Origin of the sequence: Nocardiopsis chromatogenes YIM 90109, from assembly GCF_000341185.1 — a bacterium.
Taxonomy (GTDB): domain Bacteria; phylum Actinomycetota; class Actinomycetes; order Streptosporangiales; family Streptosporangiaceae; genus Nocardiopsis_A; species Nocardiopsis_A chromatogenes.
Genome location: NZ_ANBH01000141.1, coordinates 1 through 42,670 on the forward strand (window position 1 = coordinate 1; position 42,670 = coordinate 42,670).

At 70.2% G+C, this 42,670-nt stretch carries 39 protein-coding genes, 2 tRNA genes and 4 pseudogenes; 35 read left to right on the plus strand and 10 right to left on the minus strand.

The features are described 5' to 3' along the window. From D476_RS33350 to D476_RS0114715, 4 genes and pseudogenes are all read left to right on the plus strand, one after another. Positions 1–316, plus strand: a pseudogene (locus tag D476_RS33350) (AfsR/SARP family transcriptional regulator); the annotation flags it as partial. Between the two features lie 418 nt (positions 317–734). Beyond that, complete coding sequence (locus D476_RS0114705; protein ID WP_040726387.1) at positions 735–1,679, plus strand: N-acetylglucosamine kinase; 945 nt, start codon at positions 735–737, stop codon at positions 1,677–1,679. A gap of 69 nt (positions 1,680–1,748) precedes the next feature. Further along, a complete protein-coding gene (locus D476_RS0114710; RefSeq protein WP_026123514.1) occupies positions 1,749–1,934 on the plus strand; it encodes a hypothetical protein in 186 nt (61 codons plus the stop codon). Positions 1,935–2,139: 205 nt separating this feature from the next. Continuing rightward, positions 2,140–2,212: transfer RNA gene (locus tag D476_RS0114715), tRNA-Lys, on the plus strand. 39 nt (positions 2,213–2,251) lie between these two features. Here the strand turns inward: D476_RS0114715 and D476_RS0114720 are convergent. From D476_RS0114720 to D476_RS38510, 3 genes and pseudogenes are all read right to left on the minus strand, one after another. Continuing rightward, positions 2,252–2,449 (minus strand): annotated as a pseudogene (locus D476_RS0114720) (hypothetical protein); the annotation flags it as partial. A gap of 243 nt (positions 2,450–2,692) precedes the next feature. Continuing rightward, positions 2,693–3,160, minus strand: a complete 468-nt coding sequence (locus D476_RS0114725) for an ATP-binding cassette domain-containing protein (RefSeq protein WP_275041553.1) — start codon at positions 3,158–3,160, stop codon at positions 2,693–2,695. Continuing rightward, positions 3,127–3,432, minus strand: a complete 306-nt coding sequence (locus D476_RS38510; RefSeq protein ID WP_152529347.1) for a hypothetical protein — start codon at positions 3,430–3,432, stop codon at positions 3,127–3,129. The genes D476_RS0114725 and D476_RS38510 overlap by 34 nt, the downstream gene beginning before the upstream one ends. Positions 3,433–3,938: 506 nt before the next feature. Between D476_RS38510 and D476_RS0114735 the strand changes: the two genes are divergently transcribed. After that, positions 3,939–6,986 (plus strand): AfsR/SARP family transcriptional regulator, encoded by a 3,048-nt coding sequence (locus D476_RS0114735; protein WP_017624704.1) that lies wholly within the window; start codon positions 3,939–3,941, stop codon positions 6,984–6,986. A 119-nt stretch (positions 6,987–7,105) separates the two neighbouring features. Continuing rightward, a tRNA-Lys gene (locus D476_RS0114740) sits at positions 7,106–7,178 on the plus strand. A 261-nt stretch (positions 7,179–7,439) separates the two neighbouring features. Here D476_RS0114740 and D476_RS0114745 read toward each other — a convergent pair. Both D476_RS0114745 and D476_RS33355 read right to left on the minus strand, forming a co-directional pair. Beyond that, positions 7,440–8,927 (minus strand): tyrosine-type recombinase/integrase, encoded by a 1,488-nt coding sequence (locus tag D476_RS0114745; RefSeq protein WP_017624705.1) that lies wholly within the window; start codon positions 8,925–8,927, stop codon positions 7,440–7,442. Then, positions 8,927–9,202, minus strand: a complete 276-nt coding sequence (locus tag D476_RS33355) for a helix-turn-helix domain-containing protein (RefSeq protein ID WP_017624706.1) — start codon at positions 9,200–9,202, stop codon at positions 8,927–8,929. Before D476_RS33355 ends, D476_RS0114745 begins: the two co-directional genes overlap by 1 nt. Before the next feature lie 567 nt (positions 9,203–9,769). Between D476_RS33355 and D476_RS0114755 the strand changes: the two genes are divergently transcribed. From D476_RS0114755 to D476_RS35660, 20 genes are all read left to right on the plus strand, one after another. Next, on the plus strand, positions 9,770–11,185 hold the full coding sequence (locus D476_RS0114755; RefSeq protein ID WP_017624707.1) for a DUF6177 family protein: 1,416 nt from the start codon (positions 9,770–9,772) through the stop codon (positions 11,183–11,185). Between the two features lie 244 nt (positions 11,186–11,429). After that, positions 11,430–11,750, plus strand: coding sequence for a cell envelope biogenesis protein TolA (locus D476_RS33360; protein WP_152529348.1), 321 nt, complete (start codon positions 11,430–11,432; stop codon positions 11,748–11,750). Then, entirely contained in the window at positions 11,747–12,082 is a 336-nt protein-coding gene (locus D476_RS0114765) for a DUF6507 family protein (protein WP_017624709.1), read from the plus strand. The genes D476_RS33360 and D476_RS0114765 overlap by 4 nt, the downstream gene beginning before the upstream one ends. A gap of 29 nt (positions 12,083–12,111) precedes the next feature. Next, on the plus strand, positions 12,112–14,805 hold the full coding sequence (locus D476_RS0114770) for a hypothetical protein (protein WP_017624710.1): 2,694 nt from the start codon (positions 12,112–12,114) through the stop codon (positions 14,803–14,805). Between the two features lie 5 nt (positions 14,806–14,810). Then, positions 14,811–15,341 (plus strand): hypothetical protein, encoded by a 531-nt coding sequence (locus D476_RS37450; RefSeq protein WP_152529349.1) that lies wholly within the window; start codon positions 14,811–14,813, stop codon positions 15,339–15,341. A gap of 608 nt (positions 15,342–15,949) precedes the next feature. Next, a complete protein-coding gene (locus D476_RS0114780; RefSeq protein WP_017624712.1) occupies positions 15,950–16,249 on the plus strand; it encodes a hypothetical protein in 300 nt (99 codons plus the stop codon). 700 nt (positions 16,250–16,949) lie between these two features. Then, on the plus strand, positions 16,950–17,768 hold the full coding sequence (locus D476_RS33370; protein ID WP_017624714.1) for a replication-relaxation family protein: 819 nt from the start codon (positions 16,950–16,952) through the stop codon (positions 17,766–17,768). 466 nt (positions 17,769–18,234) lie between these two features. Next, on the plus strand, positions 18,235–18,912 hold the full coding sequence (gene queC / locus D476_RS0114790; protein WP_017624715.1) for a 7-cyano-7-deazaguanine synthase QueC: 678 nt from the start codon (positions 18,235–18,237) through the stop codon (positions 18,910–18,912). Between the two features lie 3 nt (positions 18,913–18,915). Then, positions 18,916–19,293 (plus strand): 6-pyruvoyl trahydropterin synthase family protein, encoded by a 378-nt coding sequence (locus D476_RS0114795; protein ID WP_017624716.1) that lies wholly within the window; start codon positions 18,916–18,918, stop codon positions 19,291–19,293. Further along, complete coding sequence (locus D476_RS0114800) at positions 19,290–20,003, plus strand: 7-carboxy-7-deazaguanine synthase QueE (RefSeq protein WP_017624717.1); 714 nt, start codon at positions 19,290–19,292, stop codon at positions 20,001–20,003. Before D476_RS0114795 ends, D476_RS0114800 begins: the two co-directional genes overlap by 4 nt. 217 nt (positions 20,004–20,220) lie before the next feature. Further along, positions 20,221–20,658: a formylglycine-generating enzyme family protein gene (locus D476_RS0114805; RefSeq protein ID WP_083939526.1), complete on the plus strand. Its 438-nt coding sequence runs from the start codon at positions 20,221–20,223 to the stop codon at positions 20,656–20,658. Further along, positions 20,640–21,068: a DUF6884 domain-containing protein gene (locus D476_RS35650; protein ID WP_152529350.1), complete on the plus strand. Its 429-nt coding sequence runs from the start codon at positions 20,640–20,642 to the stop codon at positions 21,066–21,068. The genes D476_RS0114805 and D476_RS35650 overlap by 19 nt, the downstream gene beginning before the upstream one ends. Then, positions 21,065–21,607 (plus strand): phosphoribosyltransferase, encoded by a 543-nt coding sequence (locus D476_RS36385; RefSeq protein ID WP_152529351.1) that lies wholly within the window; start codon positions 21,065–21,067, stop codon positions 21,605–21,607. Before D476_RS35650 ends, D476_RS36385 begins: the two co-directional genes overlap by 4 nt. Then, entirely contained in the window at positions 21,604–22,695 is a 1,092-nt protein-coding gene (locus D476_RS0114815; RefSeq protein ID WP_017624720.1) for a glycosyltransferase, read from the plus strand. The genes D476_RS36385 and D476_RS0114815 overlap by 4 nt, the downstream gene beginning before the upstream one ends. A 26-nt stretch (positions 22,696–22,721) precedes the next feature. Continuing rightward, positions 22,722–23,375: a PIG-L deacetylase family protein gene (locus D476_RS0114820; RefSeq protein WP_017624721.1), complete on the plus strand. Its 654-nt coding sequence runs from the start codon at positions 22,722–22,724 to the stop codon at positions 23,373–23,375. Continuing rightward, entirely contained in the window at positions 23,376–24,104 is a 729-nt protein-coding gene (locus D476_RS0114825) for a WbqC family protein (protein WP_017624722.1), read from the plus strand. It abuts the gene before it with no gap. Continuing rightward, complete coding sequence (locus tag D476_RS0114830; RefSeq protein WP_017624723.1) at positions 24,101–24,904, plus strand: reverse transcriptase domain-containing protein; 804 nt, start codon at positions 24,101–24,103, stop codon at positions 24,902–24,904. Before D476_RS0114825 ends, D476_RS0114830 begins: the two co-directional genes overlap by 4 nt. A gap of 11 nt (positions 24,905–24,915) precedes the next feature. Then, positions 24,916–26,199: a glycosyltransferase family 4 protein gene (locus D476_RS0114835; protein ID WP_017624724.1), complete on the plus strand. Its 1,284-nt coding sequence runs from the start codon at positions 24,916–24,918 to the stop codon at positions 26,197–26,199. Positions 26,200–26,284: 85 nt separating this feature from the next. After that, complete coding sequence (locus tag D476_RS0114840; protein ID WP_017624725.1) at positions 26,285–27,127, plus strand: 5'-3' exonuclease; 843 nt, start codon at positions 26,285–26,287, stop codon at positions 27,125–27,127. A gap of 370 nt (positions 27,128–27,497) precedes the next feature. Beyond that, complete coding sequence (locus tag D476_RS35660) at positions 27,498–27,713, plus strand: hypothetical protein (protein ID WP_017624727.1); 216 nt, start codon at positions 27,498–27,500, stop codon at positions 27,711–27,713. Here D476_RS35660 and D476_RS0114855 read toward each other — a convergent pair. Both D476_RS0114855 and D476_RS0114860 read right to left on the minus strand, forming a co-directional pair. Beyond that, entirely contained in the window at positions 27,704–28,456 is a 753-nt protein-coding gene (locus D476_RS0114855) for a 5-formyltetrahydrofolate cyclo-ligase (protein WP_017624728.1), read from the minus strand. The genes D476_RS35660 and D476_RS0114855 overlap by 10 nt on opposite strands. Then, a complete protein-coding gene (locus D476_RS0114860) occupies positions 28,453–29,619 on the minus strand; it encodes a helix-turn-helix domain-containing protein (protein WP_017624729.1) in 1,167 nt (388 codons plus the stop codon). The genes D476_RS0114855 and D476_RS0114860 overlap by 4 nt, the downstream gene beginning before the upstream one ends. 449 nt (positions 29,620–30,068) lie before the next feature. On the opposite strand from D476_RS0114860, the gene D476_RS0114865 reads away from it, so the two are divergent. The 6 genes and pseudogenes from D476_RS0114865 (at position 30,069) to D476_RS33395 (ending at position 36,666) form a co-directional block, all read left to right on the plus strand. Next, complete coding sequence (locus D476_RS0114865) at positions 30,069–30,590, plus strand: hypothetical protein (RefSeq protein WP_152529352.1); 522 nt, start codon at positions 30,069–30,071, stop codon at positions 30,588–30,590. Between the two features lie 395 nt (positions 30,591–30,985). Then, positions 30,986–31,381, plus strand: a complete 396-nt coding sequence (locus tag D476_RS0114870) for a hypothetical protein (protein WP_239648716.1) — start codon at positions 30,986–30,988, stop codon at positions 31,379–31,381. Positions 31,382–31,551: 170 nt separating this feature from the next. Continuing rightward, the gene (locus D476_RS0114875) at positions 31,552–34,056 is read left to right on the plus strand and encodes an OmpA family protein (RefSeq protein ID WP_020380458.1); all 2,505 of its coding nucleotides are present in this window, start codon (positions 31,552–31,554) and stop codon (positions 34,054–34,056) included. 395 nt (positions 34,057–34,451) lie between these two features. Beyond that, a pseudogene (locus D476_RS37455) lies at positions 34,452–34,919 on the plus strand (transposase). Beyond that, positions 34,916–35,038 carry a hypothetical protein gene (locus D476_RS39760; protein WP_275041554.1) on the plus strand — a complete coding sequence of 41 codons (123 nt, stop codon included), beginning with the start codon at positions 34,916–34,918 and terminating at the stop codon, positions 35,036–35,038. Before D476_RS37455 ends, D476_RS39760 begins: the two are co-directional and overlap by 4 nt. Positions 35,039–35,055: 17 nt before the next feature. Further along, entirely contained in the window at positions 35,056–36,666 is a 1,611-nt protein-coding gene (locus D476_RS33395; protein WP_152529354.1) for a P-loop ATPase, Sll1717 family, read from the plus strand. A 404-nt stretch (positions 36,667–37,070) separates the two neighbouring features. Here D476_RS33395 and D476_RS0114890 read toward each other — a convergent pair whose 3' ends face one another. Then, positions 37,071–38,045, minus strand: coding sequence for a helix-turn-helix transcriptional regulator (locus D476_RS0114890; RefSeq protein ID WP_017624734.1), 975 nt, complete (start codon positions 38,043–38,045; stop codon positions 37,071–37,073). A gap of 129 nt (positions 38,046–38,174) precedes the next feature. Here D476_RS0114890 and D476_RS39065 point away from each other — a divergent pair, with 129 nt between their 5' ends. Beyond that, positions 38,175–38,576 (plus strand): RidA family protein, encoded by a 402-nt coding sequence (locus D476_RS39065; protein ID WP_083939525.1) that lies wholly within the window; start codon positions 38,175–38,177, stop codon positions 38,574–38,576. Between the two features lie 113 nt (positions 38,577–38,689). On the opposite strand, the pseudogene D476_RS39070 reads toward D476_RS39065, so the two are convergent. After that, positions 38,690–39,097: pseudogene (locus D476_RS39070) on the minus strand (serine/threonine-protein kinase); the annotation flags it as partial. Positions 39,098–39,392: 295 nt separating this feature from the next. Between D476_RS39070 and D476_RS0114900 the strand changes: the two are divergent. Next, entirely contained in the window at positions 39,393–40,904 is a 1,512-nt protein-coding gene (locus tag D476_RS0114900) for a tryptophan 7-halogenase (protein WP_017624736.1), read from the plus strand. A gap of 87 nt (positions 40,905–40,991) precedes the next feature. Here the strand turns inward: D476_RS0114900 and D476_RS0114905 are convergent, their stop codons facing one another. Further along, positions 40,992–41,654, minus strand: coding sequence for a TetR/AcrR family transcriptional regulator (locus D476_RS0114905; RefSeq protein WP_017624737.1), 663 nt, complete (start codon positions 41,652–41,654; stop codon positions 40,992–40,994). Between the two features lie 143 nt (positions 41,655–41,797). Between D476_RS0114905 and D476_RS0114910 the strand changes: the two genes are divergently transcribed. Then, positions 41,798–42,670, plus strand: an 873-nt coding sequence (locus tag D476_RS0114910) for a DHA2 family efflux MFS transporter permease subunit (protein WP_017624738.1), incomplete at its 3' end; no start/stop codon positions are given.

A 42,670-nucleotide genomic window follows, 5' to 3' on the forward strand; every position in this document is an offset into this window, starting at 1 on the left:
CCTGATGGTGCGCGACGGCGTGCAGGCGGTGGAGGTGGGCGAGCTGTCCCAGGAGGAGGCGGAGCTGCTGCTGCGCATCCGCCTCGGCGCCGAGCGGGTCGCGGCCGACCCCGGCGGGCTGCGGAGGCTGGTGGGCGCGGCCGGGCGGCTGCCGCTGCCGCTCAGCATGGCGGCGGCGTGGCTGTCCATCCACCCGGGTGCCGCCCTTGCGGAGCTGGCCACCCGGGTGGAGGGCCGCGATGAGGACGCCCCCGCGGCACGGATGGCCGCCGCGCTCGACGGCGATCCGCGTTTCCTCATCGGCGGCCGCGAGTAGGGACAGGGCCCAGAGCGCAGGGCCAAGAGCGCAGGAGGGGGAAGGCGCCTGGCGAGGACGACCGTCCCCCGTTCGCCCCGCCAGGCCCGGTGCCCTTCCCCAGTGGGGCACCGCATCCCCCCGCGAGCCGTCCGTCCTCCGGCTCGCGGGGAGCCGGACCCCTGTCCGTGTCCGGCCCGTTTCTCCTCCCCGGAGGGTGCGCGGCCGCGGGGAAGCGCCGGCCGTGAAGCCCTCCGAGGCCTCCCAATGTGCACGAGGCGGCTTTCATCGCACTGGCGGTCCGCTTTCAGGCGGGCCTCCAGGGCCATCAGCGGTTCGGAAGCGCGGCGCTCGGGCCGGGGCGCGGCGGGGTCCGGACGTCCGGAATGGCCGGAAACGGCCTGGGGGCGTGCGGGGAGTTGCGCCCTAGGCTTCCCTTATGGAACGCGATGTGGTGATCGGTGTGGACGCCGGCGGCACGTCGACCCGGTGCGTGGTCGCCGACCTGGACGGCCGCGTGCTCTCCCGGGGGAGCGCGGGCGGCGCCAACCCGTTCTCCAGCGCCGACCCGGCGGGCGCCCTTGAGGCGGCCCTCGGGCAGGCGGTCGGCGGCACGGAGGCCGGGCGGGTGGCCGCCGCGGTGTTCGGTATCGCTGGGGCTTCGGCGGCCGGGCACGCGCGCGCGTCCGAGGCCGCGGGCCGCGCCTGGCGGGCCGCGGGGCTGCCGGGCGCGCCGCGCGTCACCGACGACATCGCGGTGGCGTTCGCGGCCGGGACGCACGCGCCCGAGGGGGCGGTCCTGATCGCCGGTACCGGGGCCGTGGCGGCCCACGTGGCCGACGGCGGCGTGCGGCGGCGGTGCGACGGGTACGGGTGGCTGCTGGGGGACGAGGGGTCGGCCGTGTGGATCGCCCTGGCCGGGCTGCGGGCCGCGCTCGGGGGGATCGACGGCAGGGGAGGGGCGACCGTGCTCTCCGCACGCATGGCGGAGGCACTGGAGATCGCCCCCGGGGACCCCCAGGAGTTCATCCGCACGGTCTACGCGCGTCCGCCCGCGGAGCTCGGCGGGCTGGCCCCTGAGGTGACCGGGGCCGCACAGGAGGGGGACGCCGAGGCGGTGCGGATCTGCGGCGAGGCGGCCGGGCGGCTCCTCGACGCCCTCGGGGCGGTCCTGCCCTCCGGGCCGCCGAGTCCGGTCGTGCTCTCGGGGGCACTGCTGGGCGGCGGGCCGGTCGCCGAACGCGTGCGCGCGGGGGTCGGCGGGCGGTTCGGGAGCGCGCCCCTGGCGGCCGCCGACGGGGTGCTCGGCGCGGCGGGCCTGGCCCTCCGGGCCGCCGGGGCCCCGCCGGAAGCGCACGCCCGGCTGCTCTCGGACCGCCGATGAGGAACTCGCCGACGGATTTCACGTCCACAGGGGACCCGCTGGGGTCCGTGAGTCGCTAGGGTCGTGCGCATGTCTCAGAAGAATGAAGAGAACGTCGATCCCGCGGGCTCGACCGTGATGTTCCAGAAGTTCGTCTCCGAGAACGACGAACCGCAGGCCGCGCCGCGCCGGCCCATGACCCCCTACATCCTCGCCGGAGTGGGGGCGGTCGTGGCGGTCGCCATCATCGTCGCCGTGGTGGTGACGTGGAGCTGACCGTCCCGGCGGACCATGCACGCTGAGGCCCCCACCTTCCGTCCACCGGGGAAGGTGGGGACACCGGATGCCCGCCGCGCGCGCGGCGCGCGGCCGGGAGGCGGAGCCCCGGACACGGTGTTCCCGGACAATCCGTTCGCGGCCGCTCCGGGAGGCTGCTAACCTTGACGGCGTCGGACGGAGCCGACCAGGCGGAATCCGGCACGCGCCATTAGCTCAATTGGCAGAGCAACTGACTCTTAATCAGTGGGTTTGGGGTTCGAGTCCCTGATGGCGCACAGCACAGGCCCCGGGTGGGAAGCGGTTCGGAACCGGCTTCACCCCGGGGTCTCCTCGTTTCCAGGGCCGCCGCTCCAGGTGTGCCACAGCGCGGCGTAGGCCCCGCCCCGCGACACGAGTTCGTCGTGGGTGCCCAGTTCGACGATCCGCCCCCGCTCCATGACGGCGATGCGGTCGGCGTCGCGCGCCGTCTGGAGCCGGTGCGCGATCGCGACCACCGTGCGGCCCTCCAGCAGGTACCCCGCTCTGGGACTCGGCCGGGCACCGGGTCACCGGAGTGTGAGGTGGAGGGGTGGCGGCGACCGAGGTCGGCAACCCTTCGGGCAGTGCTGTCGATCGCGCGGGGTGTGCGTGGTCGCCGCCAAGCACACCGACCATGTACAACGCCGCACGGTCGATGGCGCTGCCGGAAGGGTTGCCGACCTGCGCCGTCGCCGCCTTCCCCCCACACCCCGGCGGCCAGTGGTCGAGCCTGGGGCTCAGGTCGGGGCCCAGACGCCCGGCCTCCCTCGGCCTCGGGGGCCAAGGCGGCCCGCACCTCCCGGAGAGGTGGACACCGGCGTGGTCAGGCCGGTGCGCGCGGCCTTGAGGCGGGTGGCCACGACCGCCTCGGTGTGGGCGTCGAGGGCGGAGGTCGGCTCGTCCGCGAGGAGCACCTCGGGCCGGGCATGGACGGCGCGGGCCAGCCGCAGGCGTTGCGCGTGGCCGCCGGAGAGCGTGCGGCCCCCCGGGGCGACCGCCGAGTCGAGCCCGTCGCCCAGCCCGTCGATGACATCGGTGGCCGCGGCGGTGTCCAACGATTCGCGGACCGCTCCGTCGTCTCCGTCGCCAGGGGCGGTCCGGCCCGCGACGACGGCGCGGACGGGGCCGGGGAACAGGGCGGCGACGGCGCCGCCTCCCGGCCCGGTGACGGTCAGGGTCTGCGCGATGACCTGCACGTCGGACATGCCGATCGCGGACATCTCCCCGGCGGTGGTCCGCCGGGGAGCGTCGTGCCCAGGAGCATGGAGTGGTGCACCGCGGTGCGGACGGTGCGCAGGGAGGCGTCCATCCGGATCTTGGACATCGTCCGGTGGCGCAGGGTCGCGAGGGCGGCGGTGAGCAGTCCGGCGCCGGACAGGGCGGACACCCACAGCAGGGAGCGGCCGCCGTCGCCAGCGGCCAGCCCGTCGTCGATCGCCCGGGAGAGCAGGTAGGGCGGGAGGGCCAGGCCCGGCATCCAGGCGGTGCCGATGACGGCCCCGAGCGCGACCCGGCCCTTCTGGCGGGCCGCCAGCCAGACAAGGTACCGGGCGGGCGTCGGGGGTGGTGGGGGAGGGGCGCGCGCACGATCACCGTACGGTGGGGCGCCGTGTGCGGCTCTGGGCCCCTGGAGAGCCACCGTCGACGGCGGGGACCGCGCCCCCGCGGCGGCCTCGCCGCCGGCGGCGTCCGAACGGCGGATGAAGCAGCGGGTGAAGCGGCGGCGGCCGCTCCCCGCGAACGGGGAGCGGCCGCCGGACGTCTCCTGGTCCTCCCCAGCCGGGGCTCGCGCCGCCGGCTGCCGTCCTGGGCGGATCAGGAACGCGCACCCTCGCCTGCCTCGCGCGCGGGTGGTGCCGCTACATCCACGGCCCATCCTCCCCTCCCGCGATTGTGGTCCGGTTGGACTACGGTTGGATCCCCCGCGCCACCCTGGACGCGGGAGCGATCGGCGGGCGACGGGCCCGCCGGGGAAGGGAGCGCATGCGGTTCTCCATACTGGGGCCGCTCCGGGTCCGCGACGGCGACGGGCGCGAGGTGCGGCTGTCGCCCAAGCTCGCCGGGATCGTCGCCGCGCTGCTGTGCGCGCGCGGGGCGCCGGTGGCCGACGAGCGGCTCATCGACGTCCTCTGGGAGGGCGATCCGCCGCGCTCCGCCCAGAAGAGCCTCCAGGTGTACGTGCACCACCTCCGGCAGGCGCTGGGCGGGCCGTCGACCGTCGCGCGGGGCCCGGGGGGCTACAGCATCGAGCGCTCGGACGGCGACCTCGACGCCGACCGCTTCGCAGACCTGGTCGACCAGGGCCGCCGCGCGCTGGGCGAGGGCGGCGCCGAGCCCGCCGCGGCCCTGTTCCGCGAGGCGCTCGGCCTGTGGCAGGGCCCGGCCCTCTCCGGCATCGACACCCTGCCCGTGGTGCGCGACGAGGCCGCCCGCCTCAACGAGCTGCGCTGGACCTGCACCGAGGAGCTGATGGGCGCCGAGCTGGACCGGGGCCGCCACGCCGAGGTGGTCGCCGAGCTCACCGCCCTGGTCTACGAGCACCCCTTCCGCGAGCGCCTGCGGGCCTGGCTCATGCTGGCGCTGCACCGCTCCGGGCGGTCCGCCGAGGCGCTGGAGGTGTACCGGGCCGGGCGCGGGCTGCTGGTCGAGCAGCTCGGCACCGAGCCCGGCCGGGAGCTGCGCGAACTGGAGCAGGGCGTCCTGCGGGACGACCCGTCCCTGGCGGCGCCCGCGCCGGGCCGGTCGGCCGCGCGCCCGGCCTCCGGCGCCTCGGCCGCGCTCCCCCTGCCCCTCCCCGCCCAGCTCCCGCCGGACCTGCCCGACTTCACCGGCCGCGAACACGCGCTGGAGCGCATCCACGCCCACCTGGCCGACGCCGAACCGGTCCCGGTGGTGGCGGTGTCCGGCATGGGCGGGGTCGGCAAGACGGCGCTCGCCCTGCGCGCCGCGCACGCCCTGGCCGACGACCACCCGGACGGGCGGCTCTACGTCGACCTGCGCGGGGCCGAGGCCGAGCCCCTCGACCCGGCGCAGGCGCTGTCCAACCTCCTGCACGCCCTGGGTGTGGACGGGGCGGGCGTCCCCGACTCCCTCGACGCGCGCTCGGCCCTGTTCCGCAGCATGGTGGCGGGGCGCAAGGTGCTGCTGGTGCTCGACGGCGCCGCGAGCGAGGCCCAGGTGCGGCCGCTGCTGCCGGGCGCCCCCGGGGCCACCGTCCTGGTGACCGGCCGCCCCCGGCTGACCGGCCTCGACGGGGCGCTCCTGGTGGACCTGGAGGTGTTCACCCCGGAGCAGGCGGTGGACCTGCTGGGACGCATCGCCGGTCGGGAACGGGTCGGGCGCGAGCCCGCCGCCGCCGAGCGGATCGCCGAGCTGTGCGGGTACGCCCCCCTCGCGGTGCGCATCGCCGGGGCCCGCCTGGCGGGGCGCCCCGAGTGGCGGTTGGACCGCATGGTGCGCCTGCTGGAGGACGAGCGCCGCCGACTGGACGAGCTGGCCGCGGGGGACAGGGCGGTGCGGGCGAGCCTCGCGCTGAGCCACCGCGCGCTGGGGGAGGGCGCCAAGCGGGCCTTCCGACTGCTGGGGGCGCTGGAGGTGCCCGACTTCCCGGAGTGGGCGGTGGCCGCCCTCATGGCCGTGCCGACCGACAAGGCGCAGGGGTACATCGAGCAGCTCGTCGACGCCCGCCTGCTGAGCATCGCCGAAGGGCCCTGCGGCGCGCTGCGCTACCGGATGCACGACCTCATCCGGCTGTACGCGCGGGAGCTGGGCGAGTCCGACGAGCCCGAGCAGGAGCGGCGCGAGGCGCTCAGGCGGGCGTTCGGCGGGTGGCTGTGGCTGGCAGAGCAGGCGACCGAGTACATCCCCGGGCCCTGCTACGCCACCCTGCACGGCCAGGCGCTGCGGTGGCCGCTCCCGGCGCAGGAGGCCTCCGAGGCGCTGGCCGAGCCGATGCTGTGGTTCGACGCCGAATGGCAGGCCATGGCGGCGGCGGTGCAGCAGGCGGGCGCGCTGGGCATGCACGAGGCCGCCTGGGACCTGGCCGGGTGCCTGGAGAAGTACTTCGACGTGCGGGGGCGGTTCGACGACTGGCGGCGCACCCACGAGAGCGCGATCAGCGCGTGCCGGGCGGCCGGGGACCGTCTCGGCGAGGCGGTGCTGCGGCGCGGGCTGGCCGACCTGACGACCTGGGCGTCGCCGCAGGGGCCGGGTGAGGCCATGTCGGGCATGCGCTCGGAGGCCCAGAGCGTGTTGGAGATGTTCCGCGACCTGGGGGAGACGCGCGGGGTGGCCGACGCCCTGGTGATGCGCACCTGGGGGCAGGTGTCCCGGGGGGAGGCGAGCGCCGCGCACGTGTCGGCGGAGGAGGCGCTGCGGATCGCGGAGGAGGCCGACTACCTCGGCGGCCGGGCGCGGGCGTACCACGTGATGGCGATCGCGGCCTACGAGGACGGGCGCATGGAGGACGCCGTCGCCTGCCTGGAGAAGGCGCTGGAGCTGGCGCGGCTGCTGGGCAACTCGCGGTTCGAGGCCACGGCGATGCAGTTCCTCGGGGCGGCGCAGGCCCTGTCGGGCCGGGTGGAGACCGGCCGGTACCACCTGGTGCGCTCGCTGGACATGGCGCGGGCGATGGGGGACCGGTACGCCGAGGTGTTCTCGCTGATGTACCTGACGCGGCTGTACATCGCCCTGGGCGACCCGGAGGCGCTGCCGACGGTGGACAAGGCGATCGCGCTGAGCCGCCGCCACGGGATCAACCACCACTTGGCGGACTCGCTGGGCCTGGCGGGGGAGATCCACCTGGCGGCGGGCCGGACGGGCGAGGCGATCGCGGCACTGGAGGAGTCGGTGCGCCTGTGGCGGACGCGCGGGTGGTCGTCCTTCCTGGCGGGGGTGCTGGAGACGCTGGCGGGGGCGTACGAGGCCGACGGCCACCACGCGGCGGCCGACCGGGCCCGCCGGGAGGCCGAGGAACTCCAGATCCCCGCGCAGGGGGCACAGGGCGCACAGGGCGCACAGGAGGCCTTCTGAGGGGGCCTGCTTCCCCGACTGTGACCTGTACGGCAGCGGGGATGGTCGGGACACCCTGGAAAGTCCGGTAAAGTTGAACCCGTCGCGAGCGAGCCCCCCAGGGGCATCGGAAGCGGCACGCGCCATTAGCTCAATTGGCAGAGCAGCTGACTCTTAATCAGCGGGTTTGGGGTTCGAGTCCCTGATGGCGCACAAGAGAAACCCCAGGTCGGAACCGCTTCAACGCAGGTTCCGCCCTGGGGTTTCGTCGCGTTGTCGGCTCCTGGCGTGCTCCGATGTCGGCGCCGTGCTCAACGCCCAGGCCAGGGCCCTGGAGTGTGCCGCCGCCCGCAGGGCCCGTAGGCCCCTGAGCGGCCCCGCTGGGCCCACACCGCCCCGTCCCGTCCCGGGGCCCTGTCAGGCCCGCTGGGGCCCGCCAGGGCGGCCCTGCGCCCCCTGTCGGGCCCCAGCGGGCTACCGGGAGTTCGCTGTGGTCGTTTTGCGGTTTTTGAGCGGGATCATGGCGGCGGTGGCCTCTGCGGCCTCCCGGGCGACCTCGGGGAAGACGGTCTGGTAGGTGTCCTGGGTGAAGTAGGTGGTGGAGTGGCCGAGTTCGGCTGAGACCACCTTGACGTCGACCCCGGCGGCCAGGCTGTTGGAGGCGGCGCCGTGGCGCAGCCCGTGCAGCCCGATGGGCGGGAGCCCGGCCTCGTGGCCGATGCGCTGGAACAGGTCGGTGACCCAGGCCGGGTGCAGGGGCGAGCCGTCGGGGTGGGTGAACACCATCTGCGAGTCGGTCCATGCCTTCCCGGCTTTGAGGTGTTCGCGGCCCTGGTGCGCGCGCCAGGCCTTGAGGACGTCGACGGTCGTGGCGTCAAGGGTGATGGTGCGCCGTCCCGATTCGCTCTTGGGAGTGGTGGTCAGGGTCTGCCAGCCGAGCTGGACGACCTGGGAGCGGATGTCGATCTGCCCGTCGGCCAGCCGGACGGCGTCCCATTGAAGCCCGACGGCTTCGCCGCGGCGCAGGCCCTTCATCGCGACCAGGTGGAACAGCGCATACAGGCGGTCCCGGCCCGCGCGGTCGAGGAAGTCGGCGGCCTGCTCGGGCGTCCAGACCATCACGGGCGAGGGCACTTCCCCTGTGGCGTTGTAGCGGGCGACTCGGTCGGGCGTCCAGACCATGGGCTTGACGCGCGGGCACGAGGGCAGTTGCAGGTGGGATGCGGCGTTGACCTGGACGGGCAGGTCGGGGCGGGCGATCGCGGCGGTCAGGGCCGAGCGCAGGGTGGCGCGGATGCGGTGCTTGGAGGACAGGGACACGGTCCGCTGGCCGCGCACCGAGGCCCGCACCTTCGGGTCGTCGGATTCGCGGCAGGCGCGGATGTGGGTGTTGTGCTCCTCGATCGCTTCGAACATGGCCTGCAGGTGGCCGACCTGGAGCTTGTCCAGGCGCACTCGCCCCAGGTGCGGGGTGAGGTAGTTGGTGATGTGGCCGCTGTAGGAGCGGCGGGTGGCCGGGGCCAGGCGGGTCTTGGTCTCGAGCCACTCGGTGAGCCATTCGGCGACGGTAGGCACCTCCACCCGCAGCGCCGCCCCGGCGGTGGTGCGCTGCTTGACCTCCTCGGTGGTGGGTAGGTGCTTGCGGGTCTTGAGGGTGTGGCAGATCAGGTTGGCGATCTGCACGGCGGTGTGCTCGTCGTCTTCGGCCAGGGTGAGCAGGGCCTTGGTGTGGTCGAGCTGTTCGAGGGCCTCCTCCCGGCCGGGCAGGCCGATGCGGCGGGCCTGCCTGCGGGCGCCTTTGTCGGTGCGGGGCAGTTCGAGCTGGAAGCCCCAGGCGCCGTGGGCCGAGCTCCAGGCGCCCCCGGGGCGCTTGAGGCGCGGGCAGGCGGCGCCCAGGAGTTTGCCGGTGGTGGTGTTGCGGCAGCCGCAGCGTTTGAAGATCGAGCCTTCGGTTCGGGCCATTACTGGTCCTGTTCGTGGTCGGTGGCGGGCGAACCGTGGGCGCAGGGGCCGGGCGGCGGGTAGGCGATGCCGAGCAGGTGGCAGATGCCGCTGGTGGGGATGCGCCACTTCTTTCCGGCGCGGAAGGCCGGGGCCGGGAAGGTCCCGGTTTCCAGGAGCCGGTAGGCGGTGGTGCGTCCGATGCCCAGCAGGCGTCCTGCGGTGGCCGCATCGAGCACGGCCGGCAGGTGCCGGGCGTGCTCGGCGGTCAGGCCGCCGGTGGGGTGTTCGGTCATGCTGGTCCCCCTTTCGTGCTGGTCCGGCCCGGGTGTGCGCGTGGTTCGCGGTCCCGCGTGGTGCGGGACCGGGCCCATGGGCGCTCGCCTTGGGGCCGGAGGGCAAGCGGAGTGGGGGAGGTGGCCAGCTGTTCGGGCGAAGAACCTCGAAGTACGCCTGGTGGGTGTGCGGGTTCGCGGTGTTCTGTCCGACATGGCTGGCCTGTCCCCGTGGTGGTCCGCTCGCCGTTCGTGCGCTTTCACCTGGGCTATAGAGCCGCGCGGGCGGGGGAGTTGGACACCGCAGCCTCGAAAGAGGGGCGTCAGAGACCTGCGAACGCGTGGGCGCTGGGAGCGGCGTGCGCGAGGAGATCCCCGGGTGCGCATGTGTTGGAGTCTGTGGCGAAGCGCCTTCTGCGGTGGGGTCGTCGCCAGCTGCTCTCTGCGATCGTCCTAGTGCGGTCCCAGGGGCGGGATTCGCATTCACCGGTATGGTGACGTTTCGGTTTTTCTCGTCAACGAAGAGTGACCCGCCTCGGGGCATGTCCCGGGTCTGCCTACGCCCCTCCCCCCCTCTAAGGAGAGCCGTTGAGCTATGACGTGGTAGCCCTAGTCGCCGGGAAGCCCGACGAGCGGGCGATCGCCGATGCCCTCGACGACGTGGACCCCGGCCTGTGGCTGTACCGGCACGGTGACACCGCTGTCCTGCAGATCCGCGACGGCGACGGTCGCCTCCTGGCCACGCTCGAACCCGGCCAGCATGTGGAGCACGCGGACGCGGTCGTGGGCCTGCTCGGAGAAGAGGTCGTGGCCGGTCTGCCGGAGCCTTTCTGGTGGGTGGAGACACGCGCCCGCCCCGATGCGCTGGGCCGGGACGTCGCGCACGGGTTCGCCGACGGGCTCGCACTGCGGCTCGGCGGAGCGGTGTGGACATCGGGGCTGGCTGATTTCGGTCTGTGGGAGGAGCCGGAGCACCCGGCGGTGGAGCGCACCGCGGAGAGGGCGCTCCTGGTCGCGCAGGACCGGGAAGTGGTGCCGTTCTCGTCCTGGCTCAGCGACGCGGTCGCCACCCACCGGGGCGAGAAGATGATCCAAGTGCTCACCCCGCCCACCGCGCGGCTCACATATGCGATGCGCACCTTCGCGGCCGGCCCACTGGGACGCTGGGTGGTTCAGGGGCACGACGGCGGGTGCTTCGACGGCCTCACCGGCCTGCCCGTGTACTGGGATGACGAGTACGGCTTCCGCTCGGCCGAGGAACCTGTCGGGCTCGCGTGGGCGGCGAAGAACCCGGAAGCCGAGCCTGTGCCGGGGTTCCTTGCGGGTTTCGCTGAGGAGGCCGGGACGCAGTTGGTGATGGAGGCCTCCGTGCTCCACTCCGACCCGTTCGCCGCGGAGCCGGGCCGAGCCGTGGAGATCATCGCTGAGCATGTGGCGGAGTCCCCGCCTGTGTCGTGGGGGCCGCACGAGCCCGCCCTCATGGCCTGGGACCGCGAGCGGATGGGCGGGTTCGTCCGTGAACGCGCGCCCAAGCCCTCGATCCTGTACCTGTCCGGTCCTCTGGGTAAGGGCAGCCCGTTCTCCGGTCAGATCCACGTGGTCCGCCGCGGAAGCAGGGTCTTGGAGCGGGTGTCGGTGGCCATCGGCTACGCGGGCGAGGACGCAGTGCCCTTCGAGGCGCTGCCCGGCTTGGTGGAGGCTCTGGCGGCGGAAGGCGGGCTGGAGGCGTTGCGGGTTCGGCGTCTTCCCGGTCGCAGTGACGTGACCTATGTGCCGGTGTGGGCCGGGCCCGCGGTCCCGGTTGGGTTGGCGCTCGGGCCCGAGCGCCTGCGGCGGATCGGAGCCGACCGCGCCCAAGCGGGGCCGATCCCGGGCACGCTCCTCGGCCACGGCGGAGACCAGGCCGTCTGGTATCCGGTGATGGCCGAGGCGCAGGCGCCGCTGCGGGCGCTGGATCTGCTGCGCAGGCAGAGCGACTTCCTGGCCGCGGCGTCGGCGAGGTGAGATGGCCGGTTCCGGCCCGCGAGGGCTGAACTTTTCCGGCACCGAAACATGGCGCGTACCACTGCCGTTGCCCTGGTCTGTGGTTTCCGCTCGTCACTCCCGGCGCGTGGGCCATGGGGCCGCATGCGGTCGGGCCAGTCGGCGAACCGAAACCATTCGCGAAATGTCACCCCCTATGCGCATGCTGCTACAACTGCCCCGCGAACATGTGCGGAGTGGACGAAACGATCGGGAGGTGCCGCCGGTGAAGTTCGAGTGGGTCGATCCTCCAGGGGAGACCGCCGACGCGGAGCCCCGGCCTGCTGTACCCGCCGGTGACGAGGTGGCGGAAGAGGGTCGGTTCGGTGAGGGGGCACCGGGCGAGCCCGCGGCCCGACCCGTGGGCGAGCGCATGGCCACGACCCTCGACGGTGTACGCGCCTCGTTGCACCTGCTCGCGGCCCGGGCCGCCGAGCAGTGCGTGGCCGAGGCAGGCCGCCTGGCCGATGCCGGCACGCCGGTCGCCGCCGAGGCGGTCTTCCGCCCCGACCGCTTCTCCGCCGCCCCGAGAGGGGAGCGCCGGTGAGCCGGTGGAACATCGACGTCTACGGCGTCTCGGTGGTCCTGACCAATGTCGGGGACAAGCTCGGTGTCGAGGGCGGAGGGCTCTCCTCCACCATCGACTCGGCGTCAGATGGCATCGAGACGGCGTTGAACAACGCCAAGAGCCCGCCGGTGGAGGCCGCCCTGGGCGGCTTCTTCGACCACTTCACCGGCGAGACCGACGCCATGTTCATCCGCAGCATGTCCTGCATCCAGGGCGCGAGCGACGCCACCCTCGCCTACAACCAGGGCCAGGAGGAGATGGCGGCCCAGGCCCAGCAACAGGCGGGAAGCGGCGAAAACCTCGACCTGTGACCTGACCCTCCCCCCACGGAAGGCCCCTGGTGAGTTTCGAACCCACCCAGCCCCAGAGCGGCGTGGATCCGAACATGTACACGCTCATCGATCCCGACGCCATCCCCTACCCCCTGACCGATGTGGAGTCGCTGGCCTCCGCGGCCGAAACGCTGCGCACCAAGGGGCAGGACCTGCTCGACGGGGCCGAGGACCTGCGCTCGACCTGGAAGGGCTTGGACGCCCACTACGAGGCGCCGGAGAGCGAAACGCTCTTTTCCAAGATGGACCCGGTGGCGAGTCGGGGCGAGGACCTCCAGAGCGACCTGTCCACCGTCGCCGACGCGCTTGAAGAGCTGGCCGATGCCGCCAGGACCGCGCGCCGCTCACTCAACAACCTGCGGATCGATGCCCAGGGGCTGTGGAACCGAAACCACGACAACGCCTTCTGGTGGCTGACCAAGGACGAGCAGACCGACGAGTGGGCACTGGCGGAGAACATCCGTATCAAGGACGCGGTCAACAGCGCCTGGTCCACCTTCAACCAGGCCGAGAACGACTGCGCCAACAAGATCTCGGCGATCTACGGCGGCCCCACCTTCGTCTCCCCCGGTGAAGGCGGCGGAAAGAACGAGATCGTCTACGGGCTGGCCCCGGACGCCGGCGAGCGGGACCTGTCCCTGGAGCACGCCCTGAGCTTCGAGGGCGTCAACAGCACGTTCAACGACGTGACCGCCTGGGCGGGAAGCTACTTCGACCCCTCCGAGGTGGAGTGGGGCAACGACGCCGGGCAGGCGCTCTGGGACGTGGTGGTCACCGACGCCGTGTGGGGCTCGGTGGTGGGACTGTACTCCAAGCTGGGGTTCTGGCACCCCACCAGCGGGTGGCGGTTCGACCCTTCGGGGCGCTGGGCGAACTTCAAGGCCGCGTGGAAGGACGCGGGGCTGGGCGCAGCCGCCCTGGTCGGTATCTACGACGAGCACGGATGGCTGACGGACCCCGGCGAGGGCGGCCGCCAGGGGTGGGATGCCGGGTGGGACCGGTGGCTCGACAACCTGGAGGCCAGCAAGAACGAGATCGTGGAGAGCCACACCGCGTGGTCCACTCGCGAGGACGGCACCAGTTACTCCAACACCACAATGCTCGCCAGCGGGCTGATGCTGACCGGGGGGCTGCCTCTCAAGGCAGCCAAGATCGTACTCGGAACGGGTGTGGAAGCCCCGAACGGCAGACACTCCTCCGACTCCCCCGACTCCGAGGAGAGCGAGTCCGACAAGTCCACCGCGCACGGGGGACCGGGGACCAACGGGTGGCCCAGCAGCCCGCTGCCGCAACGCTCCGAGGGCAGCACTTCGATCACCGAGCGGTTCCAGCACCCGCTCACCGTGCTGCGCGAGTCGATGCTGGACCCCAACCGGCTCCGCCCCGCCCCCTCCGGGCGGCCGGACACTCCTTCTCCGACGCCTGCGCCCGAGTCCGGCGGCGGCCGACCCTCTCCGCAGCAGGGCGGCACCCAGGACTCCCCGGAGGGCGGAACACAGCCCACCCGCCCGGGCGGCGAGGAGCCCAAGGGGAGCCCGGACACGGGCACCACCGAAGCCCCGGGCCGCCCTGGAGGGAAGTCCGGTACGCCCGGCCCGTCCACGCCCACGGCGGGCGAGTCCCCGCGTGTTGAGGGGAACGACCAGGACAAGAAGCCTGACCAGCACCGCGACGAGGACCAGGAACCGGCAGGCAAGCCGACCGAGGAGCCGAAGAGCCCCGAACCCGCCGCCGCAGGAGGCGGAAGCGGCGGATCCGACGAGCCCCCGAAGAACCGCACGACCACCGGAGGCGGCGACGAAGACGGACCGGAGGAGCCGTCACAAGGAGGCGAAGGACATGAGGGGGCGATTGGCAAGCGAGACGAAGGCGGAGGGCGAAACCAGGAAGGCAGTGGAGACCAGGCGAGTGATAAAGAAGCAGCAGAAGAAGAAAGGCAGCGCAAGCTCGAACGCCGGGCCGATAAGGCCGACGAGATACTCAGGAAAGCTGGGCTGTCGGATGCCGAAATTGAGAACCTTAGGGGAGGGTACCCGAGGACGAGCAACGCATGGATGCGGGCTGTAACGGCCCTCGATGAGGGGATGCCGAACAAGGCGAGAAAAATTTTCGACCCACCTGCGATCAAATTTGCGGCAGAGGGCGCCGAAAATCCTAAAGAGTTTGCCTATAAATACCAGTATGCTCGTGGTGTCTATTTGCAGGAGAAGGCTCGCCTGTCCGACGAGGGCGTCGGTAATATCGCGGCGAATGCAGCCCGTGCAACGGTGGATATCGACCTCAAGGCGGAGTTTGAGGCGGACGTGCGTGAGGTGGAGAATCTTGACCTGGGCGGAGCCGAGGTTGATCCTGGTGTCACCGGCCGATCGCGGGATGAGGACATTCGAAGCCAAGCAGATAGTATCCCAATGCAACATGAGTACTCGTCGGCATACCACGCGCGAAAGCACTATCAAGAACTTGTCCCTGGCGAGCAGACCGGAAATCCTGTTCGCGACTACTTCCGGAGCGCACAGGAGACTGTCAGGGAGGGAGAGCTCGTTCAGCAAACGACATTTGACAGCGGTGCGGAACGCAGGGTGTATGAACGAGAAGTCTATGATTCCGATGGTGAAAAACGTCGAATCATGGGAGTAGTGCTTATTGTTGCCCCGGACGGTAAAATTCAGATGAATACATACAATGCAGGAAATATGAGGTGAGTTGGATGGGGGATGGAGGTAAAAACGCGGTGTCGGAGTCGGCTGATCGAGTCATATGGCTCTTGGATAAGGGGGCGTCCTCGGGGTTCTCGTCGCTCGACTGGCGCTATAGTCCTCTGGAAGAGATCATGCAGATCCGGGAGTCGGGAGGACTAACGGGGGAGCAGTACGAAGAATTTCGGCGCCAGGTTAATTCACTAGTCACGAAAGGGCAAAACCCTGTCCTATTGAGGAGATATATACTGGAATGTTCAAATCTATTCGAAGAGGCGCCATCAAACGGGGCTTGGTGGGCATGCTGGAAAAGAAGTGCAATTCAATTCTTTAATGATGAATATATTTCTCTCGATAGTGTACTTCCCGGGCTCGCTGAAGGTGATCTAGCCGACATCGATGATGTGATTGAGGACATCATGGATCTGTCTCCACTGCTCGACTCTGCGGATATACCGGACTGGGTGCCAGCGTCGCATTCCTGGTGGTGGCGTCTATCTGACGGCGGAGCTTACATTCCGGATCTCATCGAAGGGGGCTAGAAATCGGTACCCCGGACCCCTCGATTACCTCTCGAGAGTGACCATGTCCCTTACGCCAGGCCGGGACCTCGGGCGGGAGGGAGGTAGCGTCGTCTGGTACGTGACCGCTCATCGTCCTTCCCTCCTCCCCGGCTCAGACGCGCATCAGTCGAGGCGGCCTCGGATGAGCCGCCCGGACAGTGTGTGGCCAAAGCTTACAGGTAGAGACGAAGCTTGCAGCAGATATTCTGATAACCCCCCTTACCGGAAATCGCAAGTGGTGTACATGGGTTCGCCATGACCAGCCACCACATGAGGCTGGTCGCTGTGCCTCCGTATGCTGCTCCCCGCCATGTCCATGCAGGTCCGTCTCCTCATCGAGGTTCTCGAGGTACTCCTCCGCCTGGTCTTGAAGGTTCTCGTCGAGGTGCGGGTCCATCGGTGGTGATCGCGCCGCGCACGGCGGCACCGGGCCACGGGAGGGGCGTCCATGCCGACCACCACCGCCACCGAGACCGTTCAGGGCACACTGGGCCGCTGGGGCTGGTGCGACCCCGCCCGCGCGGATCGACTGGCCCCGCGAGGGCGTTCGGCAGCCGCCGACACCCCACCGCGGCGCCCCTGCAGGGGTGCCCGCGCCCCGGGCAGGCCACCAGCCCCAGGACGGGTACCAGGGCGCTGCTGCGGCGCAGGCGCTGTTCGCGGCCGTGCAGGCGGCGGGGGTCCACCGGGTGTTCGGGTCGGCGGACGCGCGGGTGTCGGTGGTCTCGCTGCCGGGTGGAATCACCGTGTGGGTGCGCGGCGGCGCGTTCTTCTGGCGCGGCGCCGACGGCGCCCAGCGCACCCACTGGTGGGCGGATGCGCAGGGAGCGGCCCGGCGGCTGGTGGACGAGCTGGCCGCCCTGCTGCGGGCACCCACGGCGGCCTGACGCCCCGCGTTCCGAGCGGCGGTGCGGAATTTTCCGCGGTCCACGCAGTGATGGCGCCGTGAACACCCCGGAGTGTGACGGGACGGGCAGACGCCCGCGTCTTCGGAGGGGGTGATCTGCCGGTCAGACCATACTCACGGCGTCATCGCGGCGCGCAGTGCCCCCCACTTGGGAGCCCCGCTCCGTCACTTCGCGCCGGACGGCGGTCGCGCCGCCGGATGCTGGCCGAGCCCGCCCCCGCAGACACCGAGACTGAACCTGCTGACGAGGGGGCCGAGGCGGCCGGCAGCGCGAACGAAGTCCTGCAGCGCGCCGTCGCCCTCGGAGTGCTTACCCCGGCCGGCCGAGCTGATCGGCACCACCCGCCTTGAGGGGACCCCGCTGCGCGGGATCGCCAACCGGTCCGGTGAGGGGTACTGGGCGCTGGCCAAGCGGCGGTCGCGGGCCGAGGAGCGCCTGGCCGCCGCGGTCCGCGGCGGCGAACTCGACCCCGACGCCGCCCTTGAGGGGCGGCCGCGTGGCCTGGTGGTGGATTCGGTTTCGCCGGTGGTGTCCAAGGCGGGCTGGGCGCTGGCTCTTTAACGGGGTAGTTCGGGCGCACACACCCGGGGGTGCGGGGAGCCCGCCTCTCCGCACCCCTCCCGGGGGCGCCAGGCCTACTGCGAGTGGCCGAGCCGACTGAGGAGCCGAACGGAGACCAATGAAAGCCGACACACACGAGGACGCCCAGCGTCACGCCGAGCTCGCCCTCCTGCTGTCCGACCGGGACCGCGACGTCATCCGCGCCATTGGCAAGCACCGCGTCATGACCACCCACCACCTGCACGCCCTGTTCTTCGCCAACGTGGACACCACCCGCACCCGGCGGCGCCTGAAAGTCCTGTACGACAGCGGCCTGCTCCAGCGCTTCCGCCCGTCCCTGCGCAAGGGAACCGCCCCCTGGCATTGGGTGCTCTCCCCCGAGGGCGAGCGCCTCCTGGACGACATGACCGGCGCCCGGCGCCCCTACGGCGCCATGACACCGGCCATCCGTCTGGCGCACTCGCAGCGCCTGGGACACTTCCTCGGGATTTCCGAGACCTACGTCGCCTTCGCGACCGCCGGACGCGCCCTGCCCGGTGAAGGCCTGAGGGGGTGGCGCAACGAGGCCGAGTGCGCCGAAAAATGGGATCGGCGCATCTTTCCGGACGCCTGGCTGCTCTGGGCCCAGGACGGCACCGACCTCGGCGCGTTTATTGAGTACGACAACGGCACCGAGGTTTTGTACAGCGTCGCCAAGAAGCTGCGCCGGTACAGCGACATAGCCGCCGTGTACGGCGAAACCTGCTTTGTCCTGTTCATCGTCCCCGCGCCGGGGCGAGAGGAGGCGTTGGCCCAAACGCTGGACCTCCATATGAAAGAGCGCGTTCAGGCGCTGCTGACCACCACCGGGCTGCTCGCTCACCCTGGCCCTGCTGCCGCCATCTGGCGAACTGCGCAAGACCACTACCGCATGCCCTTGTCCGCCGCCGAGACTTGAGCACGCGGGGTGCCACCTCCCATGGGGGCCAGTACCAACCGTGCCCTCACCGCACGACAGTCTCCGGACGTTATCCGGGGGCGTGTGGTCTCTGTCCGCTGGCTTCCAGAGCCGGTCGTCGACGACGTCGCGGACGAAGGGCGAGCAGGCTTCGGCGGGGAACTACAGGTGTCCCCGTCCGAGGTTCTGCGAGTCGCGGACAACCGAGCCTTCGGGTGTCGGCGAGCTCCCTACACGTGTTGCCCGACCCACGGTAGCTACTGGACTTTGCCCAGGTAAGCATGCGCGATGCGTCGTCCATGCCTCTCGGGTGCATCACGGATGCTCTGGGCTCACGTCTCACGAGCGGCTTGACTCCCAGAAGGTCGCCGCGGGCCCCCTACCCGGTGCTCGGCGACTCGGCCCCTTGCCTGAGCCGCGGCCCCTGCCGCGGACCCCGGCTTCGTGATCGACCTGGGAGGACGGGTTGCCCCCTCGAATCGTCGTCGCCGCATCCGGCGGCCTGGACAGCACGGTACTCGCCTACGACCTGGTGAACGCAGGCCATGACACCGTGCTGATCTCCTTCGACTACGGACAGCGCCACCGCCGCGAGCTGCACGCCGCCGGCCACATCGCCGACGAGCTGAAGGCTGAACACGAGATCGTCGACCTACGTGGCCTTTCTCGGCTCTTCGCCGGATCAGCGCTGACCGACTCCGCCGTCGAAGTCCCCGCACGCCCCTACACACCCCAGTCTCTGCGAACGACCGTCGTTCCGGCGCGCAACGCGATCCTGCTCAGCGTTGCTGCCGGTGCCGCCGCCTCGCGGGGGATCGGGGAAGTCGCCTTCGCCGCTCACGGCGGCGACCACCCCACGTACCCCGACTGCCGTCCGGCCTTCGTCGAGGCCATGGACCACGCGGTCCGTTCTGCGACCGAAGGCGTCGGCGACGTCCGGATCTCCGCGCCCTTCGTCGGGTGGAACAAGGCGCGCATCGTCGAGCGTGGGCACCGCCTCGGAGTGCCGTTCGCGCTCACGTGGTCGTGCTACCGCGGCTTGGAGCGGCACTGCGGGGTGTGCTCCACCTGTCTTGAACGCCGAGGGGCCTTCGCCGAAGCGGGAGTCATCGATCCCACGGTCTACGGCGAAGGGAGGGGGTGAGCCGTGGCAACCACGATCGGCAAGACCTTCACATTCGCCGCCGCCCACTACCTCTCGAATCTGCCACCAGGCCACAAGTGCGCCCGCCTTCACGGCCACACGTACACCGTCACCGTGGAACTCACGGCCGACGACCTCATCGAGCCCGGCTTCGTCACCGACTTCGGCGACCTCGCACCGTTCTACGAGTACCTGAAGGTGCACCTGGACCACCGCCTCCTCAATGACGTCCTCGATCAGGAGCCCACCTGCGAACTGATCGCCCGCCACTTGGCTGACTGGTTCCAACGGCATGTCGAAGCCCAGATCCCCGGCCGCCTCCATGCACTCGCCGTCGCGGAGTCGCCCACGAGCTGGGCCCGGTGGGAGGTCCGGCGATGAACCTGCTCTTGCATCCGGCATTCGACGAACCGGACCTGCGCATCAGTGAGGTATTCGGGCCGACACTCCAAGGCGAGGGGCCCAGCTGCGGCCAGCGGGCCCTCTTCATCCGCCTCGCCGACTGCAACCTCGCGTGCGACTGGTGCGATACCCCCTACTCCTGGCGTTGGAGCGACCACGACCGCGCCGAGGAAACCCACCTGTCCGGGGGCGATCCGCTGCTCGCCCGCATCCGCGCCGAACAGCCGGCACTGGTCGTGATCACCGGAGGGGAACCACTGCTCCAGCAGTTCGCCGTCGAACCGTTCGTCGGCACGCTCACCGAGGAGCAGATCCCCGTCGAGATCGAGACCAACGGCACGCGGATCCCAGGCCCCCTGCTGGGCGGCGCGCGATTCAACGTCTCACCCAAGCTCGCGAACTCCGGGATGAAGCGCGAGCGCAGGATCGTCCCGAAGGCTCTGCGTGTGCTGAACCGCACCGGGCGGGCCGTCTTCAAGTTCGTGGTCGAGGCCCCTGAGGAGCTGGACGAAGTCGAAGCCCTCACCGACGAGTTCGACCTCCACCCGGTGTGGATCATGCCCCAGGCCGCGAACCGCGAGGAACTGCTCACCCGCCAGGCTGAAATCGCCGACGAGGTCATTGCGCGCGGCTGGAACCTCTCCACCCGGATGCAGACCCTGCTCTGGGGAGGCGAACGTGGCCGCTGACACCAGGCCTGGGCAGGGCCGTCTTTTCCCCTCCGCCGAACCGCGCGTGTTGGGGAGCGGTGAGCCGCGAAGAGGAAGCGTTCCTACTGCCCAGGTACTCCCGAGCCTATCCCGGATGTGCCGCCCCGTCCGCTGGATCAGAGTTCCGGGTCCGGACCATGACGACTTCGGCGACTTGTGGTGGGCCGCGACTCCCTTGCTGGCCGTACCGCGCCGCATGCAGCACGAGCGACCGCTCACCTGGATCGACCACCACCAGGCGGCCCGCGCCGCTGAGGATGTCGGGGGCCGCATCCCGACCGGTGCCGAGTGGGAATGGATGGCCGGGGGCGGCCATCGGCGCTACCCATGGGGCGATGCCGATCCCGACGAACACCGGGCGAACCTGCGGGGCGCGGCGGGGATGCCGACCCCGCCGTGGGACCGTCGGCTCGGTGCGACTCCCGAGGGCTTGCTGGACGTCGCAGGCAATGTCTGGGAATGGACGTCCACCACTGTCCCTGGTGACGGCGCCCAGATCCGCGGGGGCTCCTACAACTCCATCCCCTTGTACGCCACCTGCACCTTCGTCGCCGAGGCCCCGAGAACCCTCAAGTCGCGGGGGATCGGCGTCCGGCCCGTGAGGGAGGTGCCGCCGTGCCGGTGGCAGGACTGATCATCGTCGGATGCTCCCGTAGAAAGAAGCCGTACGCCGCCCCCGCACTCGACCTCTACGAGGGCTGGTGCGTACCCCGGCTGCGCCAAGCGATCGCGCCCCATCAACGGAACCGCGTCCTCGTAATGTCCGCACGCCACGGCCTCCTCCAGGCCGACGAACAGGTTGACCCCTACGACCAGGCCATGACGCCCGAGAGGGCCCAACGGCTGCGCCCTCACACGTTCTTCGCTCTGGCCGAGCTCCACCGGAACCTTCGCGTCAGCGAAGCGCTGCTGCTCCTCCCGGAGCTGTATGTGGCGGCGCTCGACGCCTCCAAGGTCGCCCCGGTCGTCCACACCGTCAGCGACCCGGTAGAGGAGTGGTCCAGAGCCGAAGCGATCCTCAACTATTGGGGGTGGTCGCCATGACGGCCACCGAACGCGCCTTCAACGACGGCCATCTGTGGACGCTGGACTTCGCCACAGCACTGGAAGGGGCACGGCTCCTCGCCGACGCCCCCGAAGTACGCCACGCCGACCTTGTCCTAGCGGTGGCACGGGGAGGTCTCTGGCCGGCCGCAACGATCGCGGCCCGACTGCGCCTTCCCCTCGTCTCCGTGCAGGCCATGCACAACCCGTCGGACGCAGTGCGGGTCCAGGCCGAGAACGTGGTTAAGGTGTCGCCGTTCTCAGGCTTCGCCGACGTCCCTCAGCAAGGCGTCATCGTCGACGACATCTGCGGCACCGGGTCCACGCTTGAGGCGGTCCGTGCAGTTCTTCCGCCTCCACTGAACCAAGCGCCTGCCGTCACTCTGTGCCGCAACACCGCCGCCCGGCTCAGCCCGGAGGCGTGGGTGTGGGACGTGTCCGACTGGGTCTGCTTCCCCTGGGAGACCCCTCCTTCGACCCATGAACCGACCCGTCCGCTGCCACTCCCAGAACAAGGACGTATCCGGAGGCGTCGATGAACATCGCATTCGTACTCCTGACCTACGGCATCGACGAGCCCGCGGGGATCGAATACAGCGTCGACGCACTTGCGGAAGGGTGCCGCCGCCTCGGCCATGAAGCGTTTATCCTCACCTCCGCCACTTCCCAGGGTCGCCGTAGCGATCTCGTACGGCTCAGCACAGTCCACCTCCCGCGTCCCGCGACCGAGGAGGACCTGATGAAGGAGCTGAAGGACCCGGCGCCGGTCTGCCGCGAGGTCGAGCGGATACTCACTGACCTGCGCGTCGATGCCGTGTGCTGGGCGGACGCGAGTTGGGGACTCGGCTATCTCGCCCCAGCGCCTCCCGGAATCAGCACGGTTCTGCGATTCGGCGTGCTCCGCACGGACCCGCTCATGCAACGGGCGCTCGGACACGGACCGGACGCCGTCTTCACCTGCTCCCCTTACCTCACCCGGTCAGCGACCGACGCCGGACTGGACACCACGGCCTGGCGCTCGATCCCCGATCCGCTGCGCCGGACCCCGGATCCCGTCCCTCCCGACCGGCGGGAACACCTCAGGAAGAGCGCGCCGGTCCGCATCGCGGTCCGCGCCGAACCGCACAAGGGCATCGAGGAGTTCATCGATGCGTGCCCCAGCAACTGGTCGCGCCCGGTCGAGATCGCACTCGCAGCGGCGGCCTTCGAGTACTGGCCCGGCATGCAGCAAGAGGTCATCGACGAATGCCGACGCCGGGCTGAGACCAGCCGAACGGTGCGCATCCTCCCCGCCCTGCCCTGGGACCGGGTCGGGGACTTCTTCGCAGGCGCCGCCGTGACGGTGAACTGCTCGACCGCCCCTGAGACGTTCGGGATCGCCGCCGCTCAGTCCCTCGCGGTCGGTACCCCCGTCGTCCACTACGCGCTGGGGCATCTACCGTCCCTCGTCGGAGAAGGCGGGCCTTCCATCGATCCAGCAGCCGGTCCGCACCGGATCTGGGAGGAGATCGACGCCCTCCTTGCCGACGCTGAGCGCTATCACCGTGCGGCCGGGCGGGCACCGCTCCGCATCGCCGACCTGACGCCTGAAGAGTGCGCGGCACGCTTCCTCTCCCTGATCAGCTGACTCCCGCCCCGTGAAGGAGTTGCGCCATGCCCGTATTCGGCATGCCCGAAGGCGGAACCGCTCTGGTCATCGCCCCTCACCCCGACGACGAGACCCTTGGTGCCGGCGGAACCCTCGCGCGCCTGGCTCGTGAGGGGATCAAGGTCTGCATCCTGGTCCTCGGCATCCCTGAGGACGATGTCGACGTGCGGACGAAGGAGTTCGACGCGGCCTGTCGCACGCTCGGGGTCGCCGAGGCCCTTATGGCGAGCCAAGTTCCGTCCCGCCCGTATGACCTGGTGGGCTTCCTAGAAGCCGGAACCCCTCTCGGTCTGGACGCGCTGCGGCCCGATCTGCTCCTCATCCCGGCCGCAGAAGGCCACCACCACGATCACCGAATCACCCACCACGCCGCCTTGGCTGCCGCTCGTCCCCGTCCCCGGGGTTTCCCGCGTGCCGTACTGGGGTTCCGCGGGCCGGACGACTACTGGCCCGAGGCAGGCGAACCTGCGCGCGTGAGCGTCGACATCAGCGCCCACCAGGCCACCAAGATGTCGGCCCTGACCTGCTACGCGAGCCAGTTGCGCGAGCCGCCCCACCCGCGCAGCCTGCTGAAGATCAGCGACCTGGACTCGGCTATGGGTGCCCGCGCCGGGACTGCGGCCGCCGAACAGTTCATCGCCTACCGGATGGTGGTCTGAGTGCCCGCCCAGCAGCGCACCCTCGTCGCACACCAGCCCGCTTACCTGCCTTGGGGAGGCTATTTCTCCCGCCTCCTGGACGCCGAGGAACTGGTCCTGCTCGACCACGTCCAGTTCGTTCCACGGAGCCCGCAGTGCCGCAACCACGTTCGCGCGCCCCGAGGCGGTCCGCTCCGGTTGAGCGTGCCCGTCGTCCAGCGCTTCGGACAGCGCATCGAACACGTCCGCATCGCCGACGAGCCCTGGGCGGCCCGGCACTGGCGCTCATTACAGGCCAGCTACCGGCGCGCCCCGTACTGGGACTCCTACGCCGAGCGGCTCCACCACATCTACCACCGCCGCTGGGAGCGCCTTGCGGAGCTCGACATCGCGGTGACCCGGCTGATCACAGACGCGCTCGGCCTGGACATCGGGTTCGTGCGCTCTTCGGCGCTCGCCCCAGCCGGGACCCGCACCGAGATGCTGATCGACCTGGCGCGAATCAGAGGGGCGGACCGGATCCGAGTCGGGCCCAGCGGGCCGGGTTACCTCGACCGTGAACTCCTCGTCGACGCCGGGATCGGCGTCGAAGTCGCCCACTTCGACCCGCCTGCATACGACCAGGGCCCGGGAGCGTTCACCCCGGGACTCTCAGCGTTGGACCTGATCATGTGGGCAGGGCTGAAGGCGAAGGACATCCTCGCCGGTGCCGGATCCATCGCCCCGCTGAAGGCGGTGCTCAGAGCATGATCCGGGCCGCTCACAGCATGATGCCGCTCCTCACCGACCCGGCAAGGCTGAAACGCGCCGCGCGGGCCTGTATGCGCCGGTCCGGCGGCCCCGGCATCGACGGTGTCACCTGGGCCGACTACCGCCGCGCCTTCGACGATCGGCTGAAGGCGCTGGCTCAACGGCTTGCAGACGGCACCTGGCGGCCGTCCCCGGTGCGCTTCGTGTCCTGGCCCTCTTGGGGGAAGGAGCTGCACATCGGCGTGCCCACCGTTGAAGACCGGATCGTGCACCGCGCTCTGCGCAACGCCCTCGAACCCCTGCTCGACACGGCGGCGTACCCGCCCTGGCTCTTCGGGTGGCGGCCTCGGCGCGGACGAACGGAAGCCGTCGCCGCGGCGGCTCGACACCTCTACACCGGTGCACCGTGGGTCGCCGACCTCGACATCGCACAAGCGACCGCCGGTGCGGCCACCGAAGAGCTCATCGACATCCTGGCGGCATATGTCCACGACGGCAGCTTCCTCGCACGGCTCCGCGAGGTTCTCGACGGACTGCCGTCACCGCTGTATCCGGGAAGCGGACTCAGCCCTCGCCTGACCAACGTGCGGCTGCTCCCCGTGGACCACGCCCCTGAGCTCAAGGAACGACGAACCGTCAGACTCACCGACAACTACGCGGTGTTCGCCGCGTCCCGCCGGGAGGCGGAAGCGGCCATGAAGGATCTCGTCTCCCTCCTGGCGGCACGCGGCCTGGCTCCAAATCCACAGAAGACGAAGGTGTGGAAGCCCAACCCCGAAGACCTCTTCCTCGCAGGTTAGGAGCGACGAGAGTGCGAAACCGGGCCTTGCTCTACTGCACCTTCAACGGCGTCTTCAACTGCACGAACGGGATCGGCCGGCAGACCCGAGCACTGCTGTCCGCGTGGACCGAGCGGACAAGCGAGCTGTTCACCGCCTCCGTCCCATTCGACCTGCACGTGGCCGTCCCCGCCCCCGACCGGCGGATGTGGGGGTATGACCCCACACTCCTGGAAGAGTCGCGGAGCGTGCTCGGCGGCAACCTGCACTGGCTTGACCACGACCCGGCCAGTGAATTTTGGGCGCTTTCCACCTGGGAGCGCCTCTCCAGAGGAGCCGCTGAACTCGCCACCCGGCTTGCGGGCACCTACGACGACGTGTTGGCCGTCGCTGTGGACACGCCCTTCGCGCACACCGGCGCCCGGCTTCCGAGCACCGACCTTCCCCCGGCTCGACGTGTCCGCGTACTGCTCGCCCTGTACGGGACGCAGATCCTTCACCGCACTGCCGACCCGGGCCGAACCGATTGGGAACGCGAGGCGGTTTCCAGCACCCGCGATCCCCGGGTCCGCGTCGGGCACGTCGGAGACTTCTTCACCCGCCACCTCATCGAGGAGTACGGGGTGGACGCCGAACACACCGTCCCCTACCGGACCAGCCTGGACCTGAAAGCCGACGACCTCAGCCCGATGGCCCCCGGTCATGCGGCCCATGTCCTCGAAGCCCACGGAGTTCCACAAGAGCGTCCGATCATCGCGGCGATCGGGCGCACGGACCCCGTCAAGGGCATCGACCTACTGCTCGACGCCATGGCCCCCATCGCCGACCGGGCACACCTGGCGGTGATCGCCGCCGGCTCACCGGGCACCGGCCACCTGCTCGACCAGTACAGAGAGCGCATCCGTCGCAACCACCTGGACGCGACCCTCGTCCCGTACTTCACACGAGACCTCCCCAGGGCGCTGTGCAGCGCCGCGAACACCCGCGCGCTGGTCTGCCCCTCCCGCGCGGAGACACTGGCGAACGTCCCCTTTGAAGCCGCCTGCTGGGCGCGGGACGGCGGCCCCGTCGTCATCGCTCCGGGCCGTCACGGATTCATCGAGCAGATCGTGGACGGTACGACCGGAGTCCTCTACGCAGCGGACGACCCCACAGCGATGACCAAAGCCATCACCGCCGTGCTCGACTGCGGAGACGAGGAGCGGGCCCGGATGCGCAGTGCCGCACACGCAAAGACGGCAGCCGAACGAGACATCGTGGACAACCTGGGGGCGACACTGCGCCACTACTGGGAATCCCCGGCCGCACTGCGCTAGCCTGGCGCTCTCACCTCCGCAGGTGGGACCCGATCGCCCCGGTCAACAGGCGCACGCATCACTCCGCTCCTACCTCAGGGACGCCATGCCTGCTGCACCGGTCCTCCTCGTCGACGGCCACCATCTTCTCTACCGGGCCGCGTTCGGCTTTCCCGCGCGCATCACCTCCCGCAAGGGACACGACCTCACGGGAACCTTCGGTTTCCTCGCTCTTCTGCGCAAGGCCCACCGCACCTACGCCCACGACCACCAAGTCGTCGTCGCCTTCGACGGCGAGTACGGAAGCGCGCAGCGCGCCTCGGCCGACCCGAATTACAAGGCCGACCGGGCCGAGGCCGACCACAGTCCCGTCGCTTTCCTCGCCGACATCAAGAGGGGCCTGGAGGAAGTCGGCGTCGCCTGGACTGAGATCGACACTGCCGAAGGCGACGACGTCCTCGCCACTCTGACCAGGCAGGCGTGCGAAGCCGACCGGGCCGTACTGGTCATGTCCGGGGACAAGGACCTCTATCAGTTGCTGGCCTTTCCCCGGACCCGCCTGCTGAACACCGCGTCGTCCGCCGCACGGCGCTTCGTGTCGGCCGCTGACGTGGTCGACCGGCACGGCGTCCGCCCCCACCAGTGGCCGGACTACCGAGCGCTCACAGGGGATCCCGCCGACAGCATCCCGGGAATCCGCGGTGTCGGCCCCGCCACCGCTGGACGGCTCCTGGCCGGCGGCCTCGCGCTCGAAGACCTCCCTGCCTCCGGTCGGCTAGCAGGGAAGTCAGGAGAGCGTGTGGGCGTCCATCTCGCAGACGCCCTCGCCTGGCGAGAACTGATCCGCCTCGACCACAAGGTGGACGGCTGTCAGCTCCCCGGCTCAGCCGACCCGACCCCCGAGCTGCCGACTGCGGCCACCGTCCTCGAACGGCTCCGGCTGTGGTGACCTGGCAGGCCTATCCGGCTGACCTGGGCACCGTTCTTGGTTCGACTGCGTTCGCCTTCGTCGATGTTGAGTTCACGACCTTGGACGAGCGGTACCGCCGCCCATGGGAGATCGCAGTCATCCATTACTCCGACGGGCGGCGCGAAGAGCACCGGTGGCTGATCGCCGACGTGGACCTCGCAGGTGCGGACGAGGAAGCTCTGGCTGTTGGGGGTTCCATGAGCGCCACCCGCGAGCGACCGCGCGGGCGTCCACGGACGATGCCCGGGTCCAGACCGAGGCGGAGACCGCAGCCGAACTCGTAGGCCTGCTTGAAGACGTCCGGTGGGTGGGTGTCGTGCCTGAGGCGGATGCATCGACCATCACGGCGATGCTTCGACGCCATGGGCTTGAGCCGACATGGCACTACCAGCTGGTCGACGCGGCGGTCTATGCCGCGGGGGTCATGCGGACACTGCCGCCGCGCAGTTCGTGGGCGGTCTCCGAGAGCATCGGCGTAGCGGCGCACGGCCGCCGTCTGCATCACGCACTGGAGGACGCCCGCTGGGCCCACGACCTCTTCATGGCGGCGCTGGCCTACCGCTGAACCCCGCGTTGAGCCGGGGCGGATTCGGCAAGGACCGGGATGGCGGCGATCTTGTCGTCGGTCAGGTTCTCCCAGACCACTCCGGCGGGGCGCTGTCTCCTCGGGCAGGGGATCAGCTCCTCGGGGGTGACGATGAGGTCCACGGCGAAGTCGTGCGCACTCTCGGGGATGTCGTCGTCCACGACCTGGAGCCCGTGTACCGGGGCGACGATCGTGGTGGCGTCGGTGATGAGCCCGGCCTCGATGAGGAGGGCGACTTCGAGGTCGGAGTAGCCGGCGCCCTTGCCGATGCGCGCACCTGACCGGTTGACGGCCACGCTGCCGCACACCACGAGGTCGATCGGCCGCATCTGAGCGGCGCCGACCCTCTTGCCCGCGCGGGCCGCGCCTTCCTTGTCGGCGGCTTCGGGGAGGGGAACCGTGATGGCGTCCGGATCGAGCTCGTAGAACGGGCGCGGGTCGGCCATTCGCGGAATGGCCATGTACAGGTGCTTGCGGTCCTCCAGGGCCCGGGCGCGAACGGGGAGCTGGGCCCAGTCCGGGTTGGCCTTGACGGTGCGGGCCCGGTGCCAGGCGTCGGTGGCGGCGAGTCGCTCTGCGGTCGCCTCGGCCCCGTAGAAGCCGGGGATGGTGCCGTACGAACCCTCAGGGACAGCCCGCTTCTGTTCGAGTAGGCGCCACACCTTGTCGCGGAGAGCCTGCTTGGCCGCGTCGACGCCGTCCATCTGCCCGCCACCGCTCATGTCGCCTCCATCAAGGAGAAAAGCCTGTCGTGCACATCCTGCACCCACGGCTCGTGGCGCCACCTGCGGAGGGTCCGCCCGGCGGTGAAGGCGATGTTGAGCCCTCCACCGCCCCGGGTCTGCTCGACCTCGTCGAGCGCGTGGTGGAGGACGTCGACGCCTTCGTCGGCTCTGCCCTGACCGATCAGCGCTAGGGAGAGGTTGCCGAGGACGATCGCCTGGCTCTTCTTGCGTGCTCGCAGCTCCGAGGCGGCCGCCTGAAGGGAGGCTTCAGCGCGGCCCATCAGACCGAGGGAGAGATAGCAGGACCCTGCGAGCCGGTCGTACTCTCCGCGGGTGAAGTATGCAGTGGCCGGGTCGTCGTCGTTCTTCCGCTGGAGAAGCGCCTCGGCCTGCCCGAGGGCCGCTTCGCAGGAGCCCTGGTTCTGCGCCATGGCGCCGCCCTCTGCCACGTGGAGTTGCGCGAGGCCGGATAGGGATGGGCTCTTGGCGTGCGCCATGTCGGAAGCCACCTGGGCGAGTCCGGCACCGCGGATGGGGTCCTTTTCGCCGTAGAGCGACAGGTAGCTCTTGCGGAGAAGCGAGTACGCGGCCAGGTGTGCGTCCTCGGCGCGGTTCGCGGCCTGCGTCGCCTGGTCGAGGTAGGCCGCGGCGGATGAGTGGTCGCGCCGCTGGCTCACATCCCACACGAGCTGGGCCATGACGATGGAGGACTGGGCCTCGACCTGCGCCAAAGCGGACTGCTTGGCGTGGGTTGTGGTGTGAGATCGGAGGTGGGTGATCTGGGCATGGACCTGCCCGGCGCTTCCGATGAGGGCCGCCGACGGCAAGGCGTCATAGCGACTGTCCAGCTCCGACACCAGTTCGCGCAGTTCCTCGATAACTTCCGAGTCCGTGCGCGACGGATGCCTCAAGGCGAATGCGAGGCGGTCGCTTTTCGCATCCTTCAGGTCATTGTCGGCCTGGAGAAGGGATTCCAGCTCCTCGGGCTCGATACCGAGGGTGCGGGCCAGCCGGGGGCGTTGCCATGGCTGTGGGGTGGTGTCACCCGCTTCCCAGCGCACGACGGTCGACCGTTCAACCCCGAGGCGCTCGGCGAGGTCCTCTTGGGTAAGGCCGACCGATCTACGGCACCGGGCGAACCTGACTCGCTTGCCAGCCACGTGAGGCGCTCCATGCAGCTCGGGGTTGCTTGAGGCCGTTCCCCGATGGGCAGCGAGGATGACGCTGTCTCCTCAGCCGTTCCCGAGGGTGGTCCCTCCATCCTTCGCCGCTTCCAGGGAACTTGTCCAGAACGAAGTCCGGAGAACCTTCGAGTTGGGGGCATAGGCGCTCTTCGGGGGCTGCTTCAAGGGGACCGCGAGGAAGCCCCCGAGGTTCTTTGCCTGGGGCACTGCGGGCAGAGCAGGCGTTCCTGGAGTGCCGGGTATGTCGGATTGGCGCGTCGTCGGTACTGGTCAGAGTGTTGGACATGAACCTTCCGTGGTGTAGGCGACAGTTTTCGTCGCTGTGAGTTACCGGATTCCTGTTGTGCGGGCTGTGGGGCGTGGTTAGAGTCATCTCCGTTTTCGGAGAGTAATCGTTTGATTGCTTAATGGAATGAGGGGTGGTCGTGCGTCCAGCCGTCGTATTCGTCGTCGGGGGCATTGTGGTGCTGGCGGGGTGTACCTCGTCGCAGTCCGCCGAGAAGCCGGAGGTTGAACCGTCCGCGAGCGCACCGGATACCTCCGGAGCCGAGGAGCGGGCCCTGGAGGCCTACGAGGGGATGATGCAGGCGCTGGTCGACGGTTCGCACGAAGGGGCGACGGAGAGCTCTGAGATCGACTGGTACGCCAAGGGGCAGGCGGCCGAGCTGACGCAGGAGATGCTGACCGGGGTCGAGGCCACCGGCGAGCCGGTGTTCGCCCCCGAGGTCGACAAGGTCGACCTGGATGCCGACCCGCCGACCGTCACCATCGAGGACTGCATCGACGACAACGAGTGGCGGATCGTCGAAGAGGACCTCGACTCGCTGAAGGGGGACCTGGAGGACGGTGAAGGACCCCGTCCGGCAACTGCGAAGGTCACGGAGGAGGCGGGGTCCTGGCGGGTGGCGAAGCTCTGGTTCGGTGAGTACGGCGAATGCGAGCAGTAGGAACACTCATGGGCGCGGCCGTGCTGGCCTCCGGCCTTGCCGTCATCGCCGCTCCGAGTGCGAGTGCGGGTGGGGACAAGTGCCTCGGGGAGGCGCGCTGCTCAGGGCCCTCGTGCAGCGTGGTCGCCAGCTCAAAGCAGGAGCCAGAGCGGTCTCCGAAGTCCTCGCGTGATGAGAGGAGCGGGGCGCCCGGTACGGCGGCGGCCGTGCCTGGCACCGTGTGCGACGGCGCCCTTGGCGGAACGGGGCGGTGCTGGACCACTCTTCGCCAGCCCGGCGGCGGCGATGCCCCGCAGGTCGACTTCTCCGCACTGGCTGAGGAGGCCAGGGCTCAGCTGGTGCTGCCGCGGCCGGCAGTGGGAGGGGCCCCGCCGCTCGGGGGTGAGGGGTACCAGGTGGTGCAGTTTCCGACCTGGCTGTGGATCGACCGGGACCAGTGGGAGCCGCGAACCGCCCGTGCGGAGGTCGGCGGCGGTTCGGTCGAGGTGACCGCCAGCCCGGACGAGGTGGTCTGGGACATGGGCGACGGGAACACGGTGCGCTGCTCGGGGCCGGGAACGGCTTTCCGTCAGGGGGTGCATGAGCCGGGTTCGCGCTCGCCGGACTGCGGCCACGTCTACACCTCCTCGTCGAAGAACCGGTCCGGGCGCGATCGGGTGGAGGCCCGGATGGTGTGGCAGGTGGAGTGGTCGGCCACCGACGGGCAGGGCGGGGCCATGGAGCCGATGGAGACCTCGGCCGGCAGGACGGTCGAGGTGGTGGAGGTCCACTCGCTGGTGACCGAGGGCTGAGCCCCGAACCGCCCGTCGACGAGAAGCCGAAACGGAGCGGCGAAAGAAGTTGAGGCCAGCTGTGGTCCTTCCGCTGGGTGGCGGAAGGACCCAGGCCCGCGATTTCGCCAGCGCCACTTCCGTCCAGGACTGACACCCGCCCCGCCCGCAGCCCGCCTTGTTGGGGAGTGATGATGCGTCCGATCCGCGACATCTGCGCCGCCGCCGCTGGGGCCGCCTTCTTCCTCGGCGCCCCGGTCCTGCTGCTGCACATCGGGTCGCCCTTGCAGGGCAGCGGCCTGACCTGGCCGGTTCTGCTCATGTACCTGCGCGGTTTGACCCTGCCCGTTCCGGTGGTCATGGCGGGCCTGGTGGCGGCCGCCTGGGCGGCCTGGGGCGCCTTCGCCGCCGTGCTGGTTGGCGACCTTGTGCGGGTGGTGCGTGGGGCCGCGCCGCGCCTGGCGCTCCTGCGCCTTGTGGCGGCGCTGTTGGCCGCGAGCGGGACCGCCACCGGCCTCGCCGCCCCCGTCCTCGCCGCTCCGGCCGAACCTGCGGTCGACAACGGTCAGGCCGCAGGGGAGCAGAACAGCGCGCAACACGCGACCGAGGATGAGGACCTGCCCGGCGGCGGGGAAGCCCCGGTGGAGGCGGCTGCTCCGGTCGAGCGCACCAGGGCCGTGTCCGGGTTCGCCCTGGACTCGGCCGAGCTGGACGGGCCGATGCGCCACAGCCTGGACGATGCCGCCGAGCTGATCACCGCGATGGGCGCTGAGCAGGTGCATATCACCGGCCACACCGACCCCACCGGGCCCCACGGGCACAACCAGGAGCTGTCCCAGCGCCGGGCTCAGGCCGCAGCCGACCGCCTGCGCGATCTTCTCGGTGAGGACTTCCAGGTCACCGCGAAGGGCATGGCCGAAGGGCAGGAGCGGGCCGATGGCAGCCGGGACCACGCCGACCTGCGCCGCATCGAGATCACCTACACCCTCCTGCCGCCCGACAGGCCCGAGGCCGAAACCGTGCCACCAGCACCCGCTCCGGACCAGAGGCAGCAGCCTGCGTCCCCTGGAGGCGTCGAAGAAGAACGGTCAGGCGGGAACGGGGCGATCCCCGTCGGCGCGGCGGCCGTGGCCGGTGCCGCGGCAGGGTTCGCCCTGGGCAGGCGCACCAAGAGTAACCAGGCCGGTGACGGTCGACGTGGGGCTCCCCAAACGCGTGACGAAGAGGGAGCTGCGGCGGACACAGGACACGAGGACGACGAAGCGCCCGGGGGCACCGCCGAGCTGGAGGAGAGGACACCGGACGCCGTTCAGCCCGAGGGCATACTCGACTTCGGCGGCGGTGTGAAGGTCGACGCGTCCCAGGGGGTGACCGTCACCGGGTCGCACGCCCCCGGCATCGTCGCCCGCCTGCTGGACGAAGTGCGGAGCGATGCCTCGGCGCGTGCCGTGGCCACCCGTGCCGCGCTCACCCGCCTCGGCCACGCCGAAGGCGCAGAACCACCAGGAGTGCGTGTGGCTGCCACGAGTCAGGCGGCACTCGTGCGCGCCGAGGCCCACATGCTCGCCGCCCACCGCGAAGGCAGTAGCCCCAGGCGGGTGCTCGTCATCCTGGACGACCCCGCTGAGGCCGCCGACCGCCTGAAGAACGCACTCACCGCTCCGGGCCCGGGGCGGCTCCAGGCGGTCGCCCTGAAACAGGGCCTGGGAAGCGGTGTGCATCTTCACGCCGACGAGCACGGCACCCGCTTGATCGATGCCGAAGGCGAGGAACACCGTCTCGAAGCCACGCCCGTGTACGCCGCACCGCCCCCACCCCCGCCCCTGGCCGAGGCCCCGGTGCCCGACGACGCCGGTCAAAGCACCGGCACACCGGACTCCTCAGAGTCCACCGGCAGCCCGAGGCCGGTGCAGCTCCGCCTGTTCGCCCCGCACCTGGCCGTCGAGGCCGGCGGGACCGACGTCGCCGAGCGCATGCGCTCCTCGGCCCGCGTGCTGCTGGCGCTGCTGGCCATACGCCCCCAGGGCGTGCGCGCCGAAGAGGTCGACGACCTGCTCGCCCCGCAGCTCGATGCGGCCAAGGCCCGGACCCACCGCAACAACGCGATGAGCAGCGCCCGCACAGCCGTGCGCAAGGCCCTGGGCGACGAGAAGGCCGCCGTCATCGAATACGACTCCGCGCAAGCCCGCTACCGGCTGCAAGAAGAGCTCTTCGACGCCGACCTGTGGCGCTTCGACGAGGCCCTGCGCGAGGCAGGAAGCGACACCGAGTCCGCTGCGGTTCATTGGAAGGCAGCGGCGGATGAATACACCTGCGACCTGCTCTACGAGATCGCCGAGCCCTGGGTGGAGACCGAGCGCCACCACCGCAGTCAGCAAGCCGTGGACGCGCTCATCCGACTCGCCGAAGAAGAGGAAACACAGAAGGGCATCGATCTCCTCGAGCGCGCATGCGGTATCGACCGGCACAACGAAGTCGTCCACCGAATGCTGGTGGAAAAGCAGGCCGAATGCGGAGAACCCCACTCGGCCCACCGCACCTACAGCCGCTTCGTCCGGAACCTGTGCGAGATCAACACCGCACCATCGGCGGACTTCCGCTCCTACATCGAAGAGATCACCTCGGCCACCCCGATCCGCGCGGCCAAGAACCCCCAAGGCCGGTCCGCGGTTGGTGCGAGGAGGGGCGCACGATAGGCGCCTGCTTTACCGCCTGATCGACGCGTGATAGACGCCTGCTTTGCCGCCTGGTGGGCGCCTGATAGGGGCCTGGTTATAACCAGGCGCCCAGAGTGCGCCAATCAGGCCCTATATCAGCGCAGGTCAGGGCGCAATCGGTGGCGGCGCGCGGCTGGGCCGACTCTACACCGTAGGTGTAGTCCCTCCTCCGTGGGCGGGCCGCCGCACCGGCCCGAAGACCCTGCCGCGTCCCTGGGGTTCTGCGATTCCAGCGCGGCCTGCCTCACTTCCTGTCTTCCATACTTCTCCATACTCTAATGACTCTTCTATTAGAGAATTCACCATATTCATTCTCTACGGAGCCTGTCAGGCGCCGATGATCACCCGCGCATGACGCCGCCTGAGAAGTTGGGTTGTTTCCTTCTCGCGCGAGGGCGCCCCTATGCGCGTGCAGCGAAGAGCGCCTGTGGGAACTCTTCCAGCGCGTGGTTCCTGATGCGCCTACCCGCCCGCAGGGCGGGGGCCGACGCAGATACGGCGACCGCGAGGTGCTGGCCGCGATCATCTTCGTGGCCACCACCGGCTGCACCTGGGCCCAGCTCCCGCCGGTCTTCGGCCCCTCGGGGCTCCCCGCGCCCCGGCGCTTCACCGAATGGAGCCGCGCCCGCGCCTAGCCAAGCTCCACCGCCTGGTCCTGGACGTTCGCCCACCGCATCGCCCGCAAGGACCTCCCAGCGCTTGGGGTGGCACCGGTGGCAGGTCGAGTGGACCATGGCCTGGCCGGTTGGATGCCGAAGACCGCACCGCCGCTACAAGCGCAGGGCACCCACTTCCCCGCCTTCGCCTGCACACTGATCTGCCACCGCAGACTCACTAAATGAGAGTGGTCGCCCCTGTGCGGGTCCGGGCGGTTCAGCCTGCGTCGGGCTTCCCCGCAGAGCTGGTCTGCCTGACCACCGTCACCCCCACCACGCGCAGGCCGTCGAACCGCCTGGCCTGAAAGTAGACCGCCTTTTTGTGCTGCAACTGACGACGCTGCACTGCGTCTGGCCGGTAGCCTTGCCCAAGGCAACTGCCGCTGTGGAGGGGATGGTCGCCATCAAGGAGAAGGTGCTAAAGGAGCTGACCTTCGGTGCCCGGGTGGCGGAGGAGGAGGCCAGCGAGCTGGCCTCGTACTTCGTGGAGACCGAGCAGTGGAACCAGGTCTGGCAGGACGAGGTCGACATCGTCTACGGGTCGAAGGGCTCGGGTAAGAGCGCGATCTACGCCACTATCACAGCCCGCGAGTCGCAGCTGTTTGACCGAAACATCCTGATAAGCCCTGCGGAGTCGCCTCAGGGATCGCCTGCATTCGCCACACTTGACGCCAACACCATTATTGATGAGGATCAATTCGTCGGGCTTTGGAAGCTTTACTTCTTGGCGGTGATCGCTGACACCTTTGCGGATTACGACTTGCGCAGCCCTGCGGCAAGGTCGGTAGTTCGGACGTTAACAGATGCCGGGATGGTGCCGGGGCGCAACGTGTCGCTCCGGCAGAAGCTAGCTAACGCTGCGGACTATGTGCGCAGGATGTTCAGCGAAATCGAGCCCAGCGTCTCAGTAGCCGGGGTCGTAGATGTCAGCACCCGCATCCGGTTCACCGAACCGGACAATACGCAGCGCTCCAATGGGGCGGTTTACGTCGACGATCTACTTGACACGGCGGGACGGGCGCTAGAGGGTGAGGGGCTGAAGCTGTGGTTGCTACTGGACCGGCTGGACGTGGCATTCGCTGGTAAGCCAAATCTGGAGCGGCAGGCACTGCGAGCCCTGTTCAAAGTCTACCTAGACATTAGAAGCATTGATCGGATCCGGCTAAAAATCTTCCTGCGCAGCGACATTTGGAAAGCTATTACTGCTGGTGGGTTTCGCGAGGCCAGCCACATTGCGCGGGAGCTTACGTTGAGCTGGGGAAGGGCAGCGCTGCTACAGCTGGTCACGCAGCGCATGGTTCGCAATAAAGCGCTGCGTGACTTCTACGGCGTGCCGTACGAGGATGTCGCCTCGGTCGCCGGGCAGGAGGATCTCTTTCAAAGGGTGTACCCCGAGCAGGTTGAAAACGGTCCGAACAAGCCGAAGACATTCGACTGGTGCCTGACGCGGACCAGTGACGGCACCAAGCGCACCGCGCCTCGGGAGCTCATTCACTTGCTCACCGAGGCTCGGGGCGTCCAGCTGCGACGTCAGGAAGTAGGCGAGGACGAGCCAGCTGGGGAGGCCCTGTTTGACGGTAGCTCCCTCAAGGGTGCACTGCCGGCGGTCTCCGAAACTCGGCTGAACAAGACCCTCTACGCCGAGCACCCGGATCTCAAGCAGTACATGTTGGCACTGGAGGGCCACAAAACCAATCACAGCATACAAAGCCTCGCTGCGATCTGGGAGGTGCCGCCGGACGAGGCGAAGGCAGCTGCTCTTCGGTTGGTAGACATCGGCTTTTTCGAAAGGCGTGCGCAGATGCAGTTCTGGGTACCCTTTCTCTACCGGCCAGCTCTAAATCTGGTGCAGGGAAGCGCCGAAGGTATCAATAGCTCCGGTGATACCCCGCCCGCGCTCGCCGGGGAAGACTCTCCCGCAGACAAGGATTAGGGGATCGTAACTCCCCTTAATTCATGGGCGCGCCCGGCCTGACTTCGTGATCTCGGGTAGTCCAGGGTCGGAACAGTGAGCTTCTTCGATCTAGCCACCAATCAGGTGCTCGAGCGCGAAGATTCTGGGTTGGGTGCGCCGAGGGTGATCAGCCCGTTGGTCCGGGAACGGCTCCGTGTTCGCTCGGGTGCGGTGGACGGGGGCGGGATCATGCGGGCCTGCGCGGCACGGGTGGCGCTGCCCAGTGGGAGGAAATGGGCGATAGCGGTACACGGCAGTCGTGCCCGGTAGGTATCGAGGGAACTCTTAATCAGCGGGTTTGGGGTTCGAGTCCCTGATGGCGCACAAGAGAAACCCCAGGTCAGACCGGCTTTAGCGCCGGTCCGGCCCTGGGGTTTCGTCGTTCACCGAGGGCCCTCGTAGCGGGCGGCGATCGCGGCGGCGCGGGCGTGCAGGGCATCACGCAACCACTGCGGGGCCAGGGCCTCGGCGTCCGTGCCCAGGCGCCATAGCGCCCACTCGGCGTGGCGGCGGTCCTGGAAGACCGCTGCAAGGCGGAGGCGGCCGTCACCGGCGGTTTCTTCGCCGCGGACGGCCAGCGCCGTGTCCGCGAGGTCGCCGTAGCGCTCGGAGGCGAGCGCCAGTCGAACGGTGACCTGGTCGCCACCGGTCCGGAACCGGGCGGCGCGCTCCTGCCAGAGCCGGTCCAGGTCGACCTGGCCGGGGCGCTGGGCGGGCTCGTCGGTCTCTTCGGCGGCGGTGATCCTCGACAGGCGGTAGGTGCGGTCCTCGCCGGACCGCGTTGCCAGCAGGTAGCCCTGGCCGCGCACGTCGACGAGGCCGATCGGGTCCACCGTCCGCCATCCGGCGGGCCGACCGGCGGCCGTGTAGCGGATGCGCAGCCGGTGTCCGGACAGCACCGCGCGCCGGACCGCGTCCGCGACGGCGGCGGGCACCTCGTCGGCGGCGGCACGGCGCGACAGCAGGTCGGTGTCCGGGTCGACGAGCAGCCGACCGGCCGAGCCCGTCGCGGCGGCACGGTCCCCCTCGGGAAGCGCGTCGACCACCTTCCGCATGGCCGACGCCAGCGCCGGGCCCAGGCCGAACACCGCCGCGCCGCGCCGCGACCCGGCGACGAGCAGGGCCAGCGCCTCGTCCCGGTTCAGTCCGGCCAGCTCGGTCCGGAAGCCGGGCAGCAGTGCGAAACCCCCGTGCCGCCCGCGTTCGGCGTAGACCGGGACGCCCGCCGCGGACAGCGCCTCGATATCGCGCAGCACGGTGCGGGTGGACACCTCCAGCTCCCGGGCCAGCGCGGACGCGGACATCCGCCCCTTGTGGCGGAGCAGGAGCACAAGGGATACCAGCCGGTCGGCGCGCATGCGCCGACCCTACTGGAATACACGACACAGGATGTCGTGGTTTCTTGGCAGGCTCGTCTCCGCGAAGCCGGGGACGCCCGGGCGATGGTCGCCTGATGCGTGAATTCCCTTGGAAGGAATGGAGATGGAATGGCTGTCGAGAGAAGTGCCGTCAATCCCGTGGAATGGTCGCTGCGGTTCGGGTTCAACCAGGGCGAGGTCGTCTCCGGAGGCACTCGGACCCTCTACTGTGCCGGTCAGGCGGCGACGAACGCCGAGGGAGAGCCGCAGCACGAAGGGGATATGGGCGCGCAGCTGGAACTGAGCCTGGACAACCTGGAGGCTGTTCTCCGCGAGGCCGGCATGTCGCTCGCGAACCTCGTCCGGCTCAACGTCTACACCACCGACGTCGACCTGCTGACGCGCAACTACGGTGTACTCGCGTCGCGGCTGACCGCCGCGGGCGTGCGGCCGCCGAGCACACTTCTCGGAGTGGAACGGCTCGCCTTTCCCGCGATGATGGTCGAACTCGAAGGCACCGCCGTGGCGTAAGGCCGCTGCGAGTTCGACGTGGCCGTGGCCGAGGGCGTCCGCACGGGCCTGCTCGGGGGAGGGAAGCCGGGCGTGCCGATGACGGTGCGTGTGTGGGTCGTGGTGGCGCCGTCCAGAGCGCGGGCGATGCCGAAATCGATGACGCGGGGCCCGTCGTGGGCCAGGATCACGTTGGCCGGCTTGAGGTCGCGGTGGACCAGTCCGCACTGGTGGATGGCGGAGAGCCCTTCGGCGAGTCCGGCGCCGAGCACCGCGACCGACTGCAGGGGGAGCGCCCCGTGCATCCGGAGGGCCTCCTGCAGGGAGGGGCCCGGGATATAGGCGGTGGCCCGCCAGGGGTGATCGGCGGTGGTGTCGGAGTCGACGAGCTGGGCGGTGGAGAACCCGCCGACCCTGCTCGCGGCCTCGACCTCGGCGGCGAACCGCTCGCGGAAATCCGGATCGGCGGCCAGCTCGGGGCGCACCACCTTGACGGCCACGGTGCGTCCGCCGGGGGAGCGGCCGAGGTGGACCTGGCCCATCCCGCCTTCGCCGAGGCGGTCGACCAGACGGTAGGGGCCTACGCGGCCGAGCGGGACCGTGGGGGAGCCGGTCACGGGACCTCCGTCCGTCCGAAGTGGAAGGTCAAGCCATGATGCCACTCCTCCGGAGTCGGCGACCAGGTGTCCGCGGATGTCTGCTCCGGTCACCTCCCGACTCGGCGCCGCCGACCCTTGACCCGGGGTACCCTGCCGTAAGAACTTAGGTTAGCTTTGCCTTATCGGCAGTCCGCGCGGCCGACCCTCCCTGCACTCCGTCATGAGACGAGGACCCCACATGCCCGTCCGGGAAGTCGAGGAACGCGAAGAGTTCGACGTGGCGGTGGTCGGCGGCGGCCCCGCCGGATCCACGGCGGCCACCCTCATCGCCCAGCGCGGCCACCGCGTCGCCCTCCTGGAGCGCGAGCGCTTCCCCCGCTACCAGATCGGCGAATCCCTGCTCCCGGCCACCGTGCACGGGGTGTGCCGCCTGCTGGGGGTGTCCGACGACATCGAGGCCGCGGGCTTCCAGGTCAAGCGCGGAGGCAGCTTCCGCTGGGGCACCGCCCCCGACCCGTGGAACTTCCTGTTCGCGCTCTCCCCGCAGCTGTCCGGGCCGACCTCCTACGCCTACCAGGTCGACCGGATGACCTTCGACGACATCCTGCTCAAGAACGCCGCCCGGCACGGGGTCGACGTGCGCGAGGAGTCCACCGCCCTGGAGGCCCTCCGCGGCCCCGACCGGGTGGAGGGCGTGCGCTACACCGGCCCCGACGGCGCCGTGCGCGAGATCGCCGCCCGCCACGTCCTGGACGCCTCCGGCGGCTCCGGGCGGCTGAGCCGCGCCGTGGGCGGCGAGCGGACCTACTCCGAGTTCTTCCGCAACCTCGCCGTATTCGGCTACTTCGAGGGCGGCGGGCGCCTCCCCGGGCCCGACCGCGGCAACATCCTGTGCGCCGCCTTCGACGAGGGCTGGCTCTGGTACATCCCGCTCAGCGACACCCTCACCAGCGTCGGCGCCGTCCTCCACCGGGACCGGGCCGCCCGCATCCAGGCCGACCGGGAGGGCGCCCTGCTCGACGCCATCGACCGGTGCGACATCGTGCGCGAGTACCTGTCCGGGGCCACCCGGGTCACCGAGGGCACCTACGGCGAGATCCGCGTCCGCAAGGACTACTCCTACGCCAACACCCGCTTCTGGGCCCCCGGGATGGCGCTGATCGGCGACGCCGCCTGCTTCATCGACCCGGTCTTCTCCACCGGCGTGCACCTGGCGACCTACGCCGGACTGCTGGCCGCCCGCTCCGTCAACGCGGTCCTGTCCGGCGAGCTGGACGAGGCCCGCGCCTTCGGCGAGTTCGAGGCGCGCTACCGCCGCGAGTACGCGGTCTTCTACGAGTTCCTCTCCGCCTTCTACGACATGGACCAGCAGGAGGACTCCTACTTCTGGAAGGCCCGCAAGGTCACCGGATCCGAGAACCTCACCTCCATGGAGGCGTTCACGACCCTGGTCGGCGGCGTGTTCTCCGGCGAGCGCGCACTGGTGGACGCCTCCTCGGTCGCCGAGCGGTTCTCCACCTCCTCGGCCGACCTGGCCGAGGCCGTCGCGCGCACCGGTCCGGCGCAGACCCGCAGCGGGGAGCGGATGAACAACCTCTTCGGCGCCCCCGTGGTGAGCGAGGTGATGCAGGAGATGAACAGCATCCAGCGGCGCGGCGTGGCCGGACCCGGAACCGGGGAGGCGCCGCTCATCGAAGGCGGCCTCGTCCCCTCCGCCGACGGTCTGGGCTGGACCGAGCCCGACGCCTGACCCCGGGCCCGATCCCCGGCGGCACGCAGGGGGACCCCGGGCCGGAACCGCGGCGAAGCGGTTCCGGCCCGGGGTCTCGCCTGTGGGTCACCCGGGGTCCCGTGGCCCGTAGGCGAGCAGGAAGGTGTCGACGGCGGCTTCGGCGACCGAGCGCAGCTCCTCGTCGGCGACCGGCCGGGTTCCGAGGGCGGAGCGCAGCTCCATCGGGCCGGTGAGCAGCGCGAGGAACTGCTCGCTCGCGCGCTCGACGTCGGTGGTCTCCAGCCGCTTGGCGAGGGCGAGCCGGGCGAGCCGGTCGGCCAGGGCGTCCTGGACGCGCTGGGCCCCCACGCGCTGGATCTCCTCCAGGAGCTCCGGGAAGCGGGGGGCCTCCGCGCTGAGGAGGCGGCGCAGCGCCTGCGACTCCTGGCACACGTGGCTCCGCAGGAGCCGCAGCCCCGTCTCCTCCAGGGCCGGACGCATGTCGTCCCCGGGGGTGCGCAGCGGCTCCAGCGCGCTCAGCGATCGGTCGGCCGTGTGCTCCACGGCGGCCTTCATGGCCTCCCGGAAGAGGGTCTCCTTGTCGCCGAGGCGGTTGTAGATCGTGGGTTTGGCGACGGCGGCCTCATCGGCGATCTCCCGCACACAGGACTGGCCGTAGCCGTCCCGGGCGAAGGTGCGGAACGCGGCCTCCAGGATGGCCCGCCGCTTGTCGGCGTGCCCGCGGGGTTCGCCGCGGCCTCCCGCCTCAGGGGTCTTGGCTCTGCTCACAGCGGCATCCTACCGGGTGTCCTGGAAGCATGAACCGAGCGGTTCAATATTTTTGATTCCATGGTTGCGAGTCGGGTGTGGCGCGCCGTACCTTGAACCGGCCGGTTCAAATATTTATAACGCTGGTATCCCTTGGGGAGGCCATGACCGACGTCGGAAGCGACCGTCTGGACGGTGCGCTGCTGCGGCTGATCGGCGTGACCCTGCTGGGCGGGATCATGGGGATCCTCGACAGCACGATGGTCACCGTCGCGGCCGAGGCGCTCTCCACGGAGTTCGACCGCTCACTGAGCATCATCGCCTGGGCCACGACCGGCTACCTGCTCGCGCTCACCGTCACCATTCCGGTCACCGGCTGGGCCGTCCGCCGCTTCGGCGTCAAGAGGCTCTGGCTGTTCGGGCTCGTCCTGTTCATAGGGGCCTCGCTCGCCTCGGCCCTGTCCTGGAGCGTGGAGAGCCTCATCGTCTTCCGGGTCGTGCAGGGCATCGGCGCGGGAATCCTCGACCCCCTGGTCCTGGTGATCCTGGCGCGGGCCGCCGGACCGAACCGCGCGGGCCGGGTCATGGGCATGATGGGGGTCGTGCTGTCCCTGGGCCCGGTCCTGGGACCCGTGCTGGGCGGGCTGCTGCTGGACTCCTTCGGGTGGCGCTCGATGTTCTTCATCAACATCCCCATCGGCGTCCTCGCCCTGCTTCTCGCGCTGAGGGTGATCCCGGCGGACGCCCCCGAGGAGCGCAGTGCCGGGCTGCCCCTGGACATCCTGGGCTTCGCGCTGATGGCCCCGGGGCTGGCCGCGCTCGTCCTCGCGCTGACCGAGGCCGGGGAGCGCGGGGCGTTCGCGACGCCCACGGTCCTCGTCCCGCTCGTCCTGGGGGTCGGGCTCCTCGCCGCCTACGTCCTGCGCGCGCTCCGGCTCCGCGCCACCGAGCCGCTGATCGACGTACGGCTGTTCGCCGGCCGGAGCTTCGCCGCCAGCGTCACGGTCCAGGGGCTGGGGGGGGGGGGCACGTTCGCC

Coding starts and splice junctions, on each gene's coding strand:
- D476_RS33370 (WP_017624714.1), top strand. CDS start 16,950: ATGAAAGCCGACACACACGAGGACGCCCAGCGTCACGCCGAGCTCGCC.
- D476_RS0114805 (WP_083939526.1), top strand. CDS start 20,221: ATGCAGCACGAGCGACCGCTCACCTGGATCGACCACCACCAGGCGGCC.
- D476_RS35660 (WP_017624727.1), top strand. CDS start 27,498: ATGCTTCGACGCCATGGGCTTGAGCCGACATGGCACTACCAGCTGGTC.
- D476_RS39760 (WP_275041554.1), top strand. CDS start 34,916: ATGAGAGTGGTCGCCCCTGTGCGGGTCCGGGCGGTTCAGCCTGCGTCG.
- D476_RS0114735 (WP_017624704.1), top strand. CDS start 3,939: ATGCGGTTCTCCATACTGGGGCCGCTCCGGGTCCGCGACGGCGACGGG.
- D476_RS0114800 (WP_017624717.1), top strand. CDS start 19,290: ATGAACCTGCTCTTGCATCCGGCATTCGACGAACCGGACCTGCGCATC.
- D476_RS0114830 (WP_017624723.1), top strand. CDS start 24,101: ATGATCCGGGCCGCTCACAGCATGATGCCGCTCCTCACCGACCCGGCA.
- D476_RS0114820 (WP_017624721.1), top strand. CDS start 22,722: ATGCCCGTATTCGGCATGCCCGAAGGCGGAACCGCTCTGGTCATCGCC.
- D476_RS0114840 (WP_017624725.1), top strand. CDS start 26,285: ATGCCTGCTGCACCGGTCCTCCTCGTCGACGGCCACCATCTTCTCTAC.
- D476_RS0114875 (WP_020380458.1), top strand. CDS start 31,552: ATGATGCGTCCGATCCGCGACATCTGCGCCGCCGCCGCTGGGGCCGCC.
- D476_RS0114890 (WP_017624734.1), bottom strand. CDS start 38,045: ATGCGCGCCGACCGGCTGGTATCCCTTGTGCTCCTGCTCCGCCACAAG.
- D476_RS36385 (WP_152529351.1), top strand. CDS start 21,065: ATGACGGCCACCGAACGCGCCTTCAACGACGGCCATCTGTGGACGCTG.
- D476_RS0114815 (WP_017624720.1), top strand. CDS start 21,604: ATGAACATCGCATTCGTACTCCTGACCTACGGCATCGACGAGCCCGCG.
- D476_RS0114710 (WP_026123514.1), top strand. CDS start 1,749: ATGTCTCAGAAGAATGAAGAGAACGTCGATCCCGCGGGCTCGACCGTG.
- D476_RS37450 (WP_152529349.1), top strand. CDS start 14,811: ATGGGGGATGGAGGTAAAAACGCGGTGTCGGAGTCGGCTGATCGAGTC.
- D476_RS0114705 (WP_040726387.1), top strand. CDS start 735: ATGGAACGCGATGTGGTGATCGGTGTGGACGCCGGCGGCACGTCGACC.
- D476_RS38510 (WP_152529347.1), bottom strand. CDS start 3,432: ATGCCGGGCCTGGCCCTCCCGCCCTACCTGCTCTCCCGGGCGATCGAC.
- D476_RS0114900 (WP_017624736.1), top strand. CDS start 39,393: ATGCCCGTCCGGGAAGTCGAGGAACGCGAAGAGTTCGACGTGGCGGTG.
- D476_RS0114855 (WP_017624728.1), bottom strand. CDS start 28,456: ATGAGCGGTGGCGGGCAGATGGACGGCGTCGACGCGGCCAAGCAGGCT.
- D476_RS0114725 (WP_275041553.1), bottom strand. CDS start 3,160: ATGTCCGACGTGCAGGTCATCGCGCAGACCCTGACCGTCACCGGGCCG.
- D476_RS33355 (WP_017624706.1), bottom strand. CDS start 9,202: ATGACCGAACACCCCACCGGCGGCCTGACCGCCGAGCACGCCCGGCAC.
- D476_RS39065 (WP_083939525.1), top strand. CDS start 38,175: ATGGCTGTCGAGAGAAGTGCCGTCAATCCCGTGGAATGGTCGCTGCGG.
- D476_RS0114745 (WP_017624705.1), bottom strand. CDS start 8,927: ATGGCCCGAACCGAAGGCTCGATCTTCAAACGCTGCGGCTGCCGCAAC.